At 66.4% G+C, this 44,187-nt stretch carries 38 protein-coding genes and 8 tRNA genes; 16 read left to right on the forward strand and 30 right to left on the reverse strand.

What is annotated here, in order from left to right:
* From ACI1US_RS08215 to ACI1US_RS08230, 4 genes are all read right to left on the reverse strand, one after another.
* A partial coding sequence (locus ACI1US_RS08215; protein ID WP_461639643.1) for an ATP-dependent Clp protease proteolytic subunit occupies nucleotides 1–477 on the reverse strand: 477 nt, incomplete at its 3' end.
* 18 nt (nucleotides 478–495) lie between these two features.
* On the reverse strand, nucleotides 496–1,080 hold the full coding sequence (locus tag ACI1US_RS08220; protein ID WP_416549566.1) for an ATP-dependent Clp protease proteolytic subunit: 585 nt from the start codon (nucleotides 1,078–1,080) through the stop codon (nucleotides 496–498).
* Between the two features lie 160 nt (nucleotides 1,081–1,240).
* Entirely contained in the window at nucleotides 1,241–2,776 is a 1,536-nt protein-coding gene (gene tig / locus ACI1US_RS08225; RefSeq protein WP_416549567.1) for a trigger factor, read from the reverse strand.
* A gap of 61 nt (nucleotides 2,777–2,837) precedes the next feature.
* Nucleotides 2,838–2,912: transfer RNA gene (locus ACI1US_RS08230), tRNA-Pro, on the reverse strand.
* Nucleotides 2,913–3,361: 449 nt separating this feature from the next.
* Between ACI1US_RS08230 and ACI1US_RS08235 the strand changes: the two genes are divergently transcribed.
* Both ACI1US_RS08235 and ACI1US_RS08240 read left to right on the forward strand, forming a co-directional pair.
* A complete protein-coding gene (locus tag ACI1US_RS08235) occupies nucleotides 3,362–4,087 on the forward strand; it encodes a DsbA family oxidoreductase (RefSeq protein WP_461639646.1) in 726 nt (241 codons plus the stop codon).
* Nucleotides 4,084–4,674 carry a TetR/AcrR family transcriptional regulator gene (locus ACI1US_RS08240; RefSeq protein ID WP_461639648.1) on the forward strand — a complete coding sequence of 197 codons (591 nt, stop codon included), beginning with the start codon at nucleotides 4,084–4,086 and terminating at the stop codon, nucleotides 4,672–4,674. The genes ACI1US_RS08235 and ACI1US_RS08240 overlap by 4 nt, the downstream gene beginning before the upstream one ends.
* A gap of 58 nt (nucleotides 4,675–4,732) precedes the next feature.
* On the opposite strand, the gene ACI1US_RS08245 is transcribed toward ACI1US_RS08240, so the two are convergent.
* From ACI1US_RS08245 to ACI1US_RS08335, 19 genes are all read right to left on the reverse strand, one after another.
* Nucleotides 4,733–4,806 (reverse strand) — tRNA-Gly (locus tag ACI1US_RS08245).
* Nucleotides 4,807–4,822: 16 nt separating this feature from the next.
* Nucleotides 4,823–4,893: transfer RNA gene (locus tag ACI1US_RS08250), tRNA-Gly, on the reverse strand.
* A 113-nt stretch (nucleotides 4,894–5,006) separates the two neighbouring features.
* Complete coding sequence (locus tag ACI1US_RS08255; protein WP_461639650.1) at nucleotides 5,007–5,543, reverse strand: gamma carbonic anhydrase family protein; 537 nt, start codon at nucleotides 5,541–5,543, stop codon at nucleotides 5,007–5,009.
* Nucleotides 5,544–5,622: 79 nt separating this feature from the next.
* Nucleotides 5,623–5,695: transfer RNA gene (locus ACI1US_RS08260), tRNA-Asn, on the reverse strand.
* A 72-nt stretch (nucleotides 5,696–5,767) separates the two neighbouring features.
* Nucleotides 5,768–6,613 (reverse strand): ABC transporter ATP-binding protein, encoded by an 846-nt coding sequence (locus tag ACI1US_RS08265; protein WP_461639652.1) that lies wholly within the window; start codon nucleotides 6,611–6,613, stop codon nucleotides 5,768–5,770.
* 12 nt (nucleotides 6,614–6,625) lie between these two features.
* Nucleotides 6,626–8,497: a DNA primase gene (dnaG, locus tag ACI1US_RS08270; protein ID WP_461639653.1), complete on the reverse strand. Its 1,872-nt coding sequence runs from the start codon at nucleotides 8,495–8,497 to the stop codon at nucleotides 6,626–6,628.
* A gap of 42 nt (nucleotides 8,498–8,539) precedes the next feature.
* Nucleotides 8,540–9,829 (reverse strand): deoxyguanosinetriphosphate triphosphohydrolase, encoded by a 1,290-nt coding sequence (locus tag ACI1US_RS08275; RefSeq protein ID WP_461639701.1) that lies wholly within the window; start codon nucleotides 9,827–9,829, stop codon nucleotides 8,540–8,542.
* Entirely contained in the window at nucleotides 9,822–11,009 is a 1,188-nt protein-coding gene (gene dusB, locus ACI1US_RS08280; protein WP_461639655.1) for a tRNA dihydrouridine synthase DusB, read from the reverse strand. The genes ACI1US_RS08275 and dusB overlap by 8 nt, the downstream gene beginning before the upstream one ends.
* Before the next feature lie 48 nt (nucleotides 11,010–11,057).
* On the reverse strand, nucleotides 11,058–11,843 hold the full coding sequence (locus ACI1US_RS08285) for an isoprenyl transferase (protein WP_461639657.1): 786 nt from the start codon (nucleotides 11,841–11,843) through the stop codon (nucleotides 11,058–11,060).
* A 10-nt stretch (nucleotides 11,844–11,853) separates the two neighbouring features.
* Complete coding sequence (gene recO / locus ACI1US_RS08290) at nucleotides 11,854–12,576, reverse strand: DNA repair protein RecO (protein ID WP_461639659.1); 723 nt, start codon at nucleotides 12,574–12,576, stop codon at nucleotides 11,854–11,856.
* A 538-nt stretch (nucleotides 12,577–13,114) separates the two neighbouring features.
* Complete coding sequence (ruvC, locus tag ACI1US_RS08295) at nucleotides 13,115–13,708, reverse strand: crossover junction endodeoxyribonuclease RuvC (protein ID WP_416549568.1); 594 nt, start codon at nucleotides 13,706–13,708, stop codon at nucleotides 13,115–13,117.
* Between the two features lie 81 nt (nucleotides 13,709–13,789).
* Nucleotides 13,790–14,554: a YebC/PmpR family DNA-binding transcriptional regulator gene (locus ACI1US_RS08300; protein WP_416549569.1), complete on the reverse strand. Its 765-nt coding sequence runs from the start codon at nucleotides 14,552–14,554 to the stop codon at nucleotides 13,790–13,792.
* An 88-nt stretch (nucleotides 14,555–14,642) separates the two neighbouring features.
* Nucleotides 14,643–15,212: an HIT family protein gene (locus tag ACI1US_RS08305; protein WP_461639661.1), complete on the reverse strand. Its 570-nt coding sequence runs from the start codon at nucleotides 15,210–15,212 to the stop codon at nucleotides 14,643–14,645.
* Nucleotides 15,213–15,216: 4 nt separating this feature from the next.
* A complete protein-coding gene (gene thrS, locus ACI1US_RS08310; RefSeq protein ID WP_416549571.1) occupies nucleotides 15,217–17,184 on the reverse strand; it encodes a threonine--tRNA ligase in 1,968 nt (655 codons plus the stop codon).
* A gap of 87 nt (nucleotides 17,185–17,271) precedes the next feature.
* Complete coding sequence (locus ACI1US_RS08315; protein WP_059060712.1) at nucleotides 17,272–17,994, reverse strand: PspA/IM30 family protein; 723 nt, start codon at nucleotides 17,992–17,994, stop codon at nucleotides 17,272–17,274.
* Between the two features lie 126 nt (nucleotides 17,995–18,120).
* Entirely contained in the window at nucleotides 18,121–20,133 is a 2,013-nt protein-coding gene (locus ACI1US_RS08320; RefSeq protein WP_461639664.1) for a TPM domain-containing protein, read from the reverse strand.
* A gap of 361 nt (nucleotides 20,134–20,494) precedes the next feature.
* A tRNA-Val gene (locus ACI1US_RS08325) sits at nucleotides 20,495–20,566 on the reverse strand.
* Nucleotides 20,567–20,595: 29 nt separating this feature from the next.
* A tRNA-Cys gene (locus ACI1US_RS08330) sits at nucleotides 20,596–20,666 on the reverse strand.
* Between the two features lie 49 nt (nucleotides 20,667–20,715).
* Nucleotides 20,716–20,788 (reverse strand) — tRNA-Gly (locus ACI1US_RS08335).
* 154 nt (nucleotides 20,789–20,942) lie between these two features.
* Here ACI1US_RS08335 and ACI1US_RS08340 point away from each other — a divergent pair.
* The 5 genes from ACI1US_RS08340 (at nucleotide 20,943) to ACI1US_RS08360 (ending at nucleotide 26,690) form a co-directional block, all read left to right on the forward strand.
* Entirely contained in the window at nucleotides 20,943–21,965 is a 1,023-nt protein-coding gene (locus ACI1US_RS08340; protein ID WP_461639666.1) for a hypothetical protein, read from the forward strand.
* Between the two features lie 109 nt (nucleotides 21,966–22,074).
* Nucleotides 22,075–22,150, forward strand: a tRNA-Val gene (locus ACI1US_RS08345).
* A gap of 1,018 nt (nucleotides 22,151–23,168) precedes the next feature.
* Nucleotides 23,169–25,199 (forward strand): choice-of-anchor Q domain-containing protein, encoded by a 2,031-nt coding sequence (locus ACI1US_RS08350; protein ID WP_461639668.1) that lies wholly within the window; start codon nucleotides 23,169–23,171, stop codon nucleotides 25,197–25,199.
* Nucleotides 25,200–25,533: 334 nt separating this feature from the next.
* Nucleotides 25,534–26,394 (forward strand): hypothetical protein, encoded by an 861-nt coding sequence (locus ACI1US_RS08355; protein WP_461639670.1) that lies wholly within the window; start codon nucleotides 25,534–25,536, stop codon nucleotides 26,392–26,394.
* Entirely contained in the window at nucleotides 26,394–26,690 is a 297-nt protein-coding gene (locus ACI1US_RS08360) for a transcriptional regulator (RefSeq protein WP_461639671.1), read from the forward strand. The genes ACI1US_RS08355 and ACI1US_RS08360 overlap by 1 nt, the downstream gene beginning before the upstream one ends.
* A gap of 77 nt (nucleotides 26,691–26,767) precedes the next feature.
* Here the strand turns inward: ACI1US_RS08360 and ACI1US_RS08365 are convergent, their stop codons facing one another.
* A complete protein-coding gene (locus tag ACI1US_RS08365; protein ID WP_461639673.1) occupies nucleotides 26,768–27,661 on the reverse strand; it encodes a thermonuclease family protein in 894 nt (297 codons plus the stop codon).
* Between the two features lie 52 nt (nucleotides 27,662–27,713).
* Between ACI1US_RS08365 and ACI1US_RS08370 the strand changes: the two genes are divergently transcribed.
* Together ACI1US_RS08370 and ACI1US_RS08375 are read left to right on the forward strand one after the other, a co-directional pair.
* Nucleotides 27,714–28,745: an NAD(P)/FAD-dependent oxidoreductase gene (locus ACI1US_RS08370; RefSeq protein ID WP_461639675.1), complete on the forward strand. Its 1,032-nt coding sequence runs from the start codon at nucleotides 27,714–27,716 to the stop codon at nucleotides 28,743–28,745.
* An 84-nt stretch (nucleotides 28,746–28,829) separates the two neighbouring features.
* Nucleotides 28,830–29,765, forward strand: coding sequence for a threonine/serine dehydratase (locus ACI1US_RS08375; protein WP_461639677.1), 936 nt, complete (start codon nucleotides 28,830–28,832; stop codon nucleotides 29,763–29,765).
* Between the two features lie 98 nt (nucleotides 29,766–29,863).
* On the opposite strand, the gene ACI1US_RS08380 is transcribed toward ACI1US_RS08375, so the two are convergent.
* Nucleotides 29,864–30,139, reverse strand: a complete 276-nt coding sequence (locus ACI1US_RS08380; RefSeq protein WP_461639679.1) for an Rv0909 family putative TA system antitoxin — start codon at nucleotides 30,137–30,139, stop codon at nucleotides 29,864–29,866.
* Between the two features lie 368 nt (nucleotides 30,140–30,507).
* Between ACI1US_RS08380 and mgtE the strand changes: the two genes are divergently transcribed.
* Nucleotides 30,508–31,860 (forward strand): magnesium transporter, encoded by a 1,353-nt coding sequence (gene mgtE / locus ACI1US_RS08385; protein ID WP_461639681.1) that lies wholly within the window; start codon nucleotides 30,508–30,510, stop codon nucleotides 31,858–31,860.
* Between the two features lie 239 nt (nucleotides 31,861–32,099).
* On the opposite strand, the gene ACI1US_RS08390 is transcribed toward mgtE, so the two are convergent.
* Entirely contained in the window at nucleotides 32,100–32,762 is a 663-nt protein-coding gene (locus ACI1US_RS08390; protein WP_461639683.1) for a TetR family transcriptional regulator, read from the reverse strand.
* A 119-nt stretch (nucleotides 32,763–32,881) separates the two neighbouring features.
* Here ACI1US_RS08390 and ACI1US_RS08395 point away from each other — a divergent pair, with 119 nt between their 5' ends.
* Complete coding sequence (locus ACI1US_RS08395) at nucleotides 32,882–34,333, forward strand: MDR family MFS transporter (RefSeq protein ID WP_461639684.1); 1,452 nt, start codon at nucleotides 32,882–32,884, stop codon at nucleotides 34,331–34,333.
* Nucleotides 34,334–34,509: 176 nt separating this feature from the next.
* Here ACI1US_RS08395 and ACI1US_RS08400 read toward each other — a convergent pair whose 3' ends face one another.
* From ACI1US_RS08400 to ACI1US_RS08410, 3 genes are read right to left on the reverse strand one after another with little or no spacing between them, the layout of a single operon-like run.
* Complete coding sequence (locus tag ACI1US_RS08400; RefSeq protein ID WP_461639686.1) at nucleotides 34,510–35,208, reverse strand: type II toxin-antitoxin system PemK/MazF family toxin; 699 nt, start codon at nucleotides 35,206–35,208, stop codon at nucleotides 34,510–34,512.
* Nucleotides 35,209–35,210: 2 nt separating this feature from the next.
* Nucleotides 35,211–36,275 carry a cell division protein ZapE gene (gene zapE, locus ACI1US_RS08405; RefSeq protein ID WP_461639688.1) on the reverse strand — a complete coding sequence of 355 codons (1,065 nt, stop codon included), beginning with the start codon at nucleotides 36,273–36,275 and terminating at the stop codon, nucleotides 35,211–35,213.
* Between the two features lie 10 nt (nucleotides 36,276–36,285).
* Complete coding sequence (locus ACI1US_RS08410) at nucleotides 36,286–37,542, reverse strand: alpha/beta hydrolase family protein (RefSeq protein WP_461639690.1); 1,257 nt, start codon at nucleotides 37,540–37,542, stop codon at nucleotides 36,286–36,288.
* Between the two features lie 87 nt (nucleotides 37,543–37,629).
* Here ACI1US_RS08410 and ACI1US_RS08415 point away from each other — a divergent pair, with 87 nt between their 5' ends.
* From ACI1US_RS08415 to ACI1US_RS08435, 5 genes are all read left to right on the forward strand, one after another.
* Nucleotides 37,630–38,250 carry a DUF3000 domain-containing protein gene (locus tag ACI1US_RS08415; protein WP_461639692.1) on the forward strand — a complete coding sequence of 207 codons (621 nt, stop codon included), beginning with the start codon at nucleotides 37,630–37,632 and terminating at the stop codon, nucleotides 38,248–38,250.
* Nucleotides 38,247–39,413, forward strand: a complete 1,167-nt coding sequence (locus ACI1US_RS08420) for a ribonuclease D (RefSeq protein ID WP_461639694.1) — start codon at nucleotides 38,247–38,249, stop codon at nucleotides 39,411–39,413. The genes ACI1US_RS08415 and ACI1US_RS08420 overlap by 4 nt, the downstream gene beginning before the upstream one ends.
* Before the next feature lie 126 nt (nucleotides 39,414–39,539).
* Nucleotides 39,540–40,733, forward strand: a complete 1,194-nt coding sequence (locus tag ACI1US_RS08425; protein ID WP_416549573.1) for a thiolase family protein — start codon at nucleotides 39,540–39,542, stop codon at nucleotides 40,731–40,733.
* Between the two features lie 5 nt (nucleotides 40,734–40,738).
* Nucleotides 40,739–42,874, forward strand: coding sequence for a 3-hydroxyacyl-CoA dehydrogenase NAD-binding domain-containing protein (locus ACI1US_RS08430; RefSeq protein ID WP_416549574.1), 2,136 nt, complete (start codon nucleotides 40,739–40,741; stop codon nucleotides 42,872–42,874).
* A gap of 350 nt (nucleotides 42,875–43,224) precedes the next feature.
* On the forward strand, nucleotides 43,225–43,737 hold the full coding sequence (locus tag ACI1US_RS08435) for a DUF2087 domain-containing protein (protein ID WP_461639697.1): 513 nt from the start codon (nucleotides 43,225–43,227) through the stop codon (nucleotides 43,735–43,737).
* A gap of 57 nt (nucleotides 43,738–43,794) precedes the next feature.
* On the opposite strand, the gene ACI1US_RS08440 is transcribed toward ACI1US_RS08435, so the two are convergent.
* Nucleotides 43,795–44,187 (reverse strand): transketolase C-terminal domain-containing protein (locus ACI1US_RS08440; protein WP_461639699.1); only part of this gene is annotated, 393 nt, incomplete at its 5' end.

A 44,187-nucleotide genomic window follows, 5' to 3' on the forward strand; every position in this document is an offset into this window, starting at 1 on the left:
GATCTCGATATCGGAGGCCTGGCCGTGGCCGCCCTGTCCGCTCGAGGGCTGGTGGATGAGCACGCGGGCGTTCGGGAGCGCAAGGCGCTTGCCCGGCGAACCGCCGGCGAGCAGCACGGCTGCAGCAGAGGCCGCCTGGCCCAGGCACACAGTCTGCACGTGCGGGCGCACGTACTGCATCGTGTCGTAGATCGCAGTCATCGCGGTGAACGAGCCACCGGGTGAGTTGATGTACATGGTGATGTCGCGCTCAGGATCCTGGCTCTCGAGCACGAGCAGCTGCGCCATCACATCGTCAGCAGACGCATCGTCAACCTGGACGCCCAGGAAGATGATGCGGTCTTCGAAGAGCTTCGCGTAGGGATCCTGACGCTTGAAGCCGTAAGCGGTGCGCTCCTCAAAGGTGGGGAGCACGTAGCGGGAGTCAGGCATCTGCAGGCCCTGGCCGCCGCCCTGTGGCATGTGGAGATTCGTCATGTGGTGTTTTCCTATCGACTACTTGCTCGTGCCGCCGCCGCCGACGACGTCCGTAGCGGTGTCCCTGATGAAATCGACGAAGCCGTACTCCAGCGCCTCTTCGGCCGTGAACCAGCGATCGCGGTCGCCGTCCTCGTTGATCTGCTCGAGGGTCTTGCCGGTCTGCTTCGCGGTGATCTCAGCGAGGCGGTTCTTCATCGAAACGATGAGCTGGGCCTGCGTCTGGATGTCGCTCGCGGTGCCACCGAAGCCGCCGTGCGGCTGGTGCAGCAGCACACGGGCGTTCGGCGTGATGTAGCGCTTGCCCTTGGTGCCTGCGGTGAGCAGGAACTGCCCCATCGAGGCAGCCATGCCGATTCCCACGGTCACGATGTCGTTCGGCACGAAGCTCATCGTGTCGTAAATGGCCATACCGGCTGTAATCGACCCACCGGGTGAGTTGATGTACAGGTAGATATCGGCCTCGGGATCCTCTGCCGCGAGGAGCAAGATCTTTGCGCAGATCTCGTTTGCGTTTTCGTCGCGCACCTCAGAACCGAGCCAGATGATTCGGTCTTTCAGCAGGCGGTCGAACACGCTGTTCACGGGCGACTGTTCAGCCATTCGGCGCTCCATTCGTAAGTTGCTTGATTCGAGCGTACCGAGTGCGAATCACTCGCGCTGGCGTGTTCGCCGTGGGCGTTGCGTGCGGCGCGGAAGTTCGCTGGAAACGAAGAATCCCCGGCCACATGGGCCGGGGATTCTTCAGTCGTGCGGAAGTGGGTTACTTCTCTTCCGCAGCAGCCTTCTTCGCGGCGCGGGTCGCAGCAGCCTTCTTGGCAGCAGCGGAGCGAGCGGCCTTCTTGGCCTCCTCGTCAGCGTCTGCTTCAGGAGCGTCGGCAGCTGCAGCCTTCTTGGCCGGAGCCTTCTTCGCTGCGGGCTTCTCAGCTGCGTCTGCCTTGGCAGCAGCCTTCTTCGCTGGAGCCTTCTTGGGCTTCTCGTCAGCGGCGGGAGCCTCTGCCTCGGGTGCCTCGTCGTCGGTGTCTACCGCGACGAATGCGCCGAGGTCGACAGCCTTGCCGGCCTTATCGGAGACCTTGGTCTTGCCGAGTGCGACAGCGAGTGCCTTGTTGCGGGTAACCTCACCGAGGATGACCTGCAGCTGGTTGCCCTGGCTGATGGCCTGGAGGAACTGCGTGGGCTCCATGCCGTACTGCTGAGCCGACTGGTAGATGTAGTCCGAGAGCTCGGCCTGCGTCGGGGTGACGTTTTCCTGCTCAGCGATCGCGTCGAGCAGGAGTTCCATCTGGATCTGCTTCTCGCTCGCAACGCGAACCTCTGCGCGGTGCTCGTCGTCCTCAAGACGACCCTCACCCTCGAGGTGACGGTGCACTTCTTCCTCAACGAGTTCTTCCGAGATGGGGATCTCGGCCTGCTCGATGAGCGTCTCGGTGAAGAGGTCGCGTGCCTGGCGGCCCTGAGCAAAGACCGAAGCCTGCGAGACCTGCTCCTTGAGGCTCTCGCGGAGCTCAGCGATCGTGTCGAACTCGCTCGCGAGCTGAGCGAACTCGTCGTCAGCCTCGGGAAGCTCGCGCTCCTTCACCGCGGTGAGCGTGAGCTCAACTTCGGCGTCCTGGCCCTCGTACTCGCCGCCGAGCAGCTGCGAGGTGTAGTTCGTGGTCTCACCTGCGGTGAGCGTCTCGACTGCCTCATCGGTGCCCTGCAGCAGGTTGCCTGCGCCGACCTCGTAGGAGACGCCGCTTGCCTGGTCTACCTCGACGCCGTCAACCTTTGCGGTGAGGTCAAGCTCGACGAAGTCGCCGGTCTTTGCGGGGCGGTCGACCGTGACGAGGGTGCCGAAGCGCTCGCGCAGGCTGGTGAGCTCTGCCTCGACTGCGCTTTCGTCGACCTCTGCCTCGTCAACGGTGAGCTCCATGCCGTCGTAGTTCGGCAGGGTGAATTCTGGGCGAACCTCGACCTCGAAGAGGAGAACGAGCTCGCTCTTGGCGTCAGCAGCCTCGGGCATCTTCTCGATGTCTGCGGAGGGGCGGCCCATCGGGCGCACGCCAGCCTCGGCAACAGCCGCCTGGTAGAAGTCATCGAGCGAGTGGTTCACTGCCTCGGAGATGACCGAGTCGCGACCGAAGCGCTGGTCGATGATCTGCGCGGGAGCCTTACCCTTGCGGAAGCCGGGGATCGAAACCTGCTCAGCGATCGACTTGTACGCGTTCTTCAGGTAGGGAGCAAGCTCGTCCTGCGTGACGGTAACGGTCAGCTTTGAGCGGGTCGGTGTGAGCTTCTCAGCTTTCGTCTTCGGCAATTTGGCCTCTCATCGTCGGAATATTGCTGCAATCAGCCTGTGTCGGGCCAAACGACCCTTGTCGGGGCGACAGGATTCGAACCTGCGACCTCCCGCTCCCAAAGCGGGCGCTCTAGCCAAGCTGAGCTACGCCCCGAGACTCTTCGTCTCGCGCTGCGCAGCAAGTGCGCAACCTGACCAATCCTAGTCCAAAGCGCAGCCTTTCAGCACACCGGGCAAGAACTCGGCCGTGTTTCTTCGAAAATTTGGCGGGAAATCAACGATCTTGCCTCGCTCGCCCCGGTTGTAGCGTGTCGCAATCCCGCTGCTGGGCCCCCTTGCCTGTCGCCTGGGTGGCGCATCGCAGCCGCACTGCGCCGGCGCAACTGCGAGCCACGTGAGTAACACCTGGGAGCGATTGACCGATCCCGCTCCCCTCGGTAGCATCTTGACCATGCAGTCAAGTAATGCTTCCTCCGCCCCGACCGACGCGAATTCGGTTCCCCCAGTAGCCGCGACGCCCGACACCGCACCCGTCACACCGCTCTTGCTGCTCGGGGATGCCGGAGCAGTCGGCACATGCGATCTCGAAGGGAACTGCTCCTAATGGCTGGCGAGGCCTTCGGCCAGAGCGCCCCGGCGATGGTGGTCGACATCTGGAGCGACATCGCCTGCCCGTTCTGCTACCTCGGCGATACGCACCTCGCACTAGCGCTCGAGCACTTCCCGCACCGCGCCAACGTCGAGGTGCGCTACCACAGCTACCTCCTCATGCCCGAGCTCGCAGCCGATACCAAGATCGGCATGAACGAGCTGCTGGCATCGAAGCGCGGCATGCCGCCGGAGCAGGCGGCGGCGATGAACTCACAGATCTCCGAGCGGGGCGCGGCCGTTGGCCTCGACTACCGCATGCAAGACGCGATCGCGACGAACACCCGGGCAGCGCACAGGCTCTCACACTTCGCGGCGACACGCGGCAAGCAGCACGAGATGATGATCCGGCTCTTCGAGGCATACTTCTCGGAGGGCCAGTTCGTCGGCGACTACGAGGTGCTTGCCACGCTCGCCGAGGAGGTCGGGCTCGACCGCGCGGAGGCGCTCACCGCGCTCGAGACCGGCGCGCACGAGGCCGAGGTCGACGCGGATCTCGCGCAGGCACAACAGCTCCAGATCACCGGCGTGCCCTTCTTCGTGTTCGACGGAAAGTACGCGGTCTCTGGCGCCCAGCCTGTCGAGGGCTTCGTGCAGGCACTCGAGACCGCGTGGAGCACGCGCTCCGGCAGCGGCCAGCCAGGGAGCTCCCGCTCAGGGAGCGCTGCCGCGGCGCGATGAGCTCGCGAACTCAGACAGCGACCGCACCGCTGCGCGCGGATGCGCAACGCAACGTCGAGACCATTCGGCGCGCGGCGCTCGACGTTTTCCGCGAGCGCGGACTGGGCACCGCGCTCGACGAGGTCGCCCGCAGCGCGGGGGTGAGTAAGGGCACGATCTATCACCGATTCGGTGGCAGGACCGGGCTTATCGATGCCGTGGTCGAGGAACTCGTTGGGGAGCGGATCGAGGCCATCCTCGCCGAGGTCGGCGCGCTCGCGGCTCCCGGCGAGCGCTTCGAGGGGTACCTCCGCCGCATGTGGCGGTTGCAGTTCGAGGAGCCGGCAGCAAACGACGTACTGTTGCGAAGCCAGCCCGACTCCGCGGCACTCGCCTCGCTGTGCGCACGCGCGAGCGCCTTCGGCTCTGACCTGCTCGCGGCCGCGCAGGCCGACGGCTTCACCCGAGCTGACATCACCCCAGAGGATCTCTACCTCCTCATCTGGGAGCGCGGAATCATCGCCCGCGCTTGCGCCTCCCAGAGCTACGCGGAGTTCGAGCGCCGCTTCGAGTTCGTTCTCGCCGGCCTGCGCAGCTCGGGACATTGAGCTCGCCTCGCACCACAACGCAAAACCCCCTCACCGGAAAGTGAGGGGGTTTTGCACTTGGAGGGGACGGCGGGAATCGAACCAGCATCATCAGCCTGGAAGGCCGACGCTCTACCATTGAGCTACATCCCCGAAGGGGCATACACGGAGGGGATGACGGGAATCGAACCCGCGTAATCAGTTTGGAAGACTGAGGCTCTACCATTGAGCTACATCCCCGGACCACCTGAATGGCCGGACGCTTTACGCGACTCATCGAGCATACTGCATCAACCGCCGCTCGGGCTAACGCCCCGACACATCGGCGCGTCACACCGCGCCGCCTCCCCGGGTCAGCCGGCGGTGGCAGCCCGATGGTTCTCGGTGTACTCGAGGTAGACCTCGGCGTTCACCCTGACCGACTCCCGGTCCGAAGCGGTGAGCTCGCGCACGATGCGCGCGGGCACGCCAGCGACGAGCGAGTGCGGCGGGATCACCATGCCTTGCGGCACGAGCGCGCCTGCCGCGACGAGGGATCCCTCCCCCACGACCGCCTCGTTGAGCACCGTAGCGCTCATGCCGATGAGGCAACCGTTCTCGACGGTGGCGCCGTGCACGACGGCGTTGTGGCCCATCGAGACGTCGTCGCCGATGACTGTCGGCTGGCCGCGGAAGGTGTGGATCACGACGCCGTCCTGCGCGTTCGTGCGCTCGCCGATGCGCACGGCCTCAGAGTCGCCCCGCACGACGGCGTTGTACCAGATGCTCGACCCGGCTCCGATTGTCACATCGCCGACGACGATTGATCCTGGCGCGAGCCACACGCTCTCGTGCAGCTCGGGCGTGCCGTAGGGCTCGACTCCGATGATCTGTCCGTGATGGTTCGTCATGTCCGCTCCTTCGAGGTGGCCTGGAAACAGGACCTAGAAAACACAAGGGCCCTTACTCATAAGAGTAAGGGCCCAGCTGCTCCCCCGGTTGGGCTCGAACCAACGACATCCTGATTAACAGTCAAGCGCTCTGCCAGCTGAGCTACAGGGGATCATTGCCGCAGCAACTCGACTAGCGTACCAAGCCTTTTGGCGCGGTTGCAAATCAGCTGCACACGGCGAGTCTATTCCTCGGCGATCTCGTCGTACGCGGTCGATCGGAGGGCGTCGGCAAGCTTGCGAACGTAGTCGTGTTCAGTGCGTCGGAAGATCGTGTTGATCTCGCCGCGGCCCACGAGCCTGCCCTGCTGCAGCACGACGACCTCTTCTGCGAGCGCCTCGAGCATGCCGATGTCGTGGCTCACGAGCACCATCGACGCGCCCGTGCGCTCGCGGTACCACTTCAGCAACTCGACGATCTTCGGGCGGTTGTTCGCGTCGACCCCCAGCGTCGGCTCATCGACAATGAGGACGCTCGGGTCGAGCATGAGCGAGCGCATCACGGCAACGCGCTGTCGCTGCCCCTTGGAGAGCTCGTACGGGTACTCCTGCAGCTTCGCGAGCGGCAGCGCGACGATGTCCATCATCTCGGCGATGCGCTCCCCGAGCGGCTCGCGGTCGAAGTTCCGCACGCGTTCGGAGATCGGCTCGAACAGAACGTCCCCGACGTTGAGCTCGGGCGTGAGCGTCGCACCCGCATCCTGCGCGAGATGGCCGACATAGGCCGTCAGCCGCGAGCGGCTGCGTCGGGAGAGCCGCTCAAGCGGCACATCAAGCGCTCGCGCGTCGCCGCCGGCGCTCTTGATGCGCGCGTTCTTGTCGCCCTCGGAGCCGCGGCCCGCGAGGTAGCGGGTGAGCGTCGACTTCCCTGAGCCGCTCTCGCCAAGCACCGCGAGCACTCCGCCACGCTTGAGTTCGACAGTCACCCCCTCGATGGCCTGAAAGGCCCGCCCACCCGCGTGCGCGGGATATCGCAGCGAGAGGTCTGAAGTGTAGAGAACCGGGTCTGCCTCGAGGTTTGGATGTGCCACAAACTCACCTTACTAGTCGTGGCGGAGGCCCCGCCTGGCATGTTCAAGGGCAGCGAGCTGTTCTTGCACGCGCCTGGAGGCTTCACTTGTCGAGTCCCCGATGCGCTGCATCCGCGCAAGCAGTTCCTGCTTCAGAGAGACAAGATCCCGATCAAGCAAAGAAATCACGACCTCGCGAGAGTACTCGGGAAGCAGCGCAGGATCCCGCTGCGGCATCGAGGCAATCGCGAGCTCGCGCACGAGCCCCTGGTGGCTCGGCGGCGTCGCCTCGAGGATCGATTCGATCCAATCCCCTCCCAGGCTCGGGAGCGCCGTCTGGAGCGCGTCACGCACGAGTTTGAGATTCGGCTCGGTGACCTGTGCCGTGACGGCCTGCGAGAGCAGCTCCGGGCCGACTGCGGGCCCCTGCTGGATCATCGCCATGATCGCGTCGCGTTCGAGCCACACGGCGGGATCCTGCCGCAGCGTCGCCAGCGACGCCTTCGGGGGCTCGGGGGCGCGATCGAGCTCTGGTCCGCCGCCGAAGCCCCCGGCCTCGCCTGGCCCACCGAACTCCGGCTCAGCCGGCGCCTGCCGGGTGTTGCGCACCGCGTGCTGCACCTCGCGCAGATCGAGCCCAAGCATTCGCGCGAGCTCACGGGTGTAGCCGGGACGCATCCCCGGATCTTTAATGCCGGCGACGATCGGCGCAGCCTGCCGGAGTGCCGAGACGCGGCCCTCGACCGAGTTCAGGTCGAAGCGTGCGATCGCCTGCTTGAGCGCGAACTCGAACAGTGGCACCTTCTTATCGAAGAGCTCACGGACGGCCTCATCACCCTTGTGCAGCCGCAGGTCGGCGGGATCGTAGCCGTCGGGCGCGATCGCCGCGTAGGTCTGTGCGGTGAAGCGCTGCTCCTCGCCGAACGCGCGCAGCGCGGCCTTCTGCCCCGCCTCGTCCGGGTCGAAGGTGAAGATCACCTCGGCCGCGGCGTCGTCGCCCATGACGCGGCGCAGCATCGAGATGTGGTCTTTACCAAAGGCCGTGCCACACGTCGCAATCGCGTCTTCGACGCCCGCGAGGTGGCAGGCCATCACATCGGTGTAGCCCTCGACAATCACGGCGCGGCGGCCGCGGGAGATCGACTTCTTCGCGAGATCGAGCCCGTAGAGCACCCGGGACTTGTGGTAGACCGGCGTCTCGGGCGTGTTCAGGTACTTGGGCCCGTTGTCGTCGTCGTAGAGCTTGCGCGCACCGAAGCCGAGCGTCTGCCCGCTTGTATCGCGAATGGGCCACACCACGCGGCCCCTGAAGCGGTCGTAGACGCCGCGCTGGCCCTCGGAGACCAGGCCGGCCTGCACGAGCTCCTGCGGGGTGTAGCCGAGCTTCCGAAGGTGGCCGGTGAGCGCGTCCCAGCCGCGCGGGGCGTAGCCGACGCCGAAGAGCTCCCAGGAGGCCTCGTCGAAGCCACGCTGGGCGAGGAAGGTGCGGGCGGTGAGTGCCTCTTCGCCCATGAGCTGGCCACGGTAGAACTCGCTCGCCGCCTGGTTCGCGGCGAGCAGGCGAGCCCGGTTCGGGCCGTCCTCGCGCCGCTCGAAGCCCTCTTCGTAGGTGAGCACATAGTTGATGCGCGCAGCGAGTCGCTCGACCGACTCGGCGAAGGAGAGGTGATCCATCTTCTGCACGAAGCTGATCGAGTCGCCGGACTCGCCGCAGCCGAAGCAGTGGAAGTAGCCGAGTGTGGGGCGCACGTGAAAACTCGGGCTACGCTCGTCGTGGAAGGGGCAGAGGCCCTTCATCGAGTCGATGCCGGCGCTCTTCAGCGCAACGTAATCGCCGACGAGGTCGCCGATGTTTGTGCGCCGCTTCACTTCCTCGACGTCACTCGCCTTAATCCGCCCCGCCATGGTGCCCAGTCTACTCGGCGCGGGCCGGCTGAGCCGGGCGCGTCACACCAACGGGATTTCGCAGAGCCTGCGGTGCCAGGCAATCGCCGACTGGTCGGTGAGCGAGGCGACCTGATCCACGATCACGCGCTTCGCTGCAGCCTCATCGTGCGCCTGCGCAAAGTCGGCCTGGAACGCCGGCTCAAGATCCGCGTCCTGCGTCGCCCAGAGGGTCTCCAGCAGCTCGGTCAGCAGCTCGCGCTGCCGGCGATACGTCGGCTGCCGCCGCCCGCTCGCCATCACAAACGCCGCGACAATGCCCTTGAGCACCGCGATCTCGGCGTGGATCTCCTGCGGCACCACGAGGCTCGCGCCGTAGCGGGTGAGCTGGGCGCGGTCGGCCGAGGCCATCGTGGCGGCAATCGCGGCCCTGGCGAAGTGCCCGATCATGTCGCTCGTGAAGTTCTTGAGCTGCGCCTGGTGCTGGCGCGAGCCGTCCCAGCGGGTGAGCCAGTTCGGCGTCGCGGCGATGCGGTCGTAGGCCTGCGAGAGCTCGTCGAGCGTGAAGTCTCCGCCCGCCCACTCGGCGACGTCGGCGATGAGCGAGTCGTGGCCGGAGCGGCTGGTGAGGATCAGCGGGTCGATGTGGTCACTGACGATCGCGTCCTCGAAATCGTGCACCGAATACGCGATGTCGTCGGAGAGATCCATCGTCTGCGCCTCGGCGCACTTCACGCGCGCGGGCGCGCCGTCGCGCATCCAGTGGAACACCTCTGCGTCGTCGGCGTAGTAGCCGAACTTCGCGCTACCCACGGGCGCCTCTTCACGGCTCCACGGGTACTTGCAGCTCGCGTCGAGCGTTGCGCGCGTAAGGTTCAGCCCCGCGCTCGCCCCGTCCTCGGTGAAGCGCTTCGCCTCGAGGCGGGTGAGGATCCGCAGCGTCTGCGCGTTGCCCTCGAAGCCGCCGGCGTCCTTCGCCCACTCGGCGAGCGCGCGCTCGCCGTTATGCCCGAACGGCGGGTGCCCGAGGTCGTGGGTGAGGCAGGCCGCGTCGACCACGTCGCGGTCGAGACCGAGCGACGCGGCGAGCTCGCGACCGATCTGCGCAACCTCGAGCGAGTGCGTCAGCCGGTTGCGGGCGAAGTCGATGCCCGCGGTCGGGCTGAGTACCTGCGTCTTCGCGGCGAGCTTGCGCAGCCCCGAGGAGTGGATCACCCGCGCACGGTCGCGCTCGAAGTCGCTCCGCACGCCGCTGTGGATCTCTGGCACAAAACGCTCGACATCCGCGTCGCGGTACTCGCCGCGGGCGGGCTGGCGTCCGGCGAGCCCCGGGATCCGCACCGCGCTATCCACCGGAGTCGTCCCGCTCAGCCTCAGCGAGCTCGGCGTAGTCGATATGCGCACTGTCGCGCGAGTTCAGCCAGCCGTCGGGGAGCTTCGGCTGCTTCGGGCTGCCAGCGCGGCCGCGCTGCCCCTCGGCGCCGATGCCCGGGTAGGGCAGCGAGGCATCCATGGTCTCGTAGATCTCGTCGAGCTGCTCGAGCGACTCGACCGCGGCCAGTGCGCGGCGGGTGTCGCCGCCGACGCCGTAGCCCTTGTAGTACCAGGCGACGTGCTTGCGAATGTCGCGGCAGGCGCGGGCCTCGTCGCCGTCGAAGAACTCGACGAGCAGCTCGGTGTGGCGGCGCATCGCCTCCATCACGAAGCCGAGACCGGGCTTCGCGATCGCTGCGGTTGCCTCCTCCTGGGTGATCTCGCCCTGCTCGGCCTTGAACGCCGCCGCGAGGTCACCGAACAGCCAGGGGCGACCGAGGCAGCCGCGGCCGACAACGACGCCGTCGCAGCCGGTTTCGTGCACCATCCGGATCGCGTCTTCCGCCGCCCAGATGTCGCCGTTGCCAAGGATCGGCACACTCGTGATCGCCTGCTTGAGCTCAGCGATGGCACCCCAGTCGGCGGTGCCCGAGTAGAACTCGTTGGCCGTGCGGCCGTGCAGCGCAATCGCCGCGACGCCCGCGCCCTCCGCCGCGCGAGCGGCATCGAGGAAGGTGAGGTGATCAGCATCGATGCCCTTGCGCATCTTCATCGTGAGCGGGATATCACCCGCGGCCTTGACCGCGCCCTCGACGATCGCCTGGAATAGGTCGCTCTTCCACGGCAGCGCCGCTCCCCCGCCCTTGCGGGTCACCTTGGGAACCGGGCAGCCGAAGTTCAGGTCGATGTGGTCTGCGAGATCCTCATCGACGAGGAAGCGCACGGCCTCCGCGACGGTCTTCGGATCGACCCCGTACAGCTGGATCGAGCGCGGCGTCTCGCTCTCGTGGTGCTTAATCAGCCGCAGTGACGCCGGCGTGCGTTCGACGAGCGCGCGGCTCGTGATCATCTCGCTCACGTAGAGCCCAGCACCGTACTCGCGGCACAGCCGACGGAAAGCGGTATTCGTAATGCCGGCCATAGGTGCGAGCACGACGGGAACGTCGAGTTCGAGCGGGCCGATCTTCAGGCGGCTGCCTGGCAGCGTGGAGGTAGTCATGACCGGTCTATTCTCGCAGATCCGAGCGCGAACCGGCGCAGCCTGCGCCTAGGCGCGCTTCGGCTTGTCGACCGCGCCCCCGAAGCGGCGATCGCGGTCGTGGTAGATCTGGATCGCCTCCCAGAGGTCGCGCCTCGAAAAGTCGGGCCAGAGCTGGTCGAGAAACACCATCTCAGCGTAGGCGGACTGCCAGAGCATGAAGTTGCTCGTGCGCTGCTCCCCCGAGCTGCGCACGAACAGGTCGACGCCCGGCAGCTCCGGCACGTACAGGTGCTTCTCGATGACGCGCTCCGAGATCCCGTTCGGCGAAAGCCTGCCGGCAGCGACCTCGACCGCGATGCGGCGCATCGCGTCTTGGATCTCCGTGCGGCCGCCGTAGTTCACGCACATCGTGAGCGTGAGCCCAGTGTTCTTCGCCGTGTAGGCCTCGGCGGTCTTCAGCTCTTTGATGACCGAGCCCCAGAGCTTCGGCCGCCGGCCCGCCCAGCGCATGCGCACGTTCCAGGCGTTGAGCTGCTCGCGGCGGCGGCGCAGCACGTCACGGTTGAAGCCCATGAGAAAGCGCACCTCGTCGGGCGAGCGCCGCCAGTTCTCGGTCGAAAACGCGTAGACGCTCAGGTGGGTGACGCCCGCCTGAATCGCGCCCGCGACCACGTCGAGCAGCACCTGCTCGCCCATGCGGTGACCCTCGACGCGCGGGAGGCCCCGCTTGTTCGCCCACCGGCCGTTGCCGTCCATCACAATCGCGACGTGCTTCGGCGATGGGCCAGGAAACGCTGGCGGCTGCTCCCCCGTCCAATCAACAGGAACGAGGGTCTTCGGGTCGAGTGCCATGCTCACAATCCTAGAGCCGCGGCACCGTGAACGAGCGCAGGCCGCGCTCGAGGTGCCACTGCGTGTAGGCCGCGGTGATGCCTGCCGCCTGGCCGCGCTCCCGTTCGCCGTGCTCAAGCGCTTGCTCCCAGTTGCCTGCGAGCAGCGCGCGCAGCAGGTCGATGCTCGCGGGGTCGAGCCGAGGAGATCCCGCGGGCCTGCACACCTCGCAGACGACGCCGCCGAGCTGCACGGCGATCGCCGTGTGCGGGCCCGGGGCACCGCAGCGCACGCAGTCCTCGAAGCCCGGAGTCCAGCCCGCGCTCGCCATTGCCCGCAGCAAATAGCCGTCGCGGACGAGCTCCGGCGGAATCTTGCCGGCAGCGAGCGTGCGGAGCGCGCCGACGAGCAGTGCGTAGAGTTCCCGAGACGGCCCGCCCTCGGCGAGCCTGTCGGCGGTCTCGACCATGACGCTCCCTGCGCGATACCGGTCGTAGTCGGCGGTGATCTGCGGCCCGTACGCGCCAAGCGTGGAGGCCTGCGTGATCGTGTCGAGGGTGCGGCCCTCGTAACACTGGAAGTCGGCGACCATGAACGGTTCGAGCCGTGCCCCGAACTTCGAGGAGGTGCGGCGGACGCCTTTGGCGACGGCCCTGAGCACTCCGCGGTTGCTCGTGAGCAGGGTCACGATGCGGTCGGCCTCACCAAGCTTCTGGGTGCGAAGCACGACACCTTGTTCACGGTAAAGAGGCACGCCCCCATTATCGCGCACGCCCCCGACATCCCGCTGTGCGGGTGTGGTGCATCTATACCGCCCCGAGTGTTCCTCAGTGAGGGTTCTGCGGCCTGTATAAGGCTCGGAAAGGAAAAGTCGGGGCGGATAGGACGCAGCGAGCGCGGCGTCGCCGGAATCGCCGGAGGCCTCAAGTGCCTGGGCCGATGCCCCTCAGGGGGGAGCTGCGGAAGGCACACGGCCAGGGCGCACCAGCTCAACCAGACAGGGGCACGAAGCACAGGCGGCAGTAACAGGGCGCACGCGGCAACGAGCGCTCCCGCGTGGGGCGGAAGCAAGTGGCCCCGGGTCACAGCGCACCAGGGGCTCCAGAGGTCGGCACGCGGCACTCGATTGGTGTGAGCGGTTTCCCCGCGGGTGAGAAGACCCGCGCGAGCACCACCTTCCTGCAAGAGCACCCGATTTCTACGCGAGGAAAGAGGGGGCTCTTGCAGGAAGGTGGTGCTTTTGCGGAGATGCACCGCTGAGGGCGTACAGCACGCTTGCGCCCGTAGGGCAGCTAGGCGCGCGGGCCGCGCCGCGCGCGACCGCCCTTCGCCTCGGCCTCGCGCCAGGCGCGCTGCGCCGGAGTCTCACCCGCGGGGGCCAGGCTCTGCCGCTGCCGGTCGGGCGCGCCACCCCGGCCGAGGTGCCAGGCGTGCACGATCGCGAGCGCAAGGGCATCGGCGGCGTCAGCGGGCCGCGGGGGCGCGGCGAGCCCGAGCAGGCGGGTCACCATGTTCGTGACCTGCGCCTTGTCGGCCGCGCCGTACCCGGTCACCGCCGCCTTCACCTCGTTCGGGGTGTACATCGCGACTGGGATCCCCCGCTCCGCGGCGAGGTACATCACGATGCCACTGATCTGGGCGACGCCCATCACGCTCGGCAGGTTCTGCTGCGCGAAGACGCGCTCAATCGCGATTGCGTCGGGTTTCTCGCCGTCGAACAGCCGCTCGAGCGACGTGCCGAGCTGGTGAAGTCGCGCCGGAAGCTCCGCCCCAGCGGGGCTCGTGAGCACCTCGACGTGTTCGAAGGTGAGTTTTCGGGATCCCTCTGAGGCCACGATGCCGACGCCGAGACGTGTCAGCCCGGGGTCAATTCCGATCACACGCATGACGGCTCCCTTCGGCTGCAAGAGGTTGGCTGTTGGAGACGCGAAGGGCCCGGGGTATTACCCGGGCCCACTCGCGACTACTTACTCGTCGTTCGCGAGCTCAGCCTGGACTGCTTCGGTGAGGTCGAAGTTCGCGTAGACGTTCTGCACGTCGTCGCTGTCTTCAAGCGCATCGATGATGCGGAACACCTTGCGGGCGGTGTCAGCGTCGATCTCGACCTTGAGGTTCGGCACGAACTCGGCCTCGGCCGAGTCGTAGTCGATCCCTGCGTCAACGAGCGCGCCGCGAGCCGCAGCAAGCTCGGAGGCGTCCGTGATGACCTCGAAGGCCTCGCCGTTCGGGGTCGGGTTGACCTCCTCGGCTCCGGCCTCGAGCACCGCCATGAGCACGTCGTCCTCGGTGGTGCCCTCGGTGGGAACCGTGATGACACCCTTGCGCTCAAAGTTGTATGCGACGCTGCCGGGGTCGGCGAGGGTCGCGCCGTTGCGGCTGAGCGCGGTGCGCACCTCAGCTGCCGCGCGGTTCTTGTTGTCGGTGAGGCACTCGACCATCAGGGCGACGCCGTTCGGGCCGTATGCCTCGTACATGGTGCTGAAGTACTCGATCGATTCGCCGGTGAGCCCAGCGCCACGCTTGATCGCGCGGTCGATGTTGTCACCGGGAACCGAGTTCTTCTTCGCCTTGTGCACGGCCTCGGACAGCGCCGGGTTGCCGGCCATGTCGGGCCCGCCGATGCGGGCGGCGACCTCGATCACCTTGATGTACTTGGCAAACGCCTTCGCGCGACGCGAGTCGAGAATTGCCTTCTTGTGCTTAGTGGTTGCCCACTTGGAGTGTCCGGCCACGGGTGCTCCTTCTTCCTACGAGTTCGTACTGTTCGATCCTATTGCCCTGTGCGATTCATGAGCCTGCGGCGCTGCGTGCGCCACGCGCTCACGCGCCGTCGGGAGGATCAGCCCACGCAGCCGCGATGAGGTCGCGGACCTCGCCGAGCAGCTGGGGCATCGCCTTCGTCTGCGCGATGATGGGAAAGAAATTCGAGTCAGAAGCCCAGCGCGGCACGATGTGCTGGTGCAGGTGCGCGGCGACTCCCGCCCCGGCGATCTCGCCTTGGTTCATGCCGAGGTTGAAGCCTGCGCAGTTCAGCGCCCGCCGCGCGGCACGCATACCAGCCTGCGTGAGCGCGCCGATCTCTGCGACCTCCTCGGGCGTCGCATCTTCGTAGCTCGCGAAGTGCCGGTACGGGCAGACAAGCATGTGCCCGCTGTTATACGGGAACAGGTTGAGCAGCACGTACGCGGTCTTGCCGCGGTGCACGATAAGCGCCGAGTTGTCTTCGTGTCGGGTCGCCTCGCAAAACGGGCAGTCGGAGTGATCGGCCTGCTTGTGATCTGACACGTAGGCCATGCGGTGCGGCACCCAGAGGCGCTGCAGCTGGCTGGGTACCCCTACGGTGCCCAGCTCGCCGGGCGCTTCCGCCTGCTCGTCCCCCACGACTACCACCGCGCTACTCCGCCCACGCCGTCGACACCTGCTCGTGGCTCTGGATCGCGGCCGTGATGCGCGCGATCGCCCCGTCGACGGGCACGCCGTTGAGCTGGGTGCCGTCGCGGAAGCGGAAGCTGACCGCGCCCGCGGCGCGATCCTCTTCGCCTGCGATGAGCTGGAACGGCACCTTGAGCTTGGTGTGCGTGCGAATCTTCTTCGGCATGCGGTCGTCGGAGTGATCCACCCGCGCGCGGACACCCGCGGCACGCAGTCGCCCGATGATCTCGTCGAGGTAGTCGCCGTACTCGGCGGCGACCGGGATGCCGACAACCTGCTCGGGGGCAAGCCACACCGGGAAAGCGCCTGCGTAGTGCTCGAGCAGGATCGCGAAGAACCGCTCGATCGAGCCGAGGAGGGCGCGGTGGATCATGATCGGCTGCTTGCGCGTGCCGTCGGCCGCGGCGTACTCGAGCTCGAAGAGCTCGGGCTGGTTGAAGTCGAGCTGCACGGTCGACAGCTGCCAGGTTCGGCCGATGGCGTCGCGCGCCTGCACGGAGATCTTCGGGCCGTAGAAGGCGGCTCCGCCCGGATCTGCGACGAGCTCGAGCCCCGACTCCTCGCCGACCTCGCGGAGCGTCTGCTCGGCGTCGGCCCACTGCTGCTCGGTGCCGACCGACTTCTCGGGGTCGCGCGTCGAAAGCTCAAGGTAGAAGTCGTCGAGGCCGTAGGCGCGCAGCGTGGCAAACACGAACTCGAGCTGCTTCTTCAGCTCGTCCTTCACCTGCTCATCGGTGACGTAGATGTGCGCGTCGTCCTGCGTGAGGCCGCGCACGCGGGTAAGGCCCGAGAGCGTGCCCGACTTCTCGTAGCGGTACACCGTGCCGAACTCGGCGAGGCGCAGCGGCAGCTCGCGGTAGCTGCGGGCGCGCGAGCGGAAGATGAGGTTGTGGAACGGGCAGTTCATGGGCTTCAGGTAGTAATCCTGGCCCTGCTTCGTGACGTTGCCCTCGGCGTCCGTGACCTCGTCGAGGTGCATCGCCGGGAACATGCCGTCCTTGTACCAGTTGAGGTGCTGGCTGGTTTCGAAGAGCGTGCCCTTGGTGATGTGCGGGCTGTTCACGACCTCGTAGTCGTTCTTCAGCAGCTCGCGGCGCATGAAGTCTTCGATTTCGTGGCGGATGATGCCGCCCTTCGGGTGGAAGACCGCGAGGCCCGAGCCGATCTCATCGGGGAACGAGAACAGGTCGAGCTCGACGCCGAGCTTGCGGTGGTCGCGCTTCGCGGCCTCCTCAAGTCGGGTCTGGTATGCGCGCAGCTCGTCCTTGGTGGGCCAGGCGGTGCCGTAGACCCGCTGCAGCATCGGGTTCGCCTCGCTGCCGCGCCAGTACGCGCCGCTCGAGCGCATGAGCGCCCAGCCATTGCCGATCATCTTCGTGTTGGGAAGGTGCGGGCCGCGGCACAGGTCGCTCCACATCACCTCGCCCGTCTTCGGGTCGACGTTGTCGTACACGGTGAGCTCGGCACCGCCGACCTCAACGTTCTCATTGTCGGAGCCTGCGTCAGCGCCGCCCTTGAGTCCGATGAGCTCGAGCTTGTACGGCTCGTTCGCGAGCTCTGCGGTTGCGTCGTCGTCGCTCACGACGCGGCGCACGAATCGCTGGCCCTGCTTGACGATCTTCTGCATCTCTTTTTCGAGCGCCTTGAGATCTTCGGGGGTGAAGGGCTCGCTCGTGTCGAAGTCGTAGTAGAAGCCGTCCGTGATGGGCGGGCCGATGCCAAGCTTCGTCTCGGGGTTCACGCGCTGCACGGCCTGCGCGAGTACGTGCGCGGCCGAGTGGCGGAGAATGCTCAGCCCGTCTTCGGAGTCGATGGTGACCGGCTCCACTGTGTCTGTGTCAGTGACCTCCCACGCGAGATCGCGGAGTTCGCCGTTGACGCGCATAGCGACAACGGAACGGTCAGTGAACAGTGAAAAGCCGTCGGCCACTGCGGTTCCCTTCGGAGACAATATAAAGACTCCGCAATTCTATCGGGTCGCAGTGGCCGGCGGCTCACTGAACAGCAAACGGGCCGATTATGCTCCCGCGCCGCCCGACTTCAGCTGCGCGAGACGCGCGTCGACCTCGCTGAGCGCGCCGAGATCATCGAGCTCGTTGAACTGTGCGTCGAGCGTCGACGCAGCAAGCTCTGCCTGGCCACGCACCATCGCCTCCTGGCGCTTCACCTTCTCCTCGAAACGGCCGAGCTCGCTCGTTGGGTCGAGGACGTCGAGGTTCTTCACCGCGTCCTGCACCTGCGACTGCGCATCGGCGACCTTGCCGCGCGAGACGAGCTCGTCGCGCTTCGCCTGCAGCTGCACGAGCTTCTCGCGCATCACCTGGAGACCGGTCTTGAGCTGGTCGACGACCTGCTGCTGCGCGGTGACGCTCGGCTCGGTCGCGGAAACCTCCTTTTCAAAAGAGATCTGCTTCGAGAGTGCGACGCGTGCAAGGTTGTCGAACTTATCAGCACCAGCGGCGTCACCCGACGTGCGAAGCTTCTCCGCCTGCGCCGAGGCGGCAGCGGCCTTCGAGCCCCACTCGGTGACTGCCTTGCGATCCTCTTCGAGATCAGCTTCCATGAGACGCAGGTTGCCGATGGTCTGGGCGACCGAGCTCTCCGCGTCGGCGATGCTGTTCTTGAAATCGCGCTCCATCTGGTTGAGCATCTTCTCTGGATCCTCGGCGGAGTCCAGGAGCGCGTTGATGTTTGCCTTGGCGAGCTGGGTAATACGGCCAAGGATGGATTGCTTTGCCATGTTGGCTTCCTTTCCTTTTTTCCACCGAATCAGCTCGGAGGAGGTGTTCTCGCTTTCCCGGTCGGGAGGCGAAGTCTTGGGCGCTAGGCGCGCTGGATGAGTAGTGCAGTGAGTGGGGTGCTCATATTAGAAACGTCCGCCTCCCCCGCGGCGTCCGCCACCGCCTCCGCCGCCTCCGAAACCGCCGCCGCCACCGATCGAGCCGCCGCCGTTCCAGCCGCCGGTGAAGCCGCCGTTCGAGCCGCTCCACCCGCCGCCCGAGCGCCCGCCACCGCCGCCGCTCAAGAGGCCGCCGAGAATGCCGCCGAGCACGGCTCCGCCGAAGCTCTCGTTCGATCCCCCGCGGCCTCCGCCGTACCCACCGCCACCGCCGCCGCCCCAGCCGGAGACGTCGTTGACGGCCAGCTGGTAGGCGGCACGCGCGTACTGGGTCGCCTGCTGCGCTGCCTGGTAGGACTGTGCAGGATCCTGCTGTGCGTAGTGCTCAGCGAGCTGCAGTTGGCGCTTGGCCTCTGCGAGCCTGGTGCGCGCGGGGGCCCCGATCGCGCCGCGGCGCGTCTCAATGAACTGCTCTGCTGCGAGCACCTCGCTTCGGGCCGGCACGAGCGCCTCGTCGCGGGCAGCCTCAGCTCGGCGGATCCGCTCCGAGTTCTCGCGGGCCGTTCCGATCGCGGTGTCGATCTGCACGTTTGCGGAGGCCGCAGCGGTGAGTGCGGCAACCGGGTCGCCCTGCGTTCCGTTCGCGAGCACTGCGTTGACCTGGTCCGCCGCCCGCTGCAGCGTGGCCTTATCGGCGTCATTCGCCGTGGGGTACAGCTGCGCGACGACCTGAAGGTCGCCGCGCAGATCGGCAACGGCGGCCTCGAACTGCTGCGCGCTCTCGGCGAGCTCTCCCGCGAGCACATCGGGTGACTGCGCGAGCGTGCGCGCCTGGTCGAGCGCGGCTTCGCCGGCCCGCAGCGACACCGCGGCCGTCGCGGTTTCACCGGCAGCGAGCTCACGCGCGGCGGCCTCGATGCACTCGCCCACGAATACGAGGCGGGCTTCGGCCTCCGCGAGGTTCGCGTCGAGCTGCGCGACGATCGTTGGCGCATAGCTTGCGGCAAGGCCAGCCGCGTTCGCGCGGGCGGTAGCGAGCTGCTCCCGCACCGCGGGCTGCAGCGTCCGGAGCTGCTCCAGTACCTCGGCGCCGCGCTGCTCGACCTCACGAAGCTTGGAGAACGATTCGGTGTGCGAATCAAGGGAGGCCTTTGCCCCCGAGCAGCGTTCGATGATCTCGCTGAGCCAGGCTCGGCGATCCTCTGCTGAATCAGGGATGTTGTCGTCGAGCTTCTGCCGCAGCAGGAAGGCCGCGCGCAGTTGCTCTTTGGCCTCGCGAATTGCGGCCCCGAAGGGCTCCGCGGCGGCCGCGCCGAACTGTGCCTCCGCAAACCCGAGTTCTTGCTCGCTGCTGCGCAGGTCGTCGTCGACGCGCACGAGCAGCGCGCTCGCCTGCGCCTCGAGCTCTTCGAGCGTGGCAAGCGGTTCGCCAGCGGCGTCGCGGGCGGCGGCTTCACGATCCTTCTTTCGCTTGCGGGCGATGGTGACGCCGGCAGCGACTCCCCCGACGACGACAATGCCGCCGACCACGGCAACCGCGACCCCAGTGCCGTTCGAATCGGGGTTCAGTACGGTCTCCTCTATCCCGGTGAGTGTCGCACCGACCACGCCCTTCCAGTCGCCTGCCTTGAGCGCGGGCCGCACGTAGTCGCTCGTGAGCTTGTCGTACTGCGCGTCGCTGATGAGCGCTTCGGCCGCGTTGAGGTCGAAGAGCCGATCATCAACCGCGACGCTCAACAGCACGCCGTCGTCGCCGAGGAAGTTCTTCTGCGCGGTTGCGGCGCCCCACTCTTCGGGATCAGCCGGCGAGTCGAAGGTGTCGACATAGACAACGAAGAGCTGCACGCCGTGTTCGGTCGCAAACTCTTGGACCTCAGTTTCGAGCTTCGCGACGTCTGAGCCGAGGACGCCGTCGCTCGTGCCGTCCAACACGTACTTGCCGCCGAAGGCTGGCGGGGGTGTCGCAGTCGCTGCTGCGGGAGCGATCCATGCCAGCGCCGCAACAGCAGCCAACCCGAGAAACGTTACGACCCGCTTCATTCGCGATCCCCTTATCTACCAGACCGCGCGAATGCCCGCACGACTCCGTTAGCCACAGTTTAGGAGTGCACCGCCTGCATTGCCAGAGAATTCAATGAGTTTGGCATGGATGGAATCCGTGACGCGCCCAGGGCAGCCCCACCGCGCGGCACCCCTCGCCTTCCTTCCTTCCTTCCCCCACCCCCTGCCGCTCAAAGGGCATGCTTTCGGCGAGGTTATGGGTGATCGCGCGCAAAACACCCCTGACTTCGCGGAGGAGATGCCCGTTGAGCGATTAAGTCGAGGGGTGGAGTGAAGAGCCTCGCGTCGGAATAGTGTCTGGAATGCAAAAACCCCCGGCAGAACCGGGGGTTTTTCTCTGTGCGCGATACTGGGATCGAACCAGTGACCTCTTCCGTGTCAGGGAAGCGCGCTACCGCTGCGCCAATCGCGCCTAGAAAGGCTATTCAATTATGTCTTTCGAGGTGGCGACGGGATTCGAACCCGTGTATACGGCTTTGCAGGCCGCTGCCTCGCCTCTCGGCCACGCCACCGTATGTTGTTTGCCACCAGAAAGCGGCCGAGATTACTCTCGGCCACTAGAGCGGATGACGAGATTCGAACTCGCGACCCCAACCTTGGCAAGGTTGTGCGCTACCAGCTGCGCCACATCCGCATTTTCGCCGCCGTGTTGGCGACGTGTATAACTTTATACAGGCCGGGGCCCAGGCGCAAATTCGGCCCCCACCTCCGGGCGTGGCGCGGCTTCGTTACCTGTTGGAAACGTGTCGTCCAGTGTGTTTTCGAATCCCGAAGATACGATTGCCTGCATGGGATCGACTGTGGGCAAACGCATCGCACAAGGGGTTGCCGTAACGCTTGCCCTCGCAGTTGCTGCAGGGGGGCTCATTGCGTACTCGTACCGCGGCGATATCCAAGACCACTTCCTCGCAACGTCGTTCGAGCCGTCAGATCGCATCGAGCAGCTCCGCGATGAGATCCAGCTCAATGCGAGCGGGGATCGCGTCTTCCTCGCTTCCCAGCCCACGATCGGCGGCCGCGCCGATTTCAATCGCTGGTGCGCTGGCGTCGACCACACTGAAGAGGGACACGTGCTCGGCTGCTTCGCCGAGCGGCGGATCCGGCTCTTCGAGGTCACAGACGAACGCCTCACGGGAGTTGTCGAGACGACGGCCGCGCATGAGCTCCTGCACGCGACGTGGGTTCGCCTCAGCCAGGACGAACGCGCAGAGCTCTCGCGACAGCTCATCGCCGAGTATGAGAAGACTGCAGCTGCCGATGCTGCGTTCAAGCAGCGAATGAGCGTCTACGAAACCCTTTCAAGCTCGGCGTTCGCGAACGAGCTGCACTCAGTCTTTGGCACGGAGGTGCGCGACGTCTCCCCCGCCCTCGAAGAGCACTACGCACGCTGGTTCACTGATCGCTCCGCGATCGTGTCGTGGTACGAGGGCTACCACGGTGTTTTCACCGAGCTCAAGGCCGAAGCTGAGCGTCTCAGCATAGAACTCGAAAACCTGCGGGCCGACGTCGAGGCGCGCAGCGCGGACTACGACGCCGCCGTGCAACAGTTCAACGCCGACGCCGCCGAGTTCAAGCAGCGCAACGAACGATACGAGTTCTCGGGCAACAAGGCCCTCTTCGACTCGATTCGCGGAGAGCTGCTCGAGCGCCAAGCTGAACTCGACGCGATTCGTCAGGGAATTCAGGCCGACACTGACCGCTTCAACGAACTTCGAGCAGAACTCGTCGAACTCAATGATGTCAGCCTCGAACTCAACGATGTCTTGGACAGCACACTGACAGAGCCGACGACGCCGGTCGAAGAGGCCTAGCGGGGGCGACACCCGAGCACCGCCTCGCGGGGCTCGCCGGAGCCCCACCGATGTGCAACCGACCTGCACAATGTGTATGCTTATCGAGTCGCAGCAGCATCTGCAAAGAGGGCGTTTGGCGCAGTTGGTAGCGCGCTTCCTTCACACGGAAGAGGTCGTCAGTTCGAGTCTGGCATCGCCCACCAAGAGAACCCCCGGGAAACCCCGGGGGTTCTTGCGTTAAGGCCAGTTCGCGGCTACGAGCCACAGGTCCCAGCGCTGGACGCCTTCCAGGTTTTCTCGTTGCAATTGCTGGAAGGCCCACCCACTTTTCGCGGCGAGCGAGGCCTGCCGCAGCGGGGTCAAACCCCAAGTCGCTCCCTCACTCAAACGGTCCTCACTGCGCCGCTGTGCCGCTGTGCCGCTGTGCCGCTGTGCCGCTGTGCCGCTGTGCCGCTGTGCCGCTGTGCCGCTGTGCCGCTGTGCCATCGTGCCATCGTGGCTGCTTCCGTCGGGTCATAAGGACACGAATGCGAGCACAAACACCACGTGCATCACAGGAAAACGCCAACTTCGAAAACGTTTCAGGCAATGATCAGCACCCGCAGCAGCTCGGAGAGTCTCGTCCCTTCCTACTTCGTGTAGCCAGGTCATTCCATAGCTCAGAGCTGCACCGTCCTGCTCTCGATCTGGGTCACCTTCCGAAAGTTGAGGGCGACTATGAGGCAAGCGAAACTCGGCGAGAAGCACTGCCACTTGGGGAGACAAATGTGCCTGAATTGTCAGCAGCTCGGGCCCCACTGCCCAGAATCATCACGTTCGCTCTCTTCGTGGCGCTAGCAACAGCACTGTGCCCAGTGAGGTTGAGGGGTCATATTCGCCCCAGAAAACGCGCACCATTTGCACTGTAGGCAGGCGCGAAGTAGGGCCGGATACTTCCGGCTATCCGACCGTTCCAAAGCAAAACACATCCTTGATTAATAGCGAAAACATAGGTAAAACTGTGTGTGAAACCGGCTTGTTTCGGTGAATTAGATGGATTCTGTCGTGGACACAAAGGAGTGAATATTGCGTAATCTCATTAGGCTCGGGGCTGCAACTCTTGCTGCGGGTCTCATAGGGAGCACCTTCGCAGTTCCCGCATACGCGACTCAAGCAACTGCCTCAGACAGGTGCATGGGTTCACCATTTGATAACACAGATGCCGCCGCTACCACGCGATTAGTGACGAAGTCGGTTGACGACGCACTCGAGGGCAGTTTTTCGTGGGCTGTCGAAGAGTCGCTCGTTGACGAGGGAACTAGCGTCATCGAGTTCGCACCCAACCTGGTTGTCGAAGTACAGGCCACTGAAACACTCATGGGCGACATCGTGCTTCGAAGCCAAGATCCTGCCCAACCTGCAGAACTGGTAAATGTCAGCTCGAGTGGCCTCTTCGTCATTGACGGTCTCGACGCGAAGCCCGTAGAAATCAGTAATCTCACCCTCCGCGCTGGAGCCCCGGAGGCCTCTGGTGTCATCATCCGCGGTGAAATGTGCTCCGTGCTGCTGGATACTGTAACCATTGAAGGATTCTCAGACCACGGGGTAGACGTGATCGCCATGTCCGAGTTTGAGAGCCTGACAGTTCAGAATTCCACGGTTCGTGGCATGAAACATCCGCTCAGCACTCGCTATGGAGCCATCAACCTCGACTCCGACCACTCGATAAACCCGAGGGTTCGCGTCACGGGTAGCGAGTTCCTCGAAAACGAGATGACAGGCTTCGCGGCTGCGGCACCGCTTCGCGGGACGGCCGAACGACCGCTGTCGGTTGAGTTTCGTGACAGCGTGTTCAGGGACAACACTGCCAAAGGGTATGCGAGCGCAGGCGGTGTGAGCATTGCGCAAGCTGAGTTGCGCGAACATACCGGCGCTGGCGCGCTACCGGAAGCGGCTTTCATCATCGACAACACCACGTTCTTGCGCAACTCCGCGCCTAAAACTGGCGCATTTCACATTGAAACTCTGAGCAAGGATGAGGAGATTGCCGGGCCACCTACCCACGTGAGTGTTTCCAACAGCAGTTTCATCGACAACGAAGCCGAATGGCCGGACAATCTCGAGTCCCACCCCGCGTACACCAGCAAGCACATCACCATCGGTGAACCAGTCATACATCTGTCCTCCGCGGATTTCACGACCCTCGCCGTAGCGAACTCCACGTTCTCAGGTGTAGATGACGGGCATGAAGGCTCGATTGGTTTCGGCTGGTTTAGTGGCTCAGTCGAACTTGATCATGTCACTCTCGTAGGACCTGGACTCCAGTTTGGGTATGTGGACGAAGAGACAAGTTCGGTCAGCTTGCGAAGCTCGGTATTCGATACCGGAAGCGCCAGCGCTATTTCAGCGCGCACTGATTTCGAAGAAGAGCTTGAGAACCTCCGGATTGAGGATTCACACTCCGCATTCACGACCGAGGCATTTTTCGCCGCGTCTGGAGCTGATCGGATAGTCGCATCGTCTGCAGAGTTCCAACTTGGCGACGTGCGTTTCGACTTAGGTTCGACTCCGGTGTTTCTCCCAGCAGAGACATCGGTGCTTGTCGACAAAGCAGCCCACGGTGTCCTCGGGCTAGATCAGCGAGGCGTGACGCGCCCGCAAGGCCCCGCTCCCGATATTGGCTCGGTGGAAGTTGTACCTTCCCCAATCGGCGAACTCGGAACGATCACGATGGGTGGCGATCAGCGCACCACGGCCGGAGATCCTATGACGTTTACGGTAAGCCGCGAGCTTCCCGAGAACGGCCTCACGGAGCCGGCACGCGTGCGGGTGCGCACTGCGGACGGGTCAGCTATTGCGGGGACGCACTATGCGCCGCTCGACACCATTCTTGTTTGGGAAGCAGGCGATGCTGCAGACAAGCACGTCACGGTAGTTTCACTGCCCGCCGAGGCGAACACCACAGCCTCATCGCGGGACTTCAGAATCGAAGTGGAGATCATCGAAGACTCTGCAGTTCTCGGTGCCCGGGTGGCGGCGACGGGGACAATCGTCGTCGAAGACGGCACACCCGAGAAGCCCGATCCCGAGGACGGCAAGGACCCCGAGGAGATCGAAGATCCCGGTACCGATAAGCACCCCAGCGACGATAAGACCGACCAGGGCCTCGCGCATTCGGGCCAAAGCGACCCCCTGCTGGCGTGGGTTCTCGGCTGCGGACTCTTGACCGTTGGTGTCGCTGCGAGCTTGACCCGCCGCCAAGCGCGACAGTAAACCTTCGCCTGCCAATCAGCCCCGTTGGCGGGGCTGCGAGCACTGCGAACGCCTCAGCACCATCTCCCACTTGGTGCTGAGGCGTTCGCACTTGCACGGATCTCGGGGCAGCAACCAGTCGCAGGTGTGTATCAGCTCTTCCGATCTCTGCGCCCGCCAGAGGTCGACACGGAGTGTGCCGTCTGCGAACTGAGAGCGCTGCCACAAGCGGAAACATCGTCTCAGCAACACTCGCAGGAGGCGGCCGGCTGCGACGGTGCCGAGGTTTCGCCGAACGACGCCAAGGAGCCGTCCTCCCCTAGACACCGCGCAACACCTCACCTATGCTTTCCATATGGAAAGTGCATCCGACACGGCAAGCGCATCTGCGCAGCTCGAGGAGATCGCCAGGATCCAGCGCGACGCGCAGGGCCGATCCCCGGCCCGCGGCTACTGGCTCCTGCAACTCTGGTCAGCAGTCATCGTCGCCGGGTATCTCGGCGCGTATCTCCTCATGCACGGCGGGTTCACCGCCACGGAAGTCAGCAACCGCGACGGCGGCTACGCCACACCCTGGACATTCGTCGTGCTCGTGCTCACGTTCTCCTCCCTTGCGAGCGGGGTACGCGAGCGCTTCAGCGTCCAGTCCAGGCAACCGCTGCTTCAGCGTCTCGTCAACGTTGTCGGGATTCTCGGATTCGCGGCGCTCCTCGCACTGAGTTTCGCGGATATCAGCTACCCGAACTGGCTCAACGCAGCGCTCCCCCTCGCCATGCTCGTCGGTCTCGGTGCAAGGCCGCTCCGCAAACTCATCACCGTGCCACGCGACCCAGCGGAGGTGTGGGGCAACGCTCCGCTGCCTGCGCCGGTGAGGATCACCACAGCAGGCATCGGGCTCGCGATCGGCGCGCTGCTCGCGACCGCAAGCTCGATGCTCGCATCAGCAGTGTCGGGCTTTGTCGTGATGCTGTGCCTGGGCATGCTGCTGCTCGCACAGAACTCGCGCTTCGGGCTCCCCCGCGCGGGGTTCGAATGGGGGTCGCTGCACTGGAGTGTGTTTGGGGTGTGCGCGGCAATTGCCGCCGCGAGCGTGACGCTCGGCAGCCTCACCGCCTGGTTCTCGCAGCCCTACACCGTCATTTCCGGGGTCGTCGTGTTCCTACTCATGAGCGCTGCGGCCGTGCTGCCGCGCGGCAGCTCACCCGCGGAAGCGTGATGGCGCACCCCCGCCACGAGCTGGATTCGGCCTTTCACACGCCGCTCCGGTTCTCACTCATGGCAGCGCTCAGCGATGGCGCGGTCATCGACTTTGGAACGCTCCGGGAACTCCTCGAAACCGAGGACTCCCCGCTCAGCAAATCTGTCGCCCACCTCGAAGCGGCAGGCTACGTTAAGGTCACCAAGGGGTACGTCGGCAAGAGGCCCCGCACCTGGGTGGAGACGACCGCGAAAGGCGGGCGCGCCTTCGCTCGGCACGTCGCAGCCCTCCGCGCAATTGCTGACGGGATCTGACGGGGTCTGATGGGGTCTGACGGGTCGCGGCGCGATGCCCACGCCCCGCCCCTGAGAGAGGCCGCCGATGGCGCTGCCTACTCGCAGGCGAGCCCGTCGCCGTCGCCGTCACCCCGGAAGCCGGTGCCGTTCGCGAACCACTCGTAGATCGCAGCCTGTTCTGGGTCCGCGACGTTGAACGGCCCGGTCGGGTGGCCCACGGTGTTACGCTCGAGCGCGGCGCACGACGGGTACTGCGTCCACCAGTCAGCCGATTCACCCTCCGATGGCTGGCCTGGCACCGCACCCGGCGCTGACCCCGGCACTGAACCCGCCGCTGATCCCCCGCCGCCCGCGCACCGCGTCGTGATCACCGATCCCGAGAAATCGAGCTCGGCCCCCTGGGCCGCGCGGTACTCGGCCTCGCGCGGGTGCTTGGGGTAGCCGTCGGAGGAGTCGTAGCGAGTGACAGCGTTGCCGGCTTCGAGTTGGGCCAGCCCGACGTCGACGCCGTCACTGGTCGCCACGTAGCGCAGCAGGCGCTCGTAACGGTCAGCGCCATTCTGGCCGCTCGGCAGCGCAAGCACAATCCGATCGCCCTCCGAGAGGAGGCCGCGGATCACCGCAGCGGCGTCCGCGTAGCCGCACTCTCCACGCTCGGGCGTGTCGATGCCGATGATGCGCACGGTGCCGAGATCGGTGCGGATCGTGTCTCCGTCGACCACCGACTGAAAGACCGCGGCCTCCCCCGGTTCAACGGGGTCGCTTTCACTGCCGCCGCCAGAGCCGCCGCTCGTGCCTTCCACGCCACTCGCGGGTGGTGACGGATCTGCCGGAGCTGTTGGATCCCCCGCGCGGCCCGCGTCGTCGTCCGAGCCGGCAAGCCCGAGCCCTACCGCGCCCACCACGAGCACGCCCACGATCATTGCGAGCAGCCCGAGGGGCTTCGCGCCCCGACGTGTCATCCCGCGGCGCCGGGAACGAGTCTTCATAAGAACATCCTATGTACCTCCCGAGGCGTACTCGACAAGTAGGCTGGTCCGAATGGAGCACGATCTCACCGACCGAATCGTTGTCGTCGGCGCGGGCGTCATCGGGGCGTCGATCGCCTACCATCTCGCGGCGGTGGGCAGAGCGGTGACCGTGCTCGATCAGGGGCTCGTTGGCGGCGGCGTGACGAGCGATTCGTTCGGCTGGGTCGGGCTCGCGAAGAGCACGGCAGCTGCGTACTCGGATCCGCTGCGCGCGCGAGCCGCCGAACACTTCGCCCGGCTCCGCCATACGCTCGGACCGCGGCTCACCCTCGTGAGTGACGGCGCAGTCTCGTGGGAACAGTCAACGGCCGAGACGCGCGCGTTTGTGGCGGAGCACCAGGCGGTCGGGCACGACGTGAAGCTCATCACGCGCGACGAGGTACTGGCACGCGAGCCCGCGCTTCGTGCGGCACCCGAGGTCGCCGCGCTTGCCGAAGGGGATACGGCGGTCGATCCGCGATCCTTCGCCCGGGCGCTGCTCGGCGCGGCCGAGGCACTTGGAGCCAGGGTACTCACGGGGGCGAGCGTCACCGGGCTCGTGGACGACGGAAACCGGGTGACGGGCGTGCTCACCCCGGGTGGACAGATCCTCGCCCGGACCGTAGTGCTCGCCGCGGGCACGGCGACGCCCGCCCTCGCCCGCCTCGCGGGAGAGCATGTCGACGTCGAGAGCTCCCCGTCGTGCCTGCTGACGTTCTCCTCGCCAGGGCGGCTTCTCCGAGGCATTCTCTCGACCCCAGACTTTGAGGTTCGGCAGCAGGATGCGCAGACCCTCGTCGCCGCCGAGGACGTGCCGCCCGGTTTCACTGGCGACGCGCGGGAGCTCGCGGCGGCTACGCTCGCCGCAATTCACGAGCAACTCGCGGGTGGATCCGAAGTCAAGCTGCTCGATGCTCGCATCGGCCATCGACCGGTCCCCCGTCAGGTATCCCCGCTCGTCGAGTTCGCAGCGCGCGTCGACGGCCTCTTCCTCGCCGTTGCCCACCCGGGCGTGATCCTCTCGGCCGCAATCGGCGCGCACGTCACTGGGGAGCTCGAGTAGCCGCGCTTTGTACACTGGAGATCCGCTCGCCCGTCGAGTCGCTGCGTCACCTCCGCAGATCATCCATCGCCGCAAGGGAGCCTCATGATTACCTTCGCAGACCTCGAGGCGGCCCAGCGCCGCACCGCCCCGTACGTGCGCCGTACTCCGCTCATTGCGGTGGATCCAGTCGCCGACGCGCACGTCTGGCTCAAGGCCGAATACATGCAGCGCTGCGGGGTCTTCAAGACGCGCGGGGCGTTCAACCGGCAGCTCGCGGCGCGCACGGCCGGCGAGCTTGATCAGGCCGTCGGGATCGTCGCAGCTTCAGGCGGCAACGCTGGCCTCGCGAACGCATACGCAGCCTCGACGCTCGGCGTTCCGGCGACGGTGTTTGTGCCCGAGAATGCGCCGCCGGTGAAGGTCGAGCGGCTGCGTGAGTACGGCGCGACCGTGGTGCTCCGAGGCGGGGAATACGCTGAGGCATACGAGGCGGCGCAGCAGCACGTGCGCGAGACCGGCGCGCTGTTCTGTCACGCCTATGATCAGCCGGAGATTGTCGCGGGGGCGGGAGTCATTGGGCTTGAGATCGTCGAGGATCTCCCCGCGGTTGACACGATTGTCGTTGCCGTCGGCGGTGGCGGCCTGTTCGCAGGGGTCGCGGCCGCCGCCCGCGAGCGCGGTATTCGCGTGGTCGCTGTTGAACCGGTGCGGATCCCGACGCTGCGGGCCGCGATGGATGCGGGCCAGCCAGTGGACATCGCGGTCTCCGGGATCGCGCAGGACTCGCTTGGGGCTCGGAGGATCGGCGCAGCGGGGTGGGATGCGGCCCGCGCGAGCGCTCCCGTCAGCGTGCTCGTGGAGGACGCAGACATTCTCGCGGCCCGCGCGGCGCTGTGGCAGGAATACCGCGTTCCCGCTGAGCCGGGTGCCGCCGCGGCGTACGCTGCGCTCAGCTCGGGAGCATATCTTCCAGAGCCCGGCGAGCGGGTGGCAGTAATTATCTGCGGTGCAAACACCGACCCAACCACGCTCGGCTAACGGACGGCAGCACGCGAGCGGCCCCGCACTGAGCTCCTTGTCGAGCACGTACGGGGCCGCATGGGCTGCTGCGCGAAGCGGCAGAAGGTTTCGAGAGGTTACTTCTTCTCGTTGCCGAACGAGTCGTCAAGCTTCTGCTTGATCTCGTCGACCTTGTCGGAGTGCGAGCCGCCGGTGATCTTGTTCGCGACGTCCGCGAGCGAGCCCAGTACCTTGTCGCTGAGCTCTTCGGCCTTGTCGCTGTTCAGCGCTTCCTTGACCTTGTCCGCGTTCTCAGCGACAAACTCCTTGGCCTTGCCGGCGTTCTCGGTGACGAAATCCTTCGCCTTGCCCGCTGCGTCAGCTGCCTGCTTACCCAAATCTTCGTTTGCCATCTGTGCTTCCTTCCAGAGAGGCGCCGAGTGTTTCGGCACGCTGATTGCATTATGCACTGCAATTCATAGCAACAACAAGCCTTTTGGCGAGTTAGGACACTGGCTTCACGGTGCGCCACCCTGCGCATCGACGGCAGCCGGCCCCGCCCCGCATCATCGCCGGCTCGGAGTTCGGGCAAGGCCAGCCACAATCTCTCTGATAGCGTTAGTGTGTTCAGCTGCGCCGCTGCTTTCACCTGCTCAACCGGCAAATCCGCTGGTCTGACTGGCACGAAGACTCAGCGCACACACTCATCACCGACGCGCCACTCGCGGCGCAACTTCGAGGAGCTGTCGACCACGGCAGTCCCGCGAGAAGGGACAGTGCAGTGAAAGAGACAGTCGACCAGCACGAACTCGAGAGCCGGATTCTGAAGTTCCTTGCCGACGAGAACCTCAAAGAGCTCGGTCACGAGATCCAAGACGTCGCGCCCGAGGACATCGTCCTCATCATCGAGCGGCTCACCGCGAAGCAGCGCGCAATCGTCTTCCGCTTGCTGCACAAGGATGAGGCACTCGAGGTCTTCGAGGCGCTCGATCCCTCCGTGCAGAGTGACCTGGTGCGGACGCTCCGTGAAACCGAGGTCGCCGAGATCTTCGAGGGCCTCGATCCTGACGATCGCGTCTGGCTCCTCGACGAGCTCCCCGCAACGCTCGCCCCGAAGCTCCTCCACGGACTTTCCGAGCGCGAACGCCGCCTCACCGCCGTCGTGCTCGGCTACCCGCAGGACTCCGTTGGGCGGCGCATGACCCCCGAGTACGTCACCACGCGTATGGATTACACCGTGGCCGACACCATGGAGCGACTCCGCGACCGCATCGAAGACGCGGAGACGATCTACCTGCTCCCCGTCCTCGACGATGCACGGCACGTCGCCGGCGTCGTGAGTCTGCGCGACCTCATCGCCGCGGATCCCGACACCGTGATCGCCTCGATCATGAACGAGGCGCAGAGCGTCCAGGCGAGCGACGACGCGGAGCGCGCAGCCCGCAAACTCACCGAAGCTGGCTTCGTCGCAATTCCCGTGGTGGATCGCGAGCGCCGCCTCGTCGGCCTCCTCACCTTCGATGACGCCATGCGCATCATCGAGCACGAGGAGAGCGAGGACTCCGCGAGGCAGGGTGGTGTGGAGCCGCTGCGCCGGCCATACTTCGCGACCCCCATCATGCAGCTCGTGCGCTCGCGCGTGGTCTGGCTGCTTGTGCTCGCAGTTGGTGCGACGCTCACCGTACAGGTGCTTGACGTCTTCGAAGACACCCTCGCCAAGGTCACCGTGCTCGCGCTGTTCGTGCCCCTGCTCATCGGGACCGGCGGCAACACGGGCAATCAGGCGGCGACAACGGTCACCCGCGCGCTCGCCCTCGGCGACGTGCGAGCGCGAGACATCGCGCGCGTGCTCGGCCGCGAGGCGCGAGTCGGGCTCATGCTTGGGCTCATGCTCGGCATGCTCGGCTTCGTCATCGCCGGGCTCGTCTACGGCTGGGATCTCGGTGCCGTGATCGGACTCACCCTCGTCGCGATCTGCACGGTCGCAGCGACGATCGGCGGCATCATGCCGCTCATCGCGCGCTGGGTGAAGGTCGACCCCGCGGTCTTCTCGAACCCGTTCATCTCGACATTCGTCGACGCGAGCGGCCTCATCATCTACTTCTTGATCGCACGCGCGATCCTTGGCATCTAGGGGCTCTTCACCATTGAAGGTGTAGACCTCCGCAATGAAGAGCGCTCAACAGCCATGACCTCAGCGAGGTCATGAGGTTTCTCCGGTAAATCACTCCTGACTTCGCTGAGGCCATGTCTTGTGAGCGACTCAGGCGGCGTGTGTCCTCTCCCCGTTCTGGCTTCAGCGAGTGGGGGAAATGCCGCACTCGTTACAGGCTCCCCGCCGATGCCCTACGCCTGCAATTGTGAAGAGCCGACTTAGCGCGAGCCCGCAGCGAGTGCCCGAAAGCGCGCGCGCACGGCCGCGTGGCTCTGCGCTGGGGTTTCGAGCGCATCGTTCGGCAGCTGGCTCGTCCAGCGCACCCAGCCGTGCCGCCACACCGTCAACCCGAGATCCGCGATGAGCTCGAGCTCACTCACGGGCACCGCGGGAAGCAACTCGGCGAGCTGATCCCGCAGGGTGTCGGCGATCTCGCGGTCCTGCGCAACGGCGTATGAGCGGATCGCAGGGTCCCCCGAGATCAGCGCCTGCATGCGGCGATGCTCAGCGAGCTCTGGGCGCAGATCCTGCGCGAGCACCGCGTCACCGACGCGCTCGATCGCGGCGAGGGCCTCGGCCACGCTGTGCACGACGAGCGGCTGCGCGCGCACCGCGTCAAAGTAGCGTGAGTGCCCGGCGAGCACCGCGTCCTCCTTGTTGCGGAAGTAGCGGAAGAAGGTGCGCCTGGATACGCCCGCAGCGGTCGCAACCTCGGACACGGTGACCGCCGCGCAGCCTCGCGCCTCGATCAGGTCGAGCGCGGCGACGTGGATGCGGTGCCGGGTCTCCCGGAGGTGCCGCTCGCGGACTCCGCCGGCCTGCGGTGCCCAGTCGTCGATGGTCTCAGACACGTCGCTCCCCCGGTGTTCAAGGCCGCTCACGCCGGCCAACTTTGCACTGTCGACGATACCGGCACGGCACGCCGGTTACGAAATCATGGCACGGTGTGCCACAATCTACTGTCGGCCAAATGTTGCTGACCAGAAAGCGAACACCCCACGTGACTTCCCCCACAACCGGCAACGTTCCCGTGCCGGCCTCCTCCGGCGAGCAGCCCGCAGCACCCACGAAGCGCACCATTACGGCGGTGATCGCGATCCTCGCGATCTCGGCGTTCGTGATGATCCTCAACGAAACCGTGCTCAGCGTGGCGCTGCCGCCGCTGATGGCGGAGTTCGGTGTCGGCGCGACCACGATCCAGTGGCTGACGACCGGCTTCCTCCTCACCATGGCCGTCGTGATTCCGACGACCGGGTACCTGCTGAGCCGCTTCTCCGTACGCACGCTGTTCATCGCCGCGCTCGTGCTCTTCCTCATCGGAACCGCCGTCGCCGCAATCGCCCCGAACTTCGGCATCATGCTCGTCGCCCGCGTAATTCAGGCGGGCGGCACCGCGATCGTCATGCCGCTGCTCATGACCACGACGCTCACGCTCGTGCCGCCGCAGTTCCGCGGCACGGTGATGGGGCTCAACTCGATCGTCATCTCGGTTGGCCCCGCCATCGGCCCCACGCTCTCGGGTGTCGTGATCGAGGCGCTCAGCTGGCGCTGGGTCTTCGGACTCATGGTGCCCGTCGCACTCATCGCGCTCGTCGTCGGACTGTTCTTCATGCCGCGCCTCGGTGGCGGAAAGCGCGTTCCGCTCGACCTGCCGTCTGTCGCGCTGTCGCTGTTCGGTTTCGGCGGCATCATTACCGCGGTGTCCTCAGCCGCCGAACTCGCGAACGGCTCGCTCGTGCCTCCCGCCGCGCTCGCCATTGGCGTCGCCGCGCTCATCATCTTCACGCTGCGGCAGAAGAAGCTCCAGGAACGCGGCGACGCGGCCCTGCTCGACCTCCGCCCCTTCAGCGAGCGAAACTTCAGCCTGTCGGTCACGATCCTCACCATCGCCTTCGGCGTGATGCTGGGCTCGGTCGTGGTGCTCCCGATCTACGCGCAGACCGGCCTCGGGCTCAGCGTGCTCGCCACGGGGCTCATCATGCTGCCCGGCGGGATCACCCAGGGCGTGCTCTCCCCCGTTGTCGGCAGGCTGTATGACCTGCTCGGGCCGAAGCCGCTCGTCATTCCTGGTGTGCTGGTGCTGTGCGGGGCACAGTGGTGGCTCAGCACGATCGGCACCGACACGACGACGGGCCTGCTCATCGCGATGCACGTGACGTTCTCGGTCGGCATGGCGCTCGTGCAGACCCCCATGATGACGCACGCGATGAGCTCGCTTCCGCTGCCACTCTACGGGCACGGCAGCGCGATCCTGAACACGCTGCAGCAGCTCGCCGGCGCAGCTGGCACGGCGGCCCTCATCGGCGCGCTCGCCATCGGCGCGGCGTGGGCAGGTACGGGAGATGCCGCAGCCCAGATTGCCGGGGCGAAGCTTGCGTTCGCGGTGGGCGGCGTGATCATGCTGGTTGCGGTGGTCTGCGCGCCGTTCCTCACGAAGCACGCTCGCCGCTAGCCGCGGTGCGCGGCCTCGCCATCTATTCCGACCCGATTGTTCCTCAGTGAGGGTTATTCGGCCTGCGCAGGGCTCAGAATAGAAAAATAGGGGCGTTGGGGATCAGGACGCCGGGATCTAGATCATGGCGTTGGGATCTGGATCGAGGCGCGCACCGCCCTAGGAACGCCCGCCCGCTAGCCGAGGCCGTGAAACGCGAGCACACCGCGCACCGCGTCGCCGAAGCGCTCGCGGTCGACGGTTGCGCCCTCCCGGCGCATCCCGTCGTGGGTGACGCGGAGGATCCGCTCAGGCGACACAAAGCTCTCACGCCCCTGCGAGTCCCAGGCCCCACTGCCGATCGAGATGAAGTCTCGGTGATACTTCGAGCTGACGTAGCAGCCGAACACGGTCGTGGCATTGATTCGCCCGAGGATGAGCACGGGCCGATCCTTGCCGCGGCCGTCGTTCTCGACGTAGGGTACCCACGTCCAGATGATCTCGCCGGGGTCGGGGTCGCCGTCCATGCTCGGCGCGTATTCAAGCTTCGCCCCGCGCAGCTCCGTGGCCGCGACATCGCGGGTAGCGCCCTCACCGAATTGGCCGGGGCTCGACTCGTACTGGTCGCCGGACTGCTTGCCGCTCGCCGGCTGCCGGCCCGGCGCGCCGGGCTTCGTCGTCGACTGCGTGCCGGGCCGTGTCGTAGAGGTCCCGCCGGGCTTGGCCTTCGGGTTCAACGTCGCCGTCGGCCCCTGGGGCCGCGGCGGCATCTGGCTCGGCTTCGACGCCTCGTGCGACGACCCCCGCGAGGGCCCCTGCGAGCCGCCGCGCTTATCGAGACCGAGGATCGTGCGGAGCGCGACCCCAATCTGATACCAGATGCTGTTGTTCGCCATGGCTACCCGATTTCGTGTGAGGTGAGCGCGTTCAGCCGTGACTGGCAGCGCTGGTACTTCTTCCGGTAGCCACCGTCGATCATGCCACCGCCGAAGATCTCGGTGAGGGCGAGCCCGGTCGAGCGGATCGGGATCTGTGCGTCATAGACACGGTCGACGAACGCTACGAACCGCAGCGCCGCCGACTGGTCGGTGAGCTCGTGGACGTCGCGCAGGCCGATCGTCTGCACGCCCTCGAGCAGGCCGATGTAGCTTGAGGGGTGCACAGTCGCGAGGTGCGCGATGAGCGAGTCGAAGCTGTCGTCGGTCATGCGGAGGCCTGAGGCGGTGACGTCAGCGAGCGCGAACTGGTAGGCCTCGTCGCTGAGCGACACGGCCTCGCCTTCGAGGTCACGCTGCCGGTAGTCGACGCCGTCGATGCGGATCGTCGTGAAGCGGTCGGACATCGCCTGAATCTCGCGCAGGAAGTCGGCGGCCGCGAAGCGCCCCTCGCCGAGGGCGTTCGGCGGGGTGTTCGAGGTGGCAACGAACTTTGATCCGGTCTTCGTGAGGTCGCCGATAAGCCGTGTCATGAGCATCGTGTCGCCCGGATCATCGAGCTCGAACTCGTCGATGCAGATGAGCTTCGCGCCCTCAAGCACGCTCACCGCTCCGGCGTAGCCGAGCGCCCCGACGAGCGCCGTGTATTCGATGAACGTGCCGAAGTACTTGCGCCCCTGCTGCGCGTGCCAGCTTGCGGCAAGCAGGTGGGTCTTACCGACGCCGAAGCCGCCGTCGAGGTAGACGCCGGGCTTCTGCGCGGCCGCTGGCGCGGCAGCGGTCTTCTTGCGGCCGAATCCGAAGAAGCCACCGCCCTTCCCGTTGCCAGCGCCACGCGGCGACACGAAGTCGCGCAGCAGGTCGCGGGCGCGCGCCTGCGACTCATAGTTGTCGTCTGGCACGTACGAGTCGAAGCTCGCGTTCGCAAACTGGGGCGGGGGCACGAGGGTCGCCACGAGTTCGGCACCTGAGATCCGCGGAGTGCGGTCGACGAGGCTGGCGAAACTGTGCGATTGAGTAGCAGACATCCGCTTCAGTCTACTGCCCGCGCCAGCCAGGTTTGGGGAGCCGCGACACGAAGCCAAGAACGGTCTGCTCCCACGTTTCGGGGTCGGCGTTCCAGAGCCGCACGTGGCCCGCGCCGGGGATGCTGACGAACTGCACGAGATCGGGTCGCTCTGCCGCCAACACCCGCGACCCGTGCCAGGGCACGAAGCGGTCGTTGGGGCTTGCCAAGAGCAGCGCTGGCACGTCAATGCCGCGCGCAAGCGCCTCCGGACGCAGTTCCGCGAAGTCCACGCCGCCCGGCTCCCCCGAGGCGACCGTGCCGCGCTCGAGCAGGGACATTCCAAGATCGGCGATCCACGTCGGCAGCCGGTGGTCGGTGGCCTTCTCGCGGAGGATCCCGGGCCAATCCGCCCCCGGAGACTCGAGCACGATCCCGTCGAGCACGTCGCGGTGGATCCCACGAGCCACAGCCAGCAGGCTCGCGGTTCCACCCATCGACCACCCCATCAGGGTGACGCGCTCGGCACCGCGCGAACGCGCTTCAGCGATCGCTGCGTCGACATCGCGGCTCTCGGAGATGCCCATCCCGTAGCGCCCGTTCACGCCTGCGGGTTGGCCGAGATCGTTGCGGTAGCTGATGATCATGCTCGTAATGCCGGCGCGCGCGAAGGGCTCGATCCCGCGGAACGTCTCAGCGGGTGACGCGCCGCGGCCGTGCACGTGCACCGCCCAGCGCTTCTTGCGCGCCCGTTTCGGGTGCACGATCCATGCCGTCATCGGTCCGAGTTCCGTCTCGTAGCTGATTTCCTCAACCCGGTAGCCGAGCTCTTCGGGGGCCGTGTACCACCACCCCACCATCCGGCCGGTCACGCCCGGCACCAGCTCGCCGCTGTCGACGCGTTCGACCGCCCGCAGCACATCCTGGCCGTTTCGCGCGAGCACGGGGCCGAGTCGCGCGTGCCCCTGGGGTGCCGCGCCCGTGCCCTCGCCCGGCATGGCACCCGGCGCGTCAAAGAGCAGTGACTGCCGGCCGCGGCCCGCGGCACCGTCGCCGCTGATCCACACGGCGAGAGACTCGCCGGAGGAGCTTTCGCCCGCCGGTCCCCCACTAGCCGGGACCTCGCCCGAGACGACTCGGCGCACGGCGATCGGCCGTTCGAGGCCACGATCCACCGTGACCGTCACGCGCGCCAGATGAGCCGCGAGGCCCGTCGCGGCCGCAGTCACCGCCGCCGCAACACCGACCACGGATGCCCCCGCAATCGCGAGTGCCCGTCTCGTATTCATTCCCGACTCCGTTCGTGCTGCGCGTGTATTTCGTGGGGCCCGGCGTGGCAGCACGACCGGGCACACCGAAAACTCTAGTCTTCGGATGTGTCCACACCGCCCACGGCGCTCCCCGCCGACTTTGCTAGCGCAGCCGAGCAGCTCCGCGGCGCGACTCTTCGGAGCGCGCTTGCTGTGCGTGAAATCGCGCCACCCGAGCGGATCGCACCGCTGTCAATCGCGCTTGCCGCAGGAGTTCGTGAGGGCACTGGCCCCGACCCGGAGTCGGTGCTCGACTCCCCCGCGGGAGCGGGCCGGTTCGTGCTCATGCACGACCCCGCCTCGGCCGAGGAGTGGGGCGGGGATTTTCGGATCGTCTGCTACGCGCAGGCTCCGCTCGAGCTGGAGATCGGGGTGGATCCGTTCATCTCGGACGTCGCCTGGTCATGGCTCGTCGACGCCCTCGATTCGCGCGGCGCACAGTACAGCTACATCTCTGGCACCGCGACCAAGGTGCTCTCGAGCAGCTTCGGAGCGCTCGAAGCGCGCGGTGACGGTGCACAGATCGAACTGCGTGCCTCATGGACGCCGCTCGGCGACGACTTCGCCGCGCACGCTGAGGCCTGGTCCGAGCTGCTCTGCCTCCTCGCAGGGCTGCCGCACGAGGAAGGCGTCGCTTCACTCACCCAGCAGCGGGTGCGTGCCCAACGTTCGGCGGACCGCGCATGAGCCCCGCAGAGTGGTCAATGGTCACCGATGACGTCGCTGTGCGTCGCGTCAGCGAGCTGCTCGCCAGCGGCGAGGGCCCGTTCGGGGTCGACACTGAGCGAGCCTCAGGCTTCACCTACAGCAACCGGGCTTATCTGGTGCAGGTGTACCGGCGCGGGGCAGGCACGTTCCTGTTTGACCCCATCGACATCGAAGATTTCTCGCCGCTCGCGGCCGCGCTGACGGGCGACGAGTGGGTGCTACACGCCGCGGATCAGGATCTCCCGAGCCTCGCCGAACTGGGCCTCGTTCCCGAACGGCTCTTCGACACGGAGCTCGCCTCACGGCTGCTCGGGCTCGACCGCGTCGGCCTCGGCGCGGTCACGCAGGAGCTGCTCGGCATCGAGCTCGCGAAGGCACACTCGGCGTCGGACTGGTCCACACGCCCGCTGCCCGAGCCCTGGCTCGAGTACGCGGCCCTCGACGTTGCTCTGCTCCCGGACCTCCGAGACGCGGTTGCCGAGCGTCTCGTCGCGGCAGGGAAGCTTGAGTTTGCCGAGCAGGAGTTCGAGGCGGTGCGCGTGCGACCGCCGAAGCCGAAGGCGCTGGAACCCTGGCGAAAGCTCTCGGGCGGCAACCGGCCGAAGGGGCCGCGCCAGCTCGCCATGACCCGTGAGCTGTGGACGGCCCGCGATGAACTTGCGCGCGAGCGCGATGTCGCCCCCGGCAGGCTGATTCCCGACGCCTCGATCATCGCCGCGGTGACCGCGAATCCACGCTCGGCCGGCGAGCTCGCCTCGCTGAAGACCTTCCGCGGGCGCGCGAGCCGCTCGGAGCTCGACCGCTGGTGGCGGGCGATCCTTCGCGGCAAAACCACCGAGGATCTCCCGGGCCAGAAGCGGCGGGAGCCTGGCACGATCCCGAGCCATCGCGGGTGGGCGCAGCGCCACCCGGAGGCGGCCGAACGACTCACCGAACTGCGCGCGGTGGTCACCGCCGAGGCCGAGCGGCAGCAGATGCCGCCGGAGAACCTCATCGCCCCGGCACTTGTGCGGGAGCTCGCGTGGGAGCCCCCCGCAGACACCTCCCCTGAGGGCGTCGCGAACCGGCTTGCCGACCTCGGCGCACGCCCGTGGCAGCTTGCACTTGTTGCACCAATTCTCTCGGTCGTTTTTGTAGACTAACGCTAAAGATGCCCCGGCGTTTCTGACGCGGAGCACGCGAACCCCGCACCCGAACTGCGCAGTCCAGGGTGAGTTCGTAGGATGGGATCATCCAACACACCACATGATGGAGGCGAAGTGGCCACAATGAGAGAAGTCGTGTTCGTAGACGGGGTTCGTACCCCCTTCGGACGCGCCGGTGAAAAGGGCATGTACGCGGGCACCCGCGCAGATGACCTCGCAGTGAAGGCTCTCCAGGGCCTCATGGAACGAAACCCCGAGGTTCCGCTCGATCGCGTCGACGACGTTGGCATCGCAGCGACCACCCAGCAGGGCGACCAGGGGCTGACGCTCGGGCGCTCCGTCGCAATCCTCGCCGGCTTCCCCACCACCGTTCCGGGCTTCGCGCTCGACCGGATGTGCGCTGGCGCGATGACCACGGCATCGTTTATGGGTGCCGCGATCGGCGCAGGCCAGTACGACCTCGCGGTCGCGGGCGGCGTCGAGCACATGGGCCGCCACCCGATCGGTGAGGGCGCTGATCCCAACCCGCGGTTCGTGGCGGAGAAGCTCGTCAGCCCCGACGCCCTGAACATGGGCATGACCGCTGAGCGCCTGCACGACCGGTTCCCGCAGCTCACCAAGGAGCGCTCCGACCGCTTCGGCATGCTCAGCCAGCAGAAGGTGCAGGCAGCGTACGACCGCGGCGACATCCAGCCCGACCTCGTGCCCGTCGCGTTCCAGTCGGCAGCCGGCTGGGGCATGGCAACCGAGGACGAGGGCCGCAGGCCCGAGACCACCATGGAGGGCCTCGCGACGCTGAAGACGCCGTTCCGCCCCCACGGCCGCGTCACCGCAGGCACCGCTTCGCCGCTCACCGACGGCGCGACAATGTCGCTGCTCGCAGGCGGAGACACCGCCAAGGAGCTCGGACTGAAGCCGAAGATGCGCCTCGTATCGTTCGCGTTCGCGGGCGTCGAGCCCGAGGTCATGGGCCTCGGCCCCGTTCCCTCGACCGAGAAGGCGCTCAAGAAGGCCGGCCTGTCGATCACCGACATCGGGCTGTTCGAGCTCAACGAGGCGTTTGCTGTGCAGGTGCTCTCGCTGCTCGACCACTTCGAGATTGCCGATGACGATCCTCGCGTGAACATGTGGGGCGGCGCAATCGCCGTCGGCCACCCGCTCGCAGCGACCGGTGTTCGACTGATGATTCAGCTCGCTCGCCAGTTCGAGCAGCGGCCCGACGTTCGCTACGGCGTCACCGCAATGTGCGTGGGCCTCGGCCAGGGCGGAACCCAGATCTGGGAAAACCCGCACTACAACGGCAAGAAGGGGAAGTAACCGAGATGACTGACTACTCGAAGATCGATTTTTCGCCGATCATCGACGCCTCCGCTGACGAGGTCGTCACCGAGTCATTTGTGCGCGATGTGCCGCTGCCTTCCGGCGGCACGCTTGCCCTCATCACGCTCGATAACGGCCGGGACTACACTCGACCGAACACGCTCGGGCCGCGCACGCTCCAGGCGCTCGAGAACGTGCTCGACGCGCTCACTCAGCGCGCTGCGGCCGGAGAGATCCAGGCCGTCGCCGTGACCGGCAAGCAGTTCATCTTCGCCGCAGGCGCAGACCTGTCGAAGGTGTCGACGCTCGCGACCAAGGAGAACGCGCGTCTCATGGGCCAGTACGGGCACCGCGTGCTCGGCAAGTTCCGTTCGGTCGGCGTTCCCTCGTTCGCGTTCGTCAACGGGCTCGCGCTCGGCGGCGCCGTCGAGATCGCGCTGAACTGCGACTACCGCACGGTCGATTCGTCGGCAGCGGCGATCGCGTTCCCCGAGGTCTTCCTCGGCATCATCCCCGGCTGGGGCGGCGCGACGCTACTCCCGAACCTCATCGGCATCGAGAACGCGCTCAAGGTGATCGTCTCGAACCCGCTGCAGAACAACCGCACGCTGAAGCCGAAGCAGGCGCTTGAGCTCGGCATCTTCGACAAGATGTTCGGCGCAGCCAGCTTCCTCGAGCAGTCGATCGCGTGGGCAGACGGCGTCATCACCGGCAAGACGAAGGTGGAGCGCCCGAACGAGCCAGGCAAGATCGAGCGCATGACGAAGTGGCCGATCGCGATCAAGGTCGCGCGCGACACCGTGAAGAGCCGCCTCGGCACGGCAGCGAAGGCTCCGTACGCGGCGCTCGACCTGCTCGCTGCGGCAAAGGACAACGACGTGGCGGCTGGCTTCGCCCGCGAGGATGAGGCGCTGTCGGAGCTCATCTCGGGCGACCAGTTTGCAGCATCGATCTACGCCTTCGACCTCGTGCAGAAGCGCGCGAAGCGCCCAGCAGGCGCCCCTGACCGAGAGCTTGCGAAGAAGGTGCAGAAGGTCGGCATCATCGGTGCCGGCCTCATGGCGAGCCAGTTTGCGCTGCTCTTCGCACGCAAGCTTCGCGTGCCCGTCGTGATCACCGATCTCGACCAGGGCCGCGTGGACAAGGGCGTCGCCTACATCCACGGCGAGATCGACAAGATGCACGAGAAGGGCCGCCTCGCGTCTGACGACGCGAACCAGGTGAAGGCCCTCGTCACGGGCACGACCGACAAGTCGCTGTTCGCTGACTGCGACTGGGTCATCGAGGCCGTCTTCGAGGAGCTCTCGGTGAAGCAGCAGGTCTTCGCTGAGATCGAGCAGATCGTCTCCGCCGAGGCGATCCTCGCGACGAACACCTCGTCGCTCTCCGTCGAGCAGATCGGCTCGAAGCTTGCGAACCCCGAACGACTCGTCGGCTTCCACTTCTTCAACCCGGTCGCGGTCATGCCGCTGCTCGAGGTCGTGAAGAGCCCGGCGACGAGCGACGAGGCGCTCTCGACCGCGATGGTCGTCGCGAAGAAGCTCGGCAAGAGCGCGATCATCACGGCGGATCGCCCCGGCTTCGTCGTGAACCGCCTGCTCGCGAAGGTGATGGGCGAGGCTGCTCGCGCACTCGACGAAGGCACTCCGCTGCCCGTGGTCGAGAAGTCGCTCGCGCCGATCGGCATCCCGATGGGGCCGTTCGAGCTCATCGACCTCGTCGGCTGGAAGGTCGCCGCCCACGTGCAGGACACGATGGTCGCCGCCTTCCCCGAGCGCTTCTACGCGTCGCCGAACATGCACGCCATGTCGGAGCTCGAGGAGCCGCTCGTGAAGTCGAAGATTGGGAAGGTCGAAGACCTCTCCAAGTCTGCGAAGAAGGCGCTCACCTTTGGCAAGACGCCGGTCGCGCCCGAGGAGATCCTCCGCCGCGTCGAGGATGAGCTCGCGAACGAGATCAAGATCATGCTCGACGAGGGCGTGGTGCACGCAGCTGAAGACATCGACCTCGGTCTGATTCTCGGCGCGGGCTGGCCGTTCCAGGCCGGCGGGGCGACCCCGTACCTCGACCGTGTCGGGGCTTCGGAGCGCACCTTCGGCGGCACGTTCCACGATCCGCGGATCGCCGCGAAGGCCTAGCGCCCTCCCGGCCGGTTCGCGGCCAACGCACCGCGCCCCCGCGCGTCCTCTTCGTTGAGGAGGCGCGGGGGCGCGGTGCTGCGCGGGGCGGCCCGGCTGCTCCCGTCTGCCGGCCCACCGGCCTGCCGCCGGGAACCCTGCTCGCAACGATTCTGCCCCGATTAATCTTGCGCGAGGCTTATGTGGGCCGCAGAAGAGAAGGTTTGAAAAAGACGGGTCGGAATGGATGCGGGATCGGCTGGGCCACTGGAGCTGGCAGATCGGGCAGAGCGGGCAAGGACGGCAGAGCTCCCTGAGCCCTCAGCGCACTCCAGAGACTCAGCACAGCACCCGAGGACGGAGAGGAAGCAATGTCCACAGACCACAGTTGGCGCGGGTTGATCGCACTCCTGGCGAACCCCGACTCCCGCGAGGCCGCCGCGCGCATCATGCTCGGCGAAGACCTGGGCGCGAGCACCGCCCAGCTGCCGAGCGCGAAGCGGCAGCGCGTCAGCGCGGCACTGGTCACGAGCGGCCTGGTTGATCCACAGACCGCAATGTTGGATCCGGGGGTCTTCCGCGCAGCACTCCAACAGCAGGCGAAGCCTCCACGCACTGGTATCGAACGGTTTCTCGACGGGAAGCGTATCGCGCAGTACCCGGCAAACCCAGAGCAGCGCGGGGAACTGCTTGCGTGGGTCGCACAGCAGGCCTTCACACCCGGAGCGGTGCTTCATGAGGCAGCGGTGAACGACCGGCTACGCCCGTACTCAGAAGATGTCGCGGTGCTCAGGCGATACCTCGTCGACCACGCGCTCGTGGAGCGCAGCCCCGACGGGGCTGGCTACGCACTTACCAGGCCCAAGGATACGTCAACCAGCTAGCCCGCTCAGGCCCGAGCCCGAGCCCGAGCCCGAGCCCAAGCTTCGCCGAGCGCCCCGCTACTCCGGGCGGGCGGTGGGTACGCGTTCGCCCCGCACCTGCTCCGCGACCTCCGCGGCGATCTGTGGGGCGGTAAGACCCGCGTCCTCGAGCAGTTCCTCGCGCGTGGCATGCTCGAGAAACTCGTAGGGCGTTCCGAGCTCGCTCACGCCCGTGTCGACACCCGCGTCGCGCATCGCCTGCCGAATCGACGTGCCGACGCCTCCGACCCGCAGCCCGTCTTCAATGCTCACAACGAGCCGGTGCGTACCGGCGAGTTCGACGACCGACTTCGCGACCGGGATCACCCAGCGCGGATCGATCACCGTCGAAGTAATCCCCTGCTCAGCGAGCAGCGCGGCTGCGTCGAGCGCGATCCTCGTCATCGGACCGGCTGCAACAAACAAGACGTC

Source organism: Leucobacter sp. BZR 635 (genome assembly GCF_048061935.2).
Taxonomy (GTDB): Bacteria; Actinomycetota; Actinomycetes; order Actinomycetales; family Microbacteriaceae; genus Leucobacter.

Excerpts from the sequence above, each read along its gene's own strand:
- ACI1US_RS08425 (WP_416549573.1), top strand. The coding sequence starts at position 39,540 with ATGAGAGAAGTCGTGTTCGTAGACGGGGTTCGTACCCCCTTCGGACGC.
- ACI1US_RS08435 (WP_461639697.1), top strand. The coding sequence starts at position 43,225 with ATGTCCACAGACCACAGTTGGCGCGGGTTGATCGCACTCCTGGCGAAC.
- ACI1US_RS08410 (WP_461639690.1), bottom strand. The coding sequence starts at position 37,542 with ATGAATACGAGACGGGCACTCGCGATTGCGGGGGCATCCGTGGTCGGT.
- ACI1US_RS08420 (WP_461639694.1), top strand. The coding sequence starts at position 38,247 with ATGAGCCCCGCAGAGTGGTCAATGGTCACCGATGACGTCGCTGTGCGT.
- ACI1US_RS08360 (WP_461639671.1), top strand. The coding sequence starts at position 26,394 with ATGGCGCACCCCCGCCACGAGCTGGATTCGGCCTTTCACACGCCGCTC.
- ruvC (WP_416549568.1), bottom strand. The coding sequence starts at position 13,708 with ATGCGTGTGATCGGAATTGACCCCGGGCTGACACGTCTCGGCGTCGGC.
- ACI1US_RS08320 (WP_461639664.1), bottom strand. The coding sequence starts at position 20,133 with ATGAAGCGGGTCGTAACGTTTCTCGGGTTGGCTGCTGTTGCGGCGCTG.
- ACI1US_RS08315 (WP_059060712.1), bottom strand. The coding sequence starts at position 17,994 with ATGGCAAAGCAATCCATCCTTGGCCGTATTACCCAGCTCGCCAAGGCA.
- ACI1US_RS08380 (WP_461639679.1), bottom strand. The coding sequence starts at position 30,139 with ATGGCAAACGAAGATTTGGGTAAGCAGGCAGCTGACGCAGCGGGCAAG.
- dusB (WP_461639655.1), bottom strand. The coding sequence starts at position 11,009 with ATGACTACCTCCACGCTGCCAGGCAGCCGCCTGAAGATCGGCCCGCTC.
- ACI1US_RS08285 (WP_461639657.1), bottom strand. The coding sequence starts at position 11,843 with ATGGCACTCGACCCGAAGACCCTCGTTCCTGTTGATTGGACGGGGGAG.
- ACI1US_RS08240 (WP_461639648.1), top strand. The coding sequence starts at position 4,084 with ATGAGCTCGCGAACTCAGACAGCGACCGCACCGCTGCGCGCGGATGCG.
- ACI1US_RS08235 (WP_461639646.1), top strand. The coding sequence starts at position 3,362 with ATGGCTGGCGAGGCCTTCGGCCAGAGCGCCCCGGCGATGGTGGTCGAC.
- ACI1US_RS08220 (WP_416549566.1), bottom strand. The coding sequence starts at position 1,080 with ATGGCTGAACAGTCGCCCGTGAACAGCGTGTTCGACCGCCTGCTGAAA.
- dnaG (WP_461639653.1), bottom strand. The coding sequence starts at position 8,497 with ATGGCGGGGCGGATTAAGGCGAGTGACGTCGAGGAAGTGAAGCGGCGC.
- ACI1US_RS08430 (WP_416549574.1), top strand. The coding sequence starts at position 40,739 with ATGACTGACTACTCGAAGATCGATTTTTCGCCGATCATCGACGCCTCC.
- ACI1US_RS08255 (WP_461639650.1), bottom strand. The coding sequence starts at position 5,543 with ATGACGAACCATCACGGACAGATCATCGGAGTCGAGCCCTACGGCACG.
- ACI1US_RS08400 (WP_461639686.1), bottom strand. The coding sequence starts at position 35,208 with ATGGCGAACAACAGCATCTGGTATCAGATTGGGGTCGCGCTCCGCACG.
- ACI1US_RS08370 (WP_461639675.1), top strand. The coding sequence starts at position 27,714 with ATGGAGCACGATCTCACCGACCGAATCGTTGTCGTCGGCGCGGGCGTC.
- ACI1US_RS08365 (WP_461639673.1), bottom strand. The coding sequence starts at position 27,661 with ATGAAGACTCGTTCCCGGCGCCGCGGGATGACACGTCGGGGCGCGAAG.
- zapE (WP_461639688.1), bottom strand. The coding sequence starts at position 36,275 with ATGTCTGCTACTCAATCGCACAGTTTCGCCAGCCTCGTCGACCGCACT.
- ACI1US_RS08355 (WP_461639670.1), top strand. The coding sequence starts at position 25,534 with ATGGAAAGTGCATCCGACACGGCAAGCGCATCTGCGCAGCTCGAGGAG.
- ACI1US_RS08375 (WP_461639677.1), top strand. The coding sequence starts at position 28,830 with ATGATTACCTTCGCAGACCTCGAGGCGGCCCAGCGCCGCACCGCCCCG.
- ACI1US_RS08340 (WP_461639666.1), top strand. The coding sequence starts at position 20,943 with ATGGGATCGACTGTGGGCAAACGCATCGCACAAGGGGTTGCCGTAACG.